The sequence below is a fragment of the Actinomyces ihuae genome (assembly GCF_001457875.1).
Taxonomy (GTDB): domain Bacteria; phylum Actinomycetota; class Actinomycetes; order Actinomycetales; family Actinomycetaceae; genus Pauljensenia; species Pauljensenia radingae_A.
The window spans coordinates 749,728-803,507 of record NZ_CZPX01000004.1; the positions used below are offsets into that span (position 1 = coordinate 749,728).

At 59.3% G+C, this 53,780-nt stretch carries 42 protein-coding genes and 3 rRNA genes (1 of these 45 running past the window's edge); 7 read left to right on the forward strand and 38 right to left on the reverse strand.

Translation table 11 applies throughout. The features are described 5' to 3' along the window. From carB to BN3002_RS04640, 19 genes are all read right to left on the reverse strand, one after another. Positions 1–1,008: the beginning of a carbamoyl-phosphate synthase large subunit gene (gene carB, locus BN3002_RS04550; protein ID WP_058236790.1), read on the reverse strand. The gene continues 2,307 nt to the left of window position 1, outside the view; the window shows 1,008 of its 3,315 coding nt (coding positions 1–1,008); its start codon is at positions 1,006–1,008; its stop codon lies off the left edge, out of view. After that, positions 992–2,194: a glutamine-hydrolyzing carbamoyl-phosphate synthase small subunit gene (gene carA, locus BN3002_RS04555; protein WP_058236791.1), complete on the reverse strand. Its 1,203-nt coding sequence runs from the start codon at positions 2,192–2,194 to the stop codon at positions 992–994. The genes carB and carA overlap by 17 nt, the downstream gene beginning before the upstream one ends. Continuing rightward, positions 2,191–3,513 (reverse strand): dihydroorotase, encoded by a 1,323-nt coding sequence (locus BN3002_RS04560; RefSeq protein ID WP_058236792.1) that lies wholly within the window; start codon positions 3,511–3,513, stop codon positions 2,191–2,193. The genes carA and BN3002_RS04560 overlap by 4 nt, the downstream gene beginning before the upstream one ends. Then, positions 3,506–4,498: an aspartate carbamoyltransferase catalytic subunit gene (locus BN3002_RS04565; RefSeq protein WP_058236793.1), complete on the reverse strand. Its 993-nt coding sequence runs from the start codon at positions 4,496–4,498 to the stop codon at positions 3,506–3,508. Before BN3002_RS04565 ends, BN3002_RS04560 begins: the two co-directional genes overlap by 8 nt. Further along, complete coding sequence (pyrR, locus tag BN3002_RS04570; protein ID WP_058236794.1) at positions 4,498–5,070, reverse strand: bifunctional pyr operon transcriptional regulator/uracil phosphoribosyltransferase PyrR; 573 nt, start codon at positions 5,068–5,070, stop codon at positions 4,498–4,500. Before pyrR ends, BN3002_RS04565 begins: the two co-directional genes overlap by 1 nt. A gap of 153 nt (positions 5,071–5,223) precedes the next feature. Then, positions 5,224–5,889 carry a transcription antitermination factor NusB gene (gene nusB, locus BN3002_RS04575; protein ID WP_058236795.1) on the reverse strand — a complete coding sequence of 222 codons (666 nt, stop codon included), beginning with the start codon at positions 5,887–5,889 and terminating at the stop codon, positions 5,224–5,226. A gap of 2 nt (positions 5,890–5,891) precedes the next feature. Next, positions 5,892–6,455, reverse strand: a complete 564-nt coding sequence (gene efp, locus BN3002_RS04580; protein ID WP_058236796.1) for an elongation factor P — start codon at positions 6,453–6,455, stop codon at positions 5,892–5,894. A gap of 42 nt (positions 6,456–6,497) precedes the next feature. Beyond that, positions 6,498–7,031: a shikimate kinase gene (locus BN3002_RS04585; RefSeq protein WP_058236797.1), complete on the reverse strand. Its 534-nt coding sequence runs from the start codon at positions 7,029–7,031 to the stop codon at positions 6,498–6,500. Further along, on the reverse strand, positions 7,021–8,619 hold the full coding sequence (aroB, locus tag BN3002_RS04590) for a 3-dehydroquinate synthase (protein ID WP_058236798.1): 1,599 nt from the start codon (positions 8,617–8,619) through the stop codon (positions 7,021–7,023). Before aroB ends, BN3002_RS04585 begins: the two co-directional genes overlap by 11 nt. Further along, entirely contained in the window at positions 8,616–9,827 is a 1,212-nt protein-coding gene (aroC, locus tag BN3002_RS04595) for a chorismate synthase (RefSeq protein WP_058236799.1), read from the reverse strand. Before aroC ends, aroB begins: the two co-directional genes overlap by 4 nt. Before the next feature lie 57 nt (positions 9,828–9,884). Continuing rightward, positions 9,885–10,580 (reverse strand): prepilin peptidase, encoded by a 696-nt coding sequence (locus tag BN3002_RS04600; protein WP_157843506.1) that lies wholly within the window; start codon positions 10,578–10,580, stop codon positions 9,885–9,887. A 2-nt stretch (positions 10,581–10,582) separates the two neighbouring features. Beyond that, positions 10,583–11,467, reverse strand: a complete 885-nt coding sequence (locus BN3002_RS04605) for a shikimate dehydrogenase (RefSeq protein WP_058236801.1) — start codon at positions 11,465–11,467, stop codon at positions 10,583–10,585. Beyond that, complete coding sequence (gene mltG, locus BN3002_RS04610) at positions 11,433–12,581, reverse strand: endolytic transglycosylase MltG (protein ID WP_257525466.1); 1,149 nt, start codon at positions 12,579–12,581, stop codon at positions 11,433–11,435. Before mltG ends, BN3002_RS04605 begins: the two co-directional genes overlap by 35 nt. Before the next feature lie 136 nt (positions 12,582–12,717). Next, on the reverse strand, positions 12,718–13,215 hold the full coding sequence (gene ruvX, locus BN3002_RS04615; RefSeq protein WP_058236802.1) for a Holliday junction resolvase RuvX: 498 nt from the start codon (positions 13,213–13,215) through the stop codon (positions 12,718–12,720). Positions 13,216–13,239: 24 nt separating this feature from the next. Continuing rightward, positions 13,240–15,930 carry an alanine--tRNA ligase gene (alaS, locus tag BN3002_RS04620; RefSeq protein WP_058236803.1) on the reverse strand — a complete coding sequence of 897 codons (2,691 nt, stop codon included), beginning with the start codon at positions 15,928–15,930 and terminating at the stop codon, positions 13,240–13,242. A gap of 124 nt (positions 15,931–16,054) precedes the next feature. Next, the gene (gene rpsD / locus BN3002_RS04625; RefSeq protein ID WP_058236804.1) at positions 16,055–16,678 is read right to left on the reverse strand and encodes a 30S ribosomal protein S4; all 624 of its coding nucleotides are present in this window, start codon (positions 16,676–16,678) and stop codon (positions 16,055–16,057) included. Positions 16,679–16,790: 112 nt separating this feature from the next. Then, complete coding sequence (locus BN3002_RS04630; RefSeq protein WP_058236805.1) at positions 16,791–18,131, reverse strand: replication-associated recombination protein A; 1,341 nt, start codon at positions 18,129–18,131, stop codon at positions 16,791–16,793. Between the two features lie 11 nt (positions 18,132–18,142). Next, positions 18,143–19,588 (reverse strand): L,D-transpeptidase family protein, encoded by a 1,446-nt coding sequence (locus BN3002_RS04635; RefSeq protein WP_058236806.1) that lies wholly within the window; start codon positions 19,586–19,588, stop codon positions 18,143–18,145. A gap of 140 nt (positions 19,589–19,728) precedes the next feature. Next, complete coding sequence (locus BN3002_RS04640) at positions 19,729–20,346, reverse strand: L-threonylcarbamoyladenylate synthase (protein WP_058236807.1); 618 nt, start codon at positions 20,344–20,346, stop codon at positions 19,729–19,731. A 153-nt stretch (positions 20,347–20,499) separates the two neighbouring features. Here BN3002_RS04640 and BN3002_RS04645 point away from each other — a divergent pair, with 153 nt between their 5' ends. Continuing rightward, the gene (locus BN3002_RS04645; protein ID WP_058236808.1) at positions 20,500–22,143 is read left to right on the forward strand and encodes a DUF4091 domain-containing protein; all 1,644 of its coding nucleotides are present in this window, start codon (positions 20,500–20,502) and stop codon (positions 22,141–22,143) included. Between the two features lie 60 nt (positions 22,144–22,203). Here the strand turns inward: BN3002_RS04645 and aspS are convergent, their stop codons facing one another. Next, the gene (gene aspS, locus BN3002_RS04650; protein WP_058236916.1) at positions 22,204–24,060 is read right to left on the reverse strand and encodes an aspartate--tRNA ligase; all 1,857 of its coding nucleotides are present in this window, start codon (positions 24,058–24,060) and stop codon (positions 22,204–22,206) included. 89 nt (positions 24,061–24,149) lie between these two features. Here aspS and BN3002_RS04655 point away from each other — a divergent pair, with 89 nt between their 5' ends. The 6 genes from BN3002_RS04655 to BN3002_RS04680 all read left to right on the forward strand — a co-directional run bounded on the left by BN3002_RS04655 (position 24,150) and on the right by BN3002_RS04680 (position 32,727). Continuing rightward, complete coding sequence (locus tag BN3002_RS04655; protein WP_058236809.1) at positions 24,150–25,541, forward strand: MFS transporter; 1,392 nt, start codon at positions 24,150–24,152, stop codon at positions 25,539–25,541. A 228-nt stretch (positions 25,542–25,769) separates the two neighbouring features. Beyond that, positions 25,770–27,776 carry a DEAD/DEAH box helicase gene (locus tag BN3002_RS04660; RefSeq protein ID WP_058236810.1) on the forward strand — a complete coding sequence of 669 codons (2,007 nt, stop codon included), beginning with the start codon at positions 25,770–25,772 and terminating at the stop codon, positions 27,774–27,776. Positions 27,777–27,809: 33 nt separating this feature from the next. Then, positions 27,810–28,511, forward strand: coding sequence for a queuosine precursor transporter (locus BN3002_RS04665; protein WP_058236811.1), 702 nt, complete (start codon positions 27,810–27,812; stop codon positions 28,509–28,511). Beyond that, positions 28,504–29,850: a tRNA guanosine(34) transglycosylase Tgt gene (gene tgt, locus BN3002_RS04670; protein WP_058236812.1), complete on the forward strand. Its 1,347-nt coding sequence runs from the start codon at positions 28,504–28,506 to the stop codon at positions 29,848–29,850. Before BN3002_RS04665 ends, tgt begins: the two co-directional genes overlap by 8 nt. 16 nt (positions 29,851–29,866) lie before the next feature. Next, positions 29,867–30,754 (forward strand): KPN_02809 family neutral zinc metallopeptidase, encoded by an 888-nt coding sequence (gene ypfJ, locus BN3002_RS04675; RefSeq protein ID WP_058236813.1) that lies wholly within the window; start codon positions 29,867–29,869, stop codon positions 30,752–30,754. 74 nt (positions 30,755–30,828) lie between these two features. Continuing rightward, the gene (locus BN3002_RS04680) at positions 30,829–32,727 is read left to right on the forward strand and encodes an AMP-binding protein (RefSeq protein WP_082628525.1); all 1,899 of its coding nucleotides are present in this window, start codon (positions 30,829–30,831) and stop codon (positions 32,725–32,727) included. Positions 32,728–32,745: 18 nt separating this feature from the next. On the opposite strand, the gene BN3002_RS04685 is transcribed toward BN3002_RS04680, so the two are convergent. From BN3002_RS04685 to BN3002_RS04770, 18 genes are all read right to left on the reverse strand, one after another. Then, positions 32,746–33,189 (reverse strand): metal-sulfur cluster assembly factor, encoded by a 444-nt coding sequence (locus BN3002_RS04685; protein ID WP_227469361.1) that lies wholly within the window; start codon positions 33,187–33,189, stop codon positions 32,746–32,748. After that, positions 33,182–33,652, reverse strand: coding sequence for a Fe-S cluster assembly sulfur transfer protein SufU (sufU, locus tag BN3002_RS04690; protein ID WP_058236814.1), 471 nt, complete (start codon positions 33,650–33,652; stop codon positions 33,182–33,184). Before sufU ends, BN3002_RS04685 begins: the two co-directional genes overlap by 8 nt. Further along, positions 33,652–34,932 carry an aminotransferase class V-fold PLP-dependent enzyme gene (locus BN3002_RS04695; RefSeq protein WP_058236815.1) on the reverse strand — a complete coding sequence of 427 codons (1,281 nt, stop codon included), beginning with the start codon at positions 34,930–34,932 and terminating at the stop codon, positions 33,652–33,654. Before BN3002_RS04695 ends, sufU begins: the two co-directional genes overlap by 1 nt. Before the next feature lie 16 nt (positions 34,933–34,948). Beyond that, on the reverse strand, positions 34,949–35,698 hold the full coding sequence (sufC, locus tag BN3002_RS04700) for a Fe-S cluster assembly ATPase SufC (RefSeq protein ID WP_058236816.1): 750 nt from the start codon (positions 35,696–35,698) through the stop codon (positions 34,949–34,951). Between the two features lie 32 nt (positions 35,699–35,730). Then, a complete protein-coding gene (gene sufD / locus BN3002_RS04705; protein ID WP_058236817.1) occupies positions 35,731–36,882 on the reverse strand; it encodes a Fe-S cluster assembly protein SufD in 1,152 nt (383 codons plus the stop codon). Position 36,883: 1 nt separating this feature from the next. Then, positions 36,884–38,332, reverse strand: coding sequence for a Fe-S cluster assembly protein SufB (gene sufB, locus BN3002_RS04710; protein WP_058236818.1), 1,449 nt, complete (start codon positions 38,330–38,332; stop codon positions 36,884–36,886). Between the two features lie 70 nt (positions 38,333–38,402). Then, positions 38,403–39,098, reverse strand: coding sequence for a helix-turn-helix transcriptional regulator (locus BN3002_RS04715; RefSeq protein WP_058236819.1), 696 nt, complete (start codon positions 39,096–39,098; stop codon positions 38,403–38,405). Positions 39,099–39,224: 126 nt separating this feature from the next. Continuing rightward, positions 39,225–39,854: an NUDIX domain-containing protein gene (locus tag BN3002_RS04720; RefSeq protein ID WP_058236918.1), complete on the reverse strand. Its 630-nt coding sequence runs from the start codon at positions 39,852–39,854 to the stop codon at positions 39,225–39,227. 28 nt (positions 39,855–39,882) lie between these two features. Continuing rightward, positions 39,883–40,887 (reverse strand): copper transporter, encoded by a 1,005-nt coding sequence (locus tag BN3002_RS04725; protein ID WP_058236820.1) that lies wholly within the window; start codon positions 40,885–40,887, stop codon positions 39,883–39,885. Between the two features lie 11 nt (positions 40,888–40,898). Next, positions 40,899–42,059 carry a putative cytokinetic ring protein SteA gene (steA, locus tag BN3002_RS04730; RefSeq protein ID WP_058236821.1) on the reverse strand — a complete coding sequence of 387 codons (1,161 nt, stop codon included), beginning with the start codon at positions 42,057–42,059 and terminating at the stop codon, positions 40,899–40,901. A gap of 13 nt (positions 42,060–42,072) precedes the next feature. Beyond that, on the reverse strand, positions 42,073–43,749 hold the full coding sequence (recN, locus tag BN3002_RS04735; RefSeq protein ID WP_058236822.1) for a DNA repair protein RecN: 1,677 nt from the start codon (positions 43,747–43,749) through the stop codon (positions 42,073–42,075). A 39-nt stretch (positions 43,750–43,788) separates the two neighbouring features. After that, complete coding sequence (locus tag BN3002_RS04740) at positions 43,789–44,628, reverse strand: NAD kinase (RefSeq protein WP_058236919.1); 840 nt, start codon at positions 44,626–44,628, stop codon at positions 43,789–43,791. Continuing rightward, on the reverse strand, positions 44,628–45,464 hold the full coding sequence (locus BN3002_RS04745; RefSeq protein WP_058236823.1) for a TlyA family RNA methyltransferase: 837 nt from the start codon (positions 45,462–45,464) through the stop codon (positions 44,628–44,630). The genes BN3002_RS04740 and BN3002_RS04745 overlap by 1 nt, the downstream gene beginning before the upstream one ends. A 1-nt stretch (position 45,465) precedes the next feature. Beyond that, positions 45,466–45,651, reverse strand: a complete 186-nt coding sequence (locus BN3002_RS04750; protein WP_058236824.1) for a hypothetical protein — start codon at positions 45,649–45,651, stop codon at positions 45,466–45,468. Continuing rightward, entirely contained in the window at positions 45,644–48,268 is a 2,625-nt protein-coding gene (locus BN3002_RS04755) for an HAD-IIA family hydrolase (RefSeq protein WP_074026164.1), read from the reverse strand. The genes BN3002_RS04750 and BN3002_RS04755 overlap by 8 nt, the downstream gene beginning before the upstream one ends. Positions 48,269–48,555: 287 nt before the next feature. Further along, a 5S ribosomal RNA gene (gene rrf, locus BN3002_RS04760) occupies positions 48,556–48,674 on the reverse strand. A gap of 122 nt (positions 48,675–48,796) precedes the next feature. Then, a 23S ribosomal RNA gene (locus BN3002_RS04765) occupies positions 48,797–51,897 on the reverse strand. 261 nt (positions 51,898–52,158) lie between these two features. Next, positions 52,159–53,709: ribosomal RNA gene (locus tag BN3002_RS04770) — 16S ribosomal RNA — on the reverse strand. Together the 16S, 23S and 5S rRNA genes form the textbook arrangement of a ribosomal RNA operon. Between the last annotated feature and the right edge of the window lie 71 nt (positions 53,710–53,780).

The following is a 53,780-nucleotide window of genomic DNA, read 5'->3' on the forward strand; positions in this document are numbered from 1 at the left end:
GCGAATCTCATCGAGGGTGAAGCCAGTGGCCAAACGTGCCGCGATCTTCGCGATCGGGAAACCGGTTGCCTTGGAGGCCAGAGCTGAAGAGCGTGACACGCGCGGATTCATCTCGATGACGATGATGCGCCCGCTCTGCGGGTGCACAGCGAACTGAATGTTGCAGCCACCCGTATCCACGCCGACTTCACGGATCACGGCGATCGCAATATCGCGCAGCCGCTGGAGTTCACGGTCGGTCAGGGTCAGAGCCGGAGCAACCGTGATCGAATCGCCGGTATGCACGCCCACAGGGTCAACATTTTCAATCGAACAGACAACCACCACGTTATCGGCGGCGTCGCGCATCAGTTCCAGCTCGTATTCTTTCCATCCCAGGATGGACTCTTCCAGCAGAACTTCGGTGGTCATGGACGCTTCGAGGCCTGCGCCAGCGATGCGGTCAAGGTCGTCGGGTGTGAACGCAATACCCGAACCCAGACCGCCCATGGTGAACGAGGGACGCACTACCAGCGGATAGCCGAGCTCTTCGGCAGCAGCATGGCAATCTTCCAGCGTGTGCGCAATGGTTGAGCGTGCAACTTCAGCTCCGCAGCGCGCCACGATTTCCTTGAACGTCTCACGGTTTTCACCAGCCTGGATCGCCTCGATGGAGGCGCCGATCAGTTCAACGCCGTAATGCTCGAGTACGCCTCTTTCTGCCAGTTCAACGGCGAGGTTGAGGGCGGTCTGGCCACCCAGGGTGGGCAGTAACGCATCGGGTCGTTCCTTTTCAATGATGGAGGTGACCACTTCGCAGGTCAACGGTTCCACATATGTCGCATCCGCCATCGCCGGATCGGTCATGATGGTTGCGGGGTTCGAGTTAACGAGGATGACCCGCAGGCCCTCTTCTTTCAGGACACGGCAGGCCTGCGTCCCGGAGTAGTCAAATTCGCATGCCTGACCGATGACGATCGGGCCTGAACCAATGACGAGGACGGATTTCAGATCAGTGCGCTGAGGCATCGGAAGCATCCTCCTTATCGTGGCTCAGCATGGAAAGAAACTGGTCGAAGAGGTGTTCCCCATCGTGGGGACCGGCCGCCGCCTCGGGGTGGAACTGGACGGAGAATGCTGGAATGTCGAGGGCGCGTATGCCTTCCACCACTCGATCATTGAGGTCAATGTGGCTGACCTCAACTCGTCCGTACCGTCCCTTGTCGAAGGGAGCAACTACCGGCTCACCGACTGGCACGTCCACGGCGAAACCGTGGTTGTGAGAGGTAATCTCCACTCGTCCGCTGCGCTCATCGCGCACTGGCTGGTTGACCCCCCGGTGACCAAATTCCAGCTTGTAAGTGCCAAATCCCAGAGCTCGGCCGAAAAGCTGATGGCCAAAGCAGATGCCAAAGAAGGGAATCCCCTGGTCCAAGATGGCGCGGAGCACACCAATCTGGTGCTCGGCGGTTGAGGGGTCACCCGGACCGTTGGAGAAGAATACGCCGTCAGGTTCGAGTTCGAGGATCTCACCGGCGGTGATGTTCTGGGGCACGACGTAGACGTCAACACCCCGTGCTGCGAGCTGCTCGGGTGTACGTGATTTGATGCCCAGATCCACTGCCACGACGCGTTTGTGATTGTCGGCTCCGTCTTCTGCTGCCGGCACCACGTACGTGTGCGACGTTGACACCGCCTGTGAAAGCGATGAACCGGCCATGTGAGGCTGGTCCTGCACGATGCGTACCAGTGACTCACACACATACTCGCTCATGTACTCGGCACCTGCAGGCAGCGCGGTGCCGGAGAAGATCCCCCCGCGCATCGCACCGTGAGAGCGGATGTGGCGTGTAATGGCTCGCGTGTCGACATCTGCGATTCCGACGATGTCCTGGCGGATCAGTTCTTCTTCCAACTCTCCTGAGGCACGCCAGTTGGACGCGCGACGGGCCGGGTCACGCACCACGAATCCGGCGACCCAGATCTGTGAGGATTCGGAGTCCTCCGAATTGACGCCGGTATTGCCGATATGTGGGCTGGTCATGACGACAATCTGCTGATGATAGGACGGATCCGTCAATGTTTCCTGGTACCCCGTCATTGACGTGGCGAAGACGACTTCACCCAGCGTGCGGCCACGCGCTCCCCACGCACGTCCACGGAAAATGCGCCCATCTTCGAGGACGAGCAAGGCCAGATCATCGTGTGTGGTCATTGTGCGGTCCCTTCTGCCGCCAAAGCACCGTCACGGACGGTGACCTTCCCGTTGAAGATCGTATGAATGATCCGACCTGTGACATCCATTCCGTCATACGGCGTGTTGACGGAGCGTGAATGCAAGTCAGAGCGGTTGACGCGCACACGCACGGTCGGATCGACCAGCGTGATATTCGCGGGGTTACCGACGGTGAGAGACAGCCCCTGATGGTCAACCAAGCCGATGCGCGCCGGGGTGCGTGACAGGACGCGGGCCACGTCGTGCCAGTCCATCAGTCCGGGCTTCACCATCGTTTCGATAATGATGGGCAGCGCCGTTTCCAGTCCAAGCATGCCGAATGCGCCGGCTTGCCATTCGCAGTCTTTTTCTTCCATGTTGTGCGGCGCATGATCCGTTGCGACGATGTCAATCGTGCCGTCGGCCAGGCCTTCACGCACCGCGTCCACATCTTCTCGTGAGCGCAGCGGCGGGTTGACTTTATAGATCGGATCGTAGGTGGCAGCCAGGTCCTCCGTCAGGAACAGGTGGTGCGGGGTCGCTTCGGCTGTCACATTGACACCCATGCGCTTACCCCAGCGGATCAGTTCCACCGATCCTTTGGTCGACACGTGACACACATGCAGGCGAGATCCCACGTGCTGAGCCAGCAGAATATCGCGCGCAATCACGGACTCTTCTGCCACTGCAGGCCAGCCGGGCATGCCCAGTTCACCGGACAGTTCTGACTCATTCATCTGGGAGCCCTCGGTCAGTCCAGGATCCTGCGCGTGCTGGGCGACTACTCCCCCAAAGGACTTGACGTATTCGAGAGCGCGGCGCATGAGCACCGGGTCCGACACGCACTTGCCGTCATCTGAAAAGACACGAACCTGAGCGCGCGAGTTCGCCATCGCGCCCAGTGCGGCCATGTGTTTGCCTTCAAGACCTTTCGTGACGGCGCCGACGGGGCGTACCTCGGTCAATCCGATTTCCTGGCCCATCCACCAGATCTGTTCAACTGCCGATGCTGTGTCGGCTACGGGTAACGTGTTCGCCATGGCGTGCACGCAGGTGAAGCCGCCTGCCGCCGCAGCGCGGGAGGCTGATTCGACGGTTTCGGCGTCTTGTTTGCCTGGCTGACGCAGGTGCGTGTGGAGGTCTACCAGTCCGGGCAGTGCAATGAGCCCGTCTGCATCCAGCGTGTGTGCGTGGGCGCCATCGACGCGAGCCTGGTCGCCCTCGGCAATGATGACTCCGTCTTCGATGAGCAGGTCGGTCTGACCGTCTCCTTCGATGTTGAGTCCGGTGATGAGCAGTTGAGTGGGGTGATCAGTCACGGTGGGTTCCTTCCGGGGCAAGCAGCATGTACAGAGCCGCCATACGGACGCTCACGCCATTGGCAACTTGTTCAACAACAACGGATCGCGGCGAATCGGCCGCTTCTGCGCAGATTTCGAGGCCGCGGTTCATGGGGCCGGGGTGCATGATGATGCAGTGGTCGCTCAGACGCGCATAGCGGTGCACGTCCAGGCCGTAGGCATCGTGATATTCACCCGGTGACGGGAAGAATCCTCCACCGGCACCGCTCATGCGTTCACGCTGGACGCGCAACATCATGAGCGCATCGGGAGCCTCGTCGATCGCATGATCAAGATCGTAGTCAATGTCGCAGGCCCACTGCTCCACACCCATCGGCAGCAATGTGGGCGGTGCCACCAGGGTCACGTGCGCACCCAGCAGGCTCAGCAGGTCAACGTTGGAACGCGCCACACGCGAATGCAGAACATCGCCCACGATTGTCACGCGTGCGCCCGCCAGATCCGTGCCCGCAGGAACAGGGTTGACGGACGGGTCGCTCACGTCACGCTTGAAGTGGCGACGCAGCGTCATCGCATCGAGCAGCGCCTGGGTGGGATGCTGGTGAGTGCCATCGCCTGCGTTGATGACGGGCAGGTCGATCCAGCCCGCGTGAGCGAGGCGGTGAGCCGCGCCCGATGAGGGGTGCCGGATCACGACGGCATCTGCGCCCATTGCCTGCAGCGTCAAGGCCGTATCTTTGAGGGTTTCACCTTTGGCGACCGATGATCCTTTGGACTGGAAGGTGATGACATCGGCGGACAGGCGTTTCGCAGCCGTCTCAAACGACCAGCGTGTGCGCGTGGAGTCTTCGAAGAACAGGTCAACGACGGTGCGTCCCAACAGTGTCGGCAATTTCTTGACTCGCTGGGACTGCGTGGCCGCCATTGCTTCGGCAGTGTCGAGGATGTCGATGGCATCTTCGCGGGTCAGGTCGCGAATACTGAGCAGGTGCGAGAAAGTCATCAGTTGTGTCCTCCCAGAATGACGGCGTCTTTCCCATCGGTTTCAGTCAGGAGAATCTTGACTGTTTCCTCACGCGAGGTCGGCAGGTTCTTGCCGACAAAGTCGGGGCGGATTGGCAGCTCACGGTGTCCGCGATCGACGAGGATGGCCAGTTGTACAGAATCTGCACGTCCCAGTGATCCAAGGGCATCCAGCGCCGCTTTGATCGTGCGCCCGGTATACAGCACGTCATCGACGAGGACAACCACGCGCGCATCGATCCCGCCGGCAGGGATACTGCTCGGGTGGGGTGTGCGGATGGGATGACGATGGAGGTCATCGCGGAACATGGTGGTGTCAATGATCGCCAGATCGGCTTGCTCGCCAGAGACTTCCTTGATCCGTTCAATGAGGCGGCGGGCGAGGTATTCACCGCGTGTAGGAATTCCCGCAATGACAAGGCCACGTGCACCCTTGTTGCGTTCGATGATCTCGTAGGCGATTCGGGTCAGGGAACGAGCGATGTCATCACCTCCCAGGACTTCTTTGCCCCGGGCATCTCGCTCGGTTGATTGTGGATATGACTGGCCCACAGTGGACCTCCCTTCCCCGCCTCACAGGACGGACCTTAAAGGTTGATCGTTCCGGTTTTTAGAGTAGCGCACTCGCGCGTCTGTCGGCGGGCGCGCCGAGGTGACATTACATACGTGAAGGCCGCTTCCGTTTAGTGGAAGCGGCCTCCAGGCTCAGTAGTCCGACAAGAGCTCGTCAAGCTCATCCATATTCATATTTTCAACATCCGCAAGGCTTGGATGCTGCTTTTCAACATCAGCAAAGCTCGGATTCTGCGTGTCAGCTTCGCTGCCGCTGTCCGGGTCAGGCTCGTCAGGACGTGCAGGCTCGCTGCCGCTGTCCGGGTCAGGCTCGTCAGGACGTGCAGGCTCGTCCATCACACGCTCACGCGTCCACGATGGCGTCTCGAGGTCACGCCGAATCGCATCGAGCACGGCATTGACAAAAGCAGGCGAATCATCAGTCGAAATGGACTTCACGATCGACACCGCCTCGTCAATGACAACCAGCGGAGGAACGTCGTCCTCGTTCACAAGCAGTTCCCACACTGCAACGCGCAGCACGGCCAGGTCAACGGCCGGCATCCGATCCAGACCGTGCACTTTTGCGTGTTGACGCAGCAATGTATCGATGTCGTGCAGGCGCTCTGCCACGCCCTCGATAATCTGCAGAGAGTATTCCGGCAGCGGTGTCTGCGCTGCGGTAACGACACGCCGCTCACGCAGAAGGTCGCGAAGAACTTCCGGGTTGCGACCCATACCGCGTTGGTCGGCCTCGTAAATGACGTCGGCTGCGCGCTTGCGGGCCTTGGTGCGGGCAGTGAAAGCGAAAGCGGACACGGTCAGTCAGTGACTCGTCCGGAGTATGTGCCGGTGCGGGTGTCAACCTTGATGCGGCTTCCTTCCTCCATGTACAGAGGAACCTGGATTTCATAGCCGGTTTCGAGCGTCGCTGGCTTGGTGCCTGCCGAGGAGCGGTCACCCTGAAGGCCGGGCTCGGTGTGCGTAATAGTCAGTGTCACAGTTGCCGGCAGGTCAATGAAGAGAACCTGGCCGTCGTGCTGGGAGACGATGACATCCTGGTTCTCCACCATGTAGTTCACGGCGTCGCCCACAGTTTCGCGCGGCACCATGATCTGCTCGTAGGTTTCCTGATCCATGAAGACGTAGTCATCGCCATCTTGGTACAGGTAGGTCATGTCGCGGCGATCCACAGTGGCTGTTTCGATCTTGACGCCTGCGTTGAACGTCTTGTCGACGGTCTTGCCGGACATCACGTTGCGGATCTTCGTGCGAACGAATGCAGGGCCTTTACCGGGCTTGACGTGCTGGAATTCGACAACCTGCCACAGCTGGCCGTCAATCACCATCACCAGGCCGTTCTTCAGATCATTTGTAGTAGCCACGTGCATTCCTTCACTCTCGACAAAACCTAATCGCCCGCTATCTTACAACGATTGAGCAATATTCCTCACCACGTCAGCGGGACTGACCCCAACCGTGTTCACACTCACGTCAACCAGTGGCGCATATGATTCCCGCAGTTCTTTCATCATCTGCGTCATCATCGCGCGCGGAGCGCCCAGGGCGACTGACCGAGGGGCACCCATATTCTCTCGGCGTGCGATCTCTGCAGGGGTGGCAGCCAGCTCCACTACGGTTGTGCCGTTGCTGCGTGCTTTGAGCAGTGCGGCACGCACCCCTTCATCTGTCGGCAACGATGCGCTGAGGGTGACGATCTGACCACGTGCCTGGCCGTCTGGGCTGAGCAGACGAAGAGCTGTACGCCGCTGCGCGTCTTCCAGGCGCGGATCGCGGCTCACAATCAGCTGGTGGATGGACAAATCCAGGTCACGTGAGACCACGTCGTCTGTCTCCATGAGACGCAATCCCAGACGGTCAGCCAAGAGCCGTCCCACCGTCGTCTTACCCGATCCTGTCACTCCAATAAGGACGACACTCGGTCCACTCTCAGTCAGCATGAATGCCTACCTTGCTCGCTGGAATGCGCAGCTGCTCAGGATCAACCACCTGCACAACCGGATGGCCACTACCGTCCAAAAGGACGAACCTGAGTTCGCCGTTGCGCACTTTCTTATCCAGCTTCATGATCTGGACAAGGTCGTCGAGGCGCGCACCGCTGTAGGACACAGGCAAGTCAAACGCGCTGAACAGGTCGCGGTGAAGCTGGACATCCTCGTCAGTGAGCATGCCGCGGGCGTGGGCGAGTTCGGCGGCAAAGATGCAGCCGACGGCCACAGCGTCACCATGTCGCCACGTGAAGCTTTCCTGCCGCTCAATGGCATGCGCGAGGGTGTGGCCATAGTTAAGAATTTCGCGCATACCGGATTCCTTGAGGTCGGAACTGACAACACGCACCTTGACGGCAACGGAACGCTCCACCAGTTCTCGCAGGTAGAGTCCGTGCGGATCGATCAGCACAGCAGTGTCTTCGATGTGGTCACGAATCAGATCAATGATCGCGCGGTCTGCGATGAAACCGCACTTGATGACCTCGCCCATCGCTGAGCGCATCTGCTGGCTCGGCAGCGTGTCCAGCAGCGCGACGTCCTCGATCACAACGCGCGGCGTGTGAAATGATCCCACGAGGTTCTTGCCGGCCGGCGTATTGATACCGGTCTTGCCTCCCACCGCTGCATCGACCATGCCCAGGAGCGTCGTCGGGATCTGGATCACGTCCACTCCGCGCAGCCAGGTGGCGGCGATGAAACCTGCCAGGTCAGTGGTTGCTCCCCCGCCAATCCCAATCACGGTGTCTCGTCTGCCAATGTGAGCTTCAGCTGCTGCCTGCCATCCAGCTTCCGCGACCGCAAAGGTTTTTCCGCTTTCGCCATCTGGATGTTCCATGACGGCCACCTCAACACCTTGGCGCGTCAGGTTGTCAGCGATCTGGTTGACGTACTCGGCCACTGCCGGTGGGTGCACAATGAGGGTGCGTGACCCGCCGGGAACGTAGTGGGTCAACACCTGTGGCACAAGCGAGTGTCCGATCAGGACGTCATAGGGAGCAGGTCCGTCCACTGTCAGTGTCGTCACGTCACTGAACGTCATCATGATGTCCTCCACAACACGCTCCACTGGACCTGAATCCGAGGTCACACGTATGGTCGCCACTTCATCGTAGTAGCCTGCGCGTTCACTGCGTAGTCTGCGTAAAGCAGCATCGGCATCACCTGCCAGGAGCGGACGATGATTCTTGCCCGAGGTCCGGCGCACCAGTTCATCGTGGTCCGCGTCGATAAAAACAACGGTCTGACCTTTCAGCAGTTGCCGCACCTGAGGCGAGGTCACAGCTCCCCCGCCCAGTGAGATCACCGAACGGTGGTTCAAGACCAATTCGATCGCCTGACGTTCATATTCACGGAAAGCTGCTTCGCCCTCGTCCCTGAAGATATCAGTGACGGGACGACCCTGGGTGCGCACAACAATCTCATCAGTATCTTCGCACGGCACTCCGAGGCGTTCAGACAACAGCCGTGCGACGCGGGTCTTGCCTGCCCCCGGCAGTCCGACCAGGAAAATCGGCAGATGTGCGGGGATCGCGCTCATGCGCGCGTCTCGATAGCGGCCAAGTAGGCTCGCAGATTGCGCCTGCATTCTTCCAGTGAATTCCCGCCCGCATGTGATTGAAGCGCCCGAGCCATGACGAGGGCGACCATCGCCTGCGCGATGACTGCTCCGGGGACAACCTGACACGTGTCGGAGCGCTGATGCAGTGCCTGCGCATCCTCACCGGTTGCCATATCCACGGTTCGCAACGAGTGCGGCACCGTGGAAATCGGTTTGAAGCCTGCGCGCACAATAATCGGCTGCCCGTTGCTGGTCCCGCCCTCAATGCCGCCCGCATGGTTGGAAGTTCGGGTCAGGTGGCCGTCGTCGGCATGAACTATTTCATCATGTGCGGTTGACCCAGGCATGCGTGCCTGCAGGAAGCCGTCACCGATTTCGACGGCCTTGACGGACTGGATGGACATGAGCGCACCGGCAAGCTGGGTATCCAGGCGTTGGTCAGCACTGACATGCGTGCCGATTCCGATCGGAACGTTGTAGGCGATGACTTCAGCAATACCACCGATCGTGTCACCGTTGCCTTGAGCCTTATCAATCGCCTCCGTGAATTCCTGTTCAGCCTGCGGATCCAGGGTGCGTACGGGCGACTCATCAAGGGCCTGGGTTTCGCGCGGAGTCGGAAGCGTGGTGGAGCCAACATAGCGGTCTCCGACAGCAACGACGTGGCTGACCAGTTCAATTCCGGCAACCTGGCGCAAATATTCCTCGGCAATAGCTCCCAAAGCGACCCGAGCGGCAGTTTCGCGCGCAGAAGCGCGCTCGAGGATATTCCGGGCATCCTCGTGGCCGTACGACAGCATTCCTGGCAGATCAGCGTGTCCTGGACGAGGCCGAGTCAGGCGTTTATTGCGGGCAACTTCGCGCTCATCGCCGGTTCCGGCATTGACGAGCAATGCGTCGGGATCCACCGGATCCGCACTCATGACGGTTTCCCACTTGGGCCATTCTGTGTTCTCGATGGTCACGGCGATCGGAGATCCGAGGGTGGTGCCGTGACGAATACCGGACAGAATGTGCACGACGTCTTGTTCGAAGCGTTGACGTGCGCCTCGTCCGTATCCAAGGCGGCGGCGAGCCAATGCCTGCGTGATGGTCTGCGTCGTGCATGTGATGCCGGCGGGTAGTCCATCCAGGGTCGCGACAAGAGCCGGGCCATGTGATTCTCCAGCGGTGATCCATCTGAGCATGCTCCGAGTGTGTCACATTGAGCGACGTCGAAGCATCTCATTCCACTACCGTGTGCCTCACGCAGGTATCTGCCAGGACGGGATGATCTCCCACAGGACCAGTGCCAGCGCTGCTCCGCCAATGAGCCACGGGCCCAGAGCGACGCGGGTGCGGCCATGAGCTCCCAGCGCAATGATCGCCCACACCGCTGCGATGCCCGCTCCCACAAAACAGATGACCAGACCACCCAACGTGCATGCCCATCCGGGGATACCTGTCAGTGCACCCAGCACCGGCGCAAGTTTGACGTCACCGTAGCCTGCTCCGTGCGAAATCTTCGCTGACAGCCACAAGGGCAGAGTCCACATCACCATTCCGCCGATCATGGAGATCCACCACGTGTCGTTGACCTGTTGAGCGTACTCGCTGCAGAAAATGACTGACGCGATGCCGATGATGGCACCCCCAGCAAGGACGAGGGTGTAACGCGTGGGCAACTTATGGGTCTTGGCGTCAACGAACGCGCTCAGAGGCCCGATCATCGCAAGAGTGACGATCGCGGGCGCCATCGGTGAGGCATGCGCGGCAAGCAGGGTGACCATGCCGGTGAGGGCACAGACCCATACCACCGTCATGCGATTCATAGGCCTCATGTTGATGGTGGTGAAGTAGCGACGCTGAACGCGCCATCCTGCGCGGTTCAGCCACATGGCGATCGCGATCCAGACCATCAGCGACAGCGCCAGTGACAGCGCTCCAACATCGTTGCCCATGATCATGATGCTCGAGGTACTTCCGCTGCACGATACACCGCATCCATGACGGGTTCGACTCGGGGTGTTCGACTGGTCATCACGCGCACCTGCGCCAGTCCCTGGAATACCAGCATGTCGAGGCCGTGAGCAATGCGCGCCCCACGGTCACGGTAGGCCTGAACGAGTGGTGTGATAGTCGGTGCATACACCACGTCCAGCAGAGTCTGTTCGGATCGTGGCCGTACACGTGCGGCAATGTTGTCACACACGCCGGCGGGCATAGTGGAGATCACGACATCAGTTTCATCCAGGCTGGCGATGACGCGTTCAGTGTCATCCCACATGATGTGGGTACTGGTCACGCCCAGGCGGCTTTCTGCCATAACAACGGATCCTGGCCCCGAAAAGCGCCGCGCGACGATACGGACATCATCAACGTGCATGCTCTTCAGCGCAGCCAGCGCGGATGAGGCAGTTGCGCGGCCCCCCAGGATCGTTGCGCTGCGAATCGGCTCGAGTCCAGTGCGCGCTCGCCTGACAGCTTCCACGATGCCTTCGACATCCGTGTTCAGACCGGTCAGTACCCCGCCTGCCGGGACGACAGTGTTGATGGATCCCACTGCTTTGGCCAGCGGATCAACTACATCCATGAGCGGGGCAATGACCTGCTTACACGGCATGGTCACTGACAGTCCCAGACAGTTCGGATCCCACTGCTGGATCAGGGATGCAACGCCGTCCCTGTCGCATTCGATGCGTCGGTAGGCCCACCGTGGGTCACACCCCAGATCGTCCCATGCGGTCCTGTGCAGGACGGGTGACAACGAGTGCGCCACGGGCGACCCAATGACCGCCGCCCAGCGGCTCGTGTCAGCACTTTCCGGGATTGGCTTCGCAATATTCATCGAACTTTGCCTTGTTCTTTTCCTGTTCCTCGTTCGTCGTCGCGAACAGGGTTTCACCGGTGTCAAGGTCGATGGTGACGAAATAAAGCCAGTCACCGGGTTCAGGATTGAGGACCGCGTTAATTGCTGTGGATGATGGCGAGGCGATGGGCCCCGGAGGCAGTCCCTTGATCAGGTAGGTGTTATACGGGTTGTCGTTGGCCAGGTCATCCTTCGTAGGAACGCCGCCATACTTGCCCACACCGTACAGGACGGTGGAATCCATCTTGAGCTGGCCACGAGTTTCACCTTCAGTGTCCTTCAGGCGGTTTTCAATGACGCGTGCCACCATCGGCATGTACTTTTCCAGGTGCATTTCGCGCTCCACAATGGAAGCTTTAATCAGGACGGTCTGGCGCTGGTCCTCGGGTACTCCTGCCTGATCCAGTGCGTCGACTCGCGCCTGAATCATCTCCGAGAGCAGGTCAGCAGGCGTATCGTCCTGAGATACCTCGTACGAACCTGGTTCAAGCCAGCCTTCGAGATTACCCTGAGCCTGCGCAGGCAGTCCCAGTGCTTCAGGGTTGTTGATGGCTTCCTGAATCGCCTCGTCACTGAAGCCGCTCACTTCACGCATTTTATCGAGAGTCTGCTTCAGTACCGAACCTGGGGTGACAGTCACGGTGTTTTCCGTACGGTTGGTTTCATCCAGCAACGCTGCCACGGCACCAGAAGCCGACATCTGTTTCTTCAGCTGGTACGTGCCGGGTTTGATGCCCGATGCCGCCTTATTTGCTTCAAACGCGCGGTTAAAGGCTGCAACTGACTTCACCACGTCGGCCTCGACAAGTTTAACTCCAATATCGGAACCGATCTCGCCTTTGTTAATGGTGACTTCGACGCTTCCTGAGCCGGGGCCTGGGTAGTCATCGCTTTGGTCCGCCACAACTCCAGTGGACTTCAGTGCAGACACGGCAACATACGCCGCTCCGCCCAGAACAGCCAGCACGGCAATGATGACGATAAAAGTCCGAATTTTGCGTCGAGTTCGACGTTTGCGCTGCTGACGAGCTGCATTGCGGCGCGCCTCGGCACTGAGTTGTGCACGGCGCTGCGCGCGCGTCGGTAGTTCCACACCACCTGCCGGAGTGCCCCCTGACGATGGGCGAGGTACACGCTGTGAGGGCTGAGAGGTCCTGGATTCTTGCGAGGTTTGCCGGTGACGGTGACGATCCCTTCGTGAAGGGAACGGTGGCCGCAATGGGTCTGAATCAGTCACGTTCGGCCTTTCCACTACTCAACGATGGATCTCCCAGAGACACGGTCTGCCCTGGCGGAGTCCCCGATATTCGTTCGCTCTCCAGCGCTAGCTCCAGAATAATCTGAGCCGCGACCTGGTCCACCATCTCCCGATGGCGGTGAGTTTCCACTTTACTGTCCCGGAGCCTGCTGTGAGCCTGATTGGAGGTTAAGCGTTCATCCACCATACAGATGCGTCCGCCACGCCAGCGTGCCGCAATTCGGTTGGCCACGCTACGGGCCATATGGGCACTTTGTCCCTCTGTCCCCTTCAGGTGCCGAGGCAGCCCGACCACGATCTCAATCGGATCGTATTCATCGATGATGTCCAACAGATCATCGATTTCAGAATGATCCCGTTGAACATGAACGGTCTCCACCGGCAGGCACACGATCCCGCGTTCATCGGACCTGGCCACACCGATGCGCACGGTCCCCACGTCCAGTCCCAGACGTACTCCCGTTCGCATGCTCACCAGGTCTACCTTCCCTGTTTACTTCAGCGAGTCGGTGATCGCTGACAGGGCCTGATCCATATTCGTCAGATCACGACCGCCACCTTGGGCAACGTCATCACGGCCACCGCCACCTCCACCGAGAACCTGCGCAGCAGTGCGCACGAGCATTCCAGCCTTGACGCCGCGCTCACGCGCACTCTGGTTGGTTGCGACAACGATACTCGGCTTGGAGTCGATATCTCCGATCAGTGCCACCACCGCGGGCTCACCCTCGCCCATCTTGTCGCGCACGGCGAGCGCCAGGGAACGCACGTTGTCGGCAGAACTCATCTGGCCGGCCGATGCGGCAACGGCGCGAATGCCATTATGCATTGTGGCCTCAGCGATGAGCTGGTCGACATGTGCCAGCGCGCCGCGCGTTTCGGCCTCCTCGAGCGCTTTCTCTGCTTTCTTCACACGCGCCATCAGCTGTTCAACGCGCGAGGGCAGATCTTCGGGGCGCCCTCCGAGCAGCGATGACAGCTGCGAAACAAGGGCATGTTCGCGAGCCTGGAATCCGTAGGCACCAGATCCGACCAGTGCATCGATACGGCGCACACCAGATCCGATGGATGATTCACCCAACAGCGCGATGCGTCCGATATGTCCGGTTGTGGGGACGTGAGTACCTGCGCACAGTTCCTTCGACCAGTCGCCGCCGATCGACACAACACGCACTTCGGAACCGTACTTTTCACCGAACAACGCCATAGCTCCGGTCTGCAGAGCCTGTTCGATTGGCATCACTTCATCCGTCACAGCCAGATCATCAGACAGCCGATCGTTGACCAGGGATTCAATGTCATCAACCTGACTGGCTTCCAGCGCACTGTTGTGGCGGAAGTCGAAGCGCAGACGTGACGGCGAGTTCTCCGATCCTGCCTGCGTAGCGTTGTCCGAGACGATCTGGTGCAAAGCGCGATGAATCATGTGAGTGGCGGTGTGTGCGCGCGCAATGGCGCGCCTGCGTTCAGTGTCGATCTCCGCCCACGCGTCGGCAGCGACAGAAATGGTACCTTCGACCAGTTCACCGCGATGGACCGTCAGCCCCTTGATCGGAGCCTGCACGTCATCAATGCGGACCACTCCTCCGCCTTCTGCCACGCGAATGGTGCCGTGGTCGGGTTGCTGACCGCCCATCTCCGCGTAGAACGGTGTTTGGTCGAGGACGACCTCAACATGTGCGGGAGCTGTTGCTGCGGGCACTGACTGGCCATCCACCAGAATTGCTGCCACATGCGCGTCGGCTGCCATGTCGGTATATCCGAGGAACTGAGACTGCCCGCCCAGCTCATGTGCAATCTCGTGGAAAACGCGAACATCAACGTGTCCGGTCTTCTTGGCGCGAGCATCCTGGCGAGCACGCTGCTTCTGCTCGTTCATCAGCTCCGTGAAGCGCTGTTCATCCACGCTCACGCCCTGTTCGGCCGCCATCTCGAGGGTCAGATCAATCGGGAAGCCGTAAGTGTCATGCAGCGCAAACGCGTCTTCACCGCTGAGGGTGGCCGTCGAATGCGCCTCCTGGCTCGTTTCCCTGGCCTGCTTGACTGCCGCGTTCAGGATCGTCGTGCCCGAGGCGAGGGTGTGCATGAACGATTCTTCTTCACCGTACGCAACATCTGCGACAAGATCCCAGTTCGTCACCAGATCCGGGTACGACGGCGCCATGGCGTCACGTGAAACCGGCATCAGCGTCGGGAGTGAGGATGTATCGACACCCAGCAGACGCATCGACCGGATGGCTCGGCGCATCAGGCGCCGCAGAACATATCCACGTCCATCGTTTCCGGGTCGCACGCCATCGAGGATCAGCATCATCGCGGAGCGAATATGATCAGCCACCACGCGCATGCGAACGTCGTCATCGGCATCGTCATGGTAGTGGCGCCCGGACATCTCTTCGACGGCCTGGATGACGGGGTAAACCTCGTCAATTTCGTACATATTCGGCTTGTCCTGCAGGACGAATGCGAGGCGTTCGAGACCTGCACCCGTGTCAATGGCCTTGTCATCGAGTTCGCCTAGCAGCGGGTAGTCCTTTCCGCTGCCTTCGCCACGCATGTACTGGTCAAAAACGAGGTTCCACAGTTCGAGGTAGCGGTCGCCGCCCGGGTCAACGGTGCCGCCCACAGCTTCGGGACCGTATTCGGGGCCGCGATCGTAATGCCACTCACAGCACGGACCGGCCGGTCCGGGCTGGCCTGTATCCCAGAAGTTTTCCTCGCGTGGAAGCTTGACGATGTGGCGCGGATCCATACCGATCTGTTTGGTCAGCACGTCGTAGGACTCGTCATCATTCTCCCACAGCGTCGTCCACAGTCGGTCTGCGTCCAGGCCGTACATGCCGTCCTTTTGCGAGCCGGTCAGCAGGTTCCACGCCAGGTGGATCGCACCTTCCTTGAAGTAGTCACCGAAGGAGAAGTTTCCGTTCATCTGGAAGAACGTGCCGTGTCGCGTGGTACGTCCAACGTTGTCGATGTCGTTGGTGCGGATGCACTTTTGCACCGATGCAACGCGCGGCCACGGCGGCGGTTCAACGCCGGTGATATACGGAATGAACGGCACCATCCCCGCGATCGTGAACAGAATCGATGGATCGGGAGAAATCAGGGAAACTGATGGACGAATTTCGTGATCGTGTGCGGCGAAGTAGTCGAGCCAGCGGGAACGAATCTCAGAGGTGCGCATGTGTCCTCATCGTATTGGAAAAGTAGAGGGAAAGCGAGATACACCTGAAGGGCGACCTCAAACGGTGTGTCGATAAAGACCCCGGGGCGCACAGGCACCCGGGGTCCTCATCACACGTTCATACTCAGCGTGAGTAGTGCTCAACGACCATCTGGACGTCACAGGTCACTGGAACTTCAGCGCGCTTGGGGCGACGCACCAGTGTGGCCTTGAGACGTTCCAGCTCAACGTCGAGGTAATCCGGAACTGCCGGCAGCACATCGCGGTGCACGCCGGAGGCGGCTATCTCGAACGGAACAGTGGTCTGCGACTTTGGCTTGACCTGGATCGTCTGTCCGGGCTTCACGCGGAAAGAGGGGCGGTCAACGATCTTGCCGTCCACCATGATGTGACGGTGTACAACCACCTGGCGAGCCTGCTGGATGGTGCGGGCAAATCCTGCACGCAGAACCAGAGCATCAATGCGCATTTCGAGCAGCTCAACCAGGTTTTCACCGGTCAGGCCGTCCTGACGGCGAGCTTCTTCGAAGATGCGGCGAATCTGAGCTTCGCGGATGCCGTACTGTGCGCGCAGACGCTGCTTTTCCTTCAGACGAACGGCGTAGTCGGAATCCTGGCGACGGCGGGTACGGCCGTGCTCGCCGGGGCCGTAGGGGCGCTTCTCAAAGTAACGCACAGCCTTCGGGGTCAGTGCGATTCCGAGTGCGCGTGACTGGCGCACCTGCTTCCGTGAACGATTCGTCGACATAAAACGGTTTCCTTTCCTGTTTCATGGGTCATGTCCGGCTCCCGTTGAACCGAACATGGGGTCAACACAAACGGCTAAGACCCCAGGTGTTGTCGTGGACAACCCTCATAGCTTACCCCATGGACAGCAGCTGCCTTAACACTGTCAGCCGTTTCGTGATCATTGCCTCAGTTCCGTTTTCAGTTGGACGGTAGTACTGAGTGCCTTGCAGATCATCCGGTAAGTACTGTTGTGCGGCCACAGAATGCGGCGCATCGTGGGCATACAGGTAGCCTTCCCCGTGCCCAAGTTTCTTCGCACCTGCGTAATGGGCATCACGCAGATGAGCAGGCACCGGGCCGCCTTTCCCGCTGCGCAGGTCGGCTAGCGCCTTATCGATCGCGAGATAGGACGCATTGGATTTCGGGGCGGTCGCCACCGCGATCACGGCCTGTGCCAGGATAATACGCGCCTCAGGCATGCCGACCATCGCCACTGCCTGAGCAGCTGCCACGCAGATTCCGAGGATTTCCGGCGCCGCCATTCCCACGTCTTCAGAGGCACAGATCATGACGCGCCTGACTATGAAGCGAGGGTCCTCCCCCGCTTCGATCATCCGAGCCAAATAGTGCACGGCGGCATCGACATCAGATCCGCGCATTGACTTAATAAACGCGGAAGCCACGTCATAGTGCTGGTCCTGATCCCACCGCACGAGCGCCTGGTTTGCGGCGGTTTCCACGTGGTGTTGCGCAATGACCGTATCGTCCGCATCGCGCGCCGCACCTGCTGCAGCTTCAAGCAGTGTCAACGCCTTCCGGCCATCTGCTCCTGCCAGTCGGACGAGGCTAGCCAAAGCGGCCTCGTCGATGGTGAATTCACTCTTCAGTCCGCGAGCATCGTCAAGCGAGCGGGTAATCAATGCGCTAATCCCGTCTTCGTCGAGTGGATGCAGCGTCAACAGCAAAGAACGTGACAGCAGTGGCGAAATGACGGAGAACGACGGGTTCTCGGTTGTCGCCGCCACGAGTGTGACCCACCGGTTTTCAACAGCCGGAAGCAGTGCGTCCTGCTGGGACTTGGAGAATCTGTGGACCTCATCAACGAACAAGATGGTGTCTTCGCCGCTGGCAGCGGTGCGACGGCGTGCCGATGCGATGACATCGCGAATGTCCTTGACTCCCGATGAAACAGCGGACAATTCTTCAAAATGTCGATGTGAGGCGCGTGCCACGAGGTAGGCAAGGGTCGTTTTACCGGTTCCCGGCGGACCCCACAGGATCATGGAGGAGAGCGGTCCAGAATCTGCTGCCGCTGACAGCATGCGTCGCAGGGGCGATCCCGCCGTCAGCAGATGGTTCTGCCCGACAACCTCGTCAATCGAGGTGGGGCGCATCCGCACAGCGAGCGGCGCATGCTCGTCGAACGAGGGTACCCCATTGGTGTCAATGCCTTCACTGTCAAATAAATCCATAGGGATACGGCTTAATAGTGACTCATGACAGGGGTGCCGATTTCGTCGAAATCGTAGATGAGTTTTGCGCCCCACACGGGCATGTTCAGGCATCCGTGCGAACCGCCCGGTCCGGACCATCCGAATTCACTCACCCACGGTGCGCCATGCATGGCGTACGAGCCCGTGAAGTAGGACACCCACGGCACGTCCTTGGCGCAGTATGGCCACTCGGGTGTGCACCCCATGTCCTGCTTCTCATACTTGAGGTAGACGTGATACAGACCGGTGACCGTTTCGTGGCCAGGTGAGCCGGGAACAATGCTGATGGGTTCGTGAGCCTGTTTCGTGCCGATGTACGGGGTGACCGTCAGCCTGGTCAGATCAATATCGATCCACTTTTCGCCCTCAGCAGCCGGATACGGCAGATTCTCCGCACCCGGGGCGATCGGGCGGGTCTTCGTTTCCTGCGGCACGTCGTCATAGGTGATCGTGCCTTCATACGTTTCGCCATTGTCGAGGGCACTCATCAGCGCGTTCGACAGGTCAGCCACATTATTGGCTTTCAGGCCGGGTTTACCTGGCCATGCTTCTACCAGCACGTCGCCTGCAGCATTGACGTTGTTGATCGTAGGGTCGGCTTCCACATTTGAGGCTTGGGCAGTTGCTGATACCCACGAGCCAACAGCTTTAGAGGAGTAGTGGGCGGTGAGCTTGCTGTCCGTGTTCTCGAAGGAAATCCACTGGGCAACGTCGGCGCGCGAGGGTGTGAAGGAATCGATCGTGTCGGTCAGTGAAACGTCTGGCTCCAGCATTTCATCTGCCTGCTGGGCAGCCTGCTGTGCGGCTTCTGTGGTTACGGACGGCTCCGACTGCGTCGAGGACAGGTCAACTTCCGTGTCGCCCAGCGTTGTCGCAGCGTCCATCAGAGCTGTCGTCAGTGCTTGCGCGTCAATCGTTGTGCCATTTTCGGCAGGATCAACCACGAATGCATCACGGTCGGCGTCGTAGTGGGCGGACGCATCGACGGCAGCAGGTCCCGCTTGACGCGCAAGCGTTTCCGCCATCGCGCTGAGTGCCTCTTCATCCGTTGTGGTCACCACCGGGATCTGTCGGGATGTGAACAGTCCCTGCAGGCGGCTTGTCCAGGAACGGCTCGATTCAAGAGCCAGGGTCGCTGTGGCTTCGGCGTCGATCTGGATACCGGCGTCAGCCAGAGCGATCTCAGTTTCTTTGCCGTCAACCCGGGCGGTGACACGAATGTTCTGCGCACGTTCGTTGATAGCGGCAACGACCTCGTCATGCGTCATTCCTGAAACTGGAATAGCGGCAACAGATGTACGCGGAAGCGCCCGCTCATCGTAGTGGGCAGCGTAGGCAGCCCCCGAACCGACCAGCGCAACCAGCACGGCAGTGCATGCCGCGATCAGGATCCACACACGTGTCCTGCGCGGTTCTCGCCTGACGTGTTCGCTCACAACATCGCTCCTTCGAATATAGCTCCATGCCGGATGCTACCTAAGGAACTGAAATTTGGATACTGATTGTGAGCAAAATTCCCAAATTCGTGTACTCTCGCGCTGTGCCATTCCACAGTGCGAGAGCGCACAGGAAACTTCTATTCAAATAGTGACGTGTCGCCAGCGCCCTTACGGGCGATCACTGCCGTACCGTCGGTGTAATCGATGACGGTTGTCGGTTCGGCCAGACCGACCGGGCCAACAATGACAAGATCCACCATGTTGCCGATGCGGTCGTCAACATCGTGTCCGTCCACCAACGGCTCGTCTTCGCCAGGCATGATCAAAGTCGAGCACAGAAGCGGCTCCCCCAGAGCTTCGACAATCGTTTGAGTAATCACATGATCTGGCAGCCGGACGCCCACTGTGTGCTTCTTCTTGTTCAGCGTCATACGAGGCACGACCTTGGTGCCTTGGAGAATGAACGTGTACGGTCCGGGCGTCAGCGCCTTAATCGTGCGGAATTGGTGGTTGTCGACGATGACAAGCTCACCCAGCTGCGCAAAGGAATGACACAGCAACGAGAAGTTGTGCTTCTCGTCGAGTTTTCTGATCTGCCGGATGACATCCATCCCTTCCTTGTTCCCCAGGGTGCAGGCAATCGCATATCCCGAGTCGGTCGGTAATGCGATGGTGCCACCCTCCTTGAGGAGGTCAACGGTCTTAGTGACCAGGCGGGCTTGTGGATTCTCCGGATGCATTTCAATGTGAGCCATGTCTCTAGTGTGCCTCATTTTTGTCCTCTTCGCTGGAACTTGTCGCGTGTCTCTTCCAAAAAGAAAGTGCCCATTGATCAGCGTCGTTAGGCGGCACGGGCGAGAACTTCATGGCACAGTGGAAGGCAACTGACACCGTGCGGAAGGATCTTGATGGCTGCCCCCACTTCACGCGTCGATATCCGATTGGTTGACGACCTGACAAAGGTGCTTCCCAGCGAGGAGCCCGACTCGCTCACGCATCCATTGGTCACGCGCACCGGTCAGTCGATCAATTTCCAGGTGGCCTGGCACGAGCACCAGGACGTGTACTGGTCGCGCTCTGAATTGACGTTGACCATTCGCACGGACGGTGAGCCCGTCCAGGTCTGTCACGTTGACCTGGTTGCGGCCGGCCTGCCAGCACCGGCAGATGCAGATGACGGGTATCTGGCAACCCAACCATCCCTGCTGCCCGATCTGCTGACCCCTCTGGACGCGAGCGTCGACGGTGCTCTGACGACTGTTGTGCTGCAGGCGCACCATATGGGATGGAATGCCGTATGGGTGAGTGTGCCGGCATTTTCGGGCACAATCACCGTAACTGTCACCCACGCCGATTCAAATCTGTTCGAACAAACCGTATCTGTCACAGGCGTTGATCTGACACACCACGACAGCGATTTCATCAACACCCAGTGGCTGCATCCGGATTGCCTCGCCACGTACTTTCACGTTCCCATGTGGTCCGAGCAGCATTGGCACGCCCTCGCCAATCATGTGCGGGCCGCTACACAGATGGGCGTGAACAGCTTGCTGACCCCGATCTGGTCTCCCCCACTCGACACGGCGGTCGGCACCTACAGGCCTGCGGCACAGTTACTGGATATCAGCTATGACGGGACGTACCACTTCGCCACGGAGCGTCTCGATCGGTGGGTTGATATGGCATTGGATGCGGGTATCCGCTACCTCGAACTGCCACACCTGTTCACGCAGTGGGGTGCGCACGCGTGTCCGCAGTTCATCGTGAAAACAACTGAGGGGGAACAACGGCGTTTCGGATGGGACACGGAGGCAACCTCGCCCAAGTACCTCGCGTTTGTCGAACAGCTCATCCCATTCCTCATCGGTTATTTCCGTGGACGCAACCTCGGTGATGCGATCTGGTGGCATATTTCAGACGAGCCTGATGAGACCAACCGTTCCAGCTATCAGGCGGCGCGCAAGCAGGTGATCGATCTGCTGGAAGGACAGATGGTGGGCGATGCACTGTCCGATCCGGATTACATCGACCTGGTTGACCATCCGATCGTGGCCACCACTGCGGTGACGCGTTTCCGTGAGGCTGGCTACGAGCCATCCTGGGTGTACTACTGCGTGGGTCAGGCGAACGCTGTGGCCAACCGTTTCATCGCGCAGCGCCCGATTCGTCACCGCATGCTCGGTCTGCAGCTGTTCTGCGCGAACAGTCGCGGTTTTCTGCACTGGGCGTTTGACTTCTACTACTCGCAGCTGTCGGTGCGTCCCATTAATCCGTTCGCCGATTCCAGCGCCGGCGGAGCGTTCTTCTCAGGCGACCCATTCGTCGTGTATCCGGCGGACGACCTCGGCGTGTATTACTCGCTACGTTACGAAATGCTCCGAGCTGCCTTCGAAGACCTCGTCCTGTTCCACGACGCCGCCAAGCGTATTGGTCGCGAGGAGGTGCTGCGCATCATGGATCCGGATCGCACTGTTGATTTTTCGTCCGGATGGATCAGCGAGGGCGACTATCTTGCGCGGCGTGCCAGACTGTTTGAACGCCTGGCGTCGTAAAAGCCGAGGGCGACCCGACACATGTGTGTCCGAGCCGCCCTGACAAAATGGCACTGACGATCACGACTTGTCAGCCTGGCCAGCCTTTTCGGCCTTCTCCGCCTTGTCGGCTTTGTCGGCCTTCTGACCCTGGTCTGTTTCACCGCGCTTGCGCGGTTTCGCATCGACCCCTGCTTCCTTACGCTGACGCGGCGTGATCGGCGCGGGCGCGTCGGTCAGCGGGTCGTATCCGCCACCGGACTTCGGGAAGGCGATGACGTCACGGATCGAGTCGGCATGCGTGAGCAGCGAGACGATGCGGTCCCATCCAAATGCCACGCCGCCGTGTGGCGGTGCGCCGAACTTCAGTGCGCTCATGAGGAATCCGAACTTCGATTCGGCTTCTTCCTCGGAAATTCCCATCACGTTGAAGACGCGCTGCTGAATGTCGTCGCGGTGAATACGGATCGAGCCGCCACCGATTTCGTTGCCGTTGCACACGATGTCGTAGGCGTAGGACAACGCGTGCTCCGGGTCGTCCTCGAAGTTGTCACGCCATTCGTCCTGCGGCATGGTGAACGCGTGGTGGACAGCGGTCCATGAGGAGTGCCCCAGCGCCACGTCACCTTCTGCTTCAGCTTCGCCGGTCGGTTTGAACAGGGGTGCGTCGACGATCCACACGAATGACCATGCGTCCTCGTCAATCAGGTTGCAGCGGCGTCCCACTTCCAGCCGCACAGCGCCAAGCAGTTCGCGGGTTGCTGTGGGCTTTCCGGCGCCGAAGAAGATGCAGTCACCGGGGTTGGCTCCTGTGGCCTCGACCAGGCCTTCGCGTTCCTGATCGGAAATGTTCTTTGCTACGGGACCGCCCAGTGTTCCGTCCTCGGCAATGGTCACGTAGGCCAGTCCCTTGGCTCCACGAGCCTTGGCCCATTCCTGCCACTTGTCGAAGGTGCGGCGAGGCTGTGAAGCACCGCCTGGCATCACGATTGCACCCACATACGGGTTCTGGAAGACGCGGAACGGGGTGTCCTTGAAGTAGTCGGTCAGGTCGATCAGTTCGCATCCGAAACGCAGATCCGGCTTATCGGAGCCGTATTTGGCCATTGCTTCGTTGAACGGCATGCGTGGGATCGGAGTCTTCAAGTCGTAACCGATTTCAGCCCACACTGCTCGCAGCACGTCCTCGGACACGGCAATGACGTCGTCCTGGCTGACGAAGCTCATCTCAATATCAAGCTGAGTGAATTCGGGCTGACGGTCAGCTCGGAAGTCCTCATCTCGGTAGCAGCGCGCAATCTGGAAGTAGCGTTCCATTCCACCGACCATGAGGAGCTGCTTGAACAACTGCGGTGACTGAGGCAAGGCGTACCAGCAGCCTGGAGACAGGCGCGCCGGCACGATGAAGTCGCGGGCACCTTCAGGGGTGGAACGCGTCAATGTCGGTGTTTCAACTTCCACGAAGTCGTGTTCGTACAGGGCTTCGCGAGCCGCCCTCGACACGCGGGAGCGCAAACGCATCGCATGCTGCAACTGGGCGCGACGCAGATCGAGAAAACGGTAACGCAGACGTGTCTCTTCGCCCACGCTGCCGGATTCTTCGGCATGGGCCGACACCTGGAAAGGCAAAGCCGGCGAGGTGTTCAGAATCTCAATGTCATCGCCCAGAATCTCAACCTGCCCCGTGGACAGTTCCGGATTCTCGTTGCCTTCGGGACGGGCGCTGACTTCGCCGGTTACCCGCAGGCAGTATTCTGAACGCAGCTCATGGGCGACGGATTCATCGCGGACAACAACCTGCACGATTCCGCTGGCATCTCTCAGGTCAATGAACACCACTCCGCCATGATCACGGCGGCGGTCAACCCACCCGGTTAATGTCACTGTCTGACCGACCAGGTCGGTCCCCATCTGAGAGATCGTGTGTGTGCGTAACACCAGTTTTCCTTTCATTGACTTCACTGGTCGCCGCATCTGCGAAACAGGCAGCGCAGCAATCCAGAGTGACACAGGGTAGTCTACGGCTCATGGAGACCAACCGCGAAACGCCTGCTCAGATCACCGAGGGTGACGCCGTCACGCGGTGGAGTCGCGATGAGAAAGTTCTGCTGGCTGGTTCCATCGTCTTGATCACCCTGGCAGCATTTGAAGCGCTGGCAGCTATGACGATCATGCCGAATGTTGTGGCTGATCTGGGATCGGATACGTGGTTCGCCGTCGCGTCCGGAGCGGCGATCGCCATGCAGCTTGCCTCCACCGTCATCGCCGGACCTCTGTGTGATGCGCGCGGCCCGCGCAAGGTGCTGCTGTGGGGTGCCGCACTGTTTGTGGTGGGGCTGGCGCTGTGCACATTCGCCGGGCATATCGCACTCTTCGTCATCGGACGCATGATTCAGGGCCTGGGCGGTGGCCTCGTCATGGTGCCGATCTATGTTTTCGTCGGCTCCATCGCGTCACCGCGACATCGGCCCACGTTTTTCGCCGCCTTTTCGATGGCGTGGGTGTTTCCCTCTCTGGTCGGTCCTGCGATTGCCGGATGGGTCACGGCCACGTGGGGCTGGCGATGGGTCTTCGGCGTAGTGCCGTTCATCGCTGCCGTCGGCCTGGCGGCAATGGTCCCCGTGCTGCGGCGTTTCCCTTCTCGTCAGGGGGCAGTCGAAGGTTCGATGCGTCATCTGGCCGCGTTGGCGGCCGGAGCGGGTGGCTCCGTTGTGCTGGTGCAATTTGCAGGAACGCTGAGTGGATGGGCGCTCGTTGCGGCGACTGTTCTCGGCCTGGCCGGCTGTGCCATGACATTGAAGCGCCTGGTTCCCGACGGCACGTTTACTCTTCGCCCCGGTATTGCCTCAATCATTGCCACTCGCGCACTGGTCATGGGCGGTCTGTCTGGCGCGGAGGTTTTCCTGCCGCTTGTTCTCCAGCGTGTGCACTTATGGAGTGCAAGTCATGCATCGCTCGCCGTGACGATTGGCTCAATCACGTGGGCGATAGGCTCAGCGATTCCCACGCGCGTCAACACTCAGGCAACGCGTGAAAGACTGCCGCTGGTGGGCGCGAGCCTCATGGTGGTCGGCGTTCTTCCCGTGTGTTTCCTGGTGTTGAAAGGGCTCCCGCCGGCTGTCGCCCTTGTGGGGTGGAGTATTACAGGTCTGGGGATCGGAATGGTGCACTCAACATTGTCTGATCTCACGCTCGGGTCAATTGATCCGTCTGAACACGGACGGGCCTCCTCGTGGCTCCAGATTGCTGACAATGCGGGCGGCGCCGTGGAACTGGCAATCGTTTCGGTCGTGTTGGCCGTCTGGATGCCGGCGTTTGAGGGCGGTATTCAGTATGTTCCAGCCCCCGTAATCGCGCTGGGCGTGTGCCTGCTGGCGGTGTTCGCTTCCTCCAGAATCCGCTCAAAACAGGCGCGGTGAGGCATTTCACCGCCGCTCACGCTAGGAAATGAGCGCGAAACGCAATAGTGTTAAAGCTCGTCAAGGCGCTTCCCACTGTGATAGTGATCGGCCAGGAGCCGATGTGTGTTGTTGGTGTAATGGGTCGCGCCCTGTAGCCCCAGGCGTTCCTGGTGGCATTTTTCGAAACCGCGAGCCCTGTGTTCACAACAGTAAGAGGAAACCGTGCCTTCACAAGATTCTGCCCCTATGTCCACATCCGATGCCCTCGGCCTCGGTGACGTTCTGTTTCACGAGGACGACGTTGCACAGGATTCGGATGCTGACAGCGAAGCCCTCGCCGATGGAACTGACGACAATGACCATGCCGACGATGTCGATCAGGACGACAACGACCTCGAAGATGACGAGGATTACGATGGAAATGACGACGAGGATGACGACGATCAGGTGAACTTCGCTGACCTCGGTCTGCCCGCTCCCCTGCTGGACACGGTCACAGCGATGGGATTCGAGACGCCCACGCCCATTCAGGCTGAGGCGATTCCCGCACTGCTTGAGGCGCGTGACGTGGTCGGCATCGCGCAGACCGGCACCGGTAAGACGGCGGCATTCGGACTGCCGATGCTGACGCTGATTGATCCGAAAGAAAAGGATGTCCAGGCGGTCGTTCTGGCTCCGACGCGCGAACTGGCGCTGCAGTCAGCCGATGCGATGGAAGAGTTTGCGGCGAGCTACCGCGGCATCAACATTGTCGCCGTCTATGGTGGCTCTGCATACGGCCCGCAGCTTCGCGCGCTGAAGGATGGCGCGCAGATCGTCGTGGGCACACCTGGCCGCATGATCGACCTGATCGAGAAGGGCGCGCTGGATCTGTCCTCGGTGCGTATGCTCGTCCTTGATGAAGCCGATGAGATGCTGCGCATGGGATTCGCCGAGGATGTGGAGACCATCGCCGCCACAGTTCCCACCCAACGCGTCACGGCACTCTTTTCGGCCACAATGCCGGCAGCGATTGAAAAAGTGGCGCAAACCCACTTGCATGATCCGTTGAAGATAGCGGTGTCGGAAGAGTCGTCGACCGTTGACACCATCCACCAGACCTACGCGGTTGTGCCGTTTAAACACAAGAACAATGCGCTGGCCCGCGTCTTGTCGACCCGCTCGGCCGACGCCGTCATCGTCTTTGTGCGCACGCGACTGGATGCTGAAGAGATTTCACTGGATCTGACGGCTCGAGGTTTCCGCGCGGCCGGAATTTCCGGCGATGTGGCACAGCAGGAACGTGAGCGCATGGTGGAGCGTCTGCGGTCCGGTTCTTTGGACGTTCTGGTTGCCACCGATGTGGCGGCCCGAGGCCTGGACGTGGAGCGGATCGGCCTGGTCGTCAATTTTGATGTGCCACGCGAACCTGAAGCCTACGTCCACCGTATCGGTCGCACCGGGCGCGCCGGCCGCGAAGGCGAATCACTGTCGTTCTTCACTCCTCGCGAGCACTACCGTCTGCGTCGTATCGAAAAACTGACGGGCACTGCGATGGAGGAAGTCCACATCCCCACGCCACAGGCTGTCAGCGAGTTCCGTTCGCGCCATTTCCTCGACATGTTGCCCACGCGTATTGAACGCGGGCAACTCGACATGTTCGAGCAGCTCATCCGCGAGTTCGCAGATGAGCACGCGTGCGATCCACTGATCATCGCCTCAGCAATGCTGGCGCGCACTGTCCATGACAATGGCACGCACGATCACAAGGACCGCCGCTCCGACGGCAAGATTCGCCGCGAGGAAGTCCTCGATGAGAACGGTGAGTTCCTGTCTGCGTCTTTTGAAAACGGGCGTGATTCGAAGCCGCTCAAGGGTGGGAAGAACGGTGCCCGCCGGCGCGCCGGCGGCAAGCCACAGCGTGCCCCGATGGGGACGCGCTACCGCATCGAAGTCGGCAAGAAGGATGGCGTCAAACCTGGATCCATTGTTGGAGCAATCACGGGCGAAGCTCATCTGAAAGGCTCTGATGTGGGCCGTATCGATATTTACCCGACATTCTCACTGGTGGACATCGGCCCGAGCCTGTCCGACGATCAGATGGAAAAACTCGGTAAAGCCCAGGTTGCCGGGCGTACGCTGCGTATCCGTGTTGATGGCGGGCCGCGTTCGCGTGCCACCGATGCAGGACATGTGCGTCGTTCCCGCAGCGGATCGGGTGATCATCACTCGGGACACCGTTTCGGTGCACGCGGCCAGCGCAGGCCTCGCTAAAGCGGGCCTTAGACCCAGGTACGGAAACACGTCATGAGTACTTCTTCACAACCACGCGTCCAGCGTCATCGATCCGTCTACGACATCGTCGCAATATGTTTTGTCGCCTTCTTGCTGATCTCCAATATCGTGGCAACCAAAGTGATCGGGATCCATATTGGCCCGCTCATGCTGGTTTTCGATGGCGGCGCGGTCTTGTTCCCACTGACCTACATCCTGGGCGATCTACTCTCTGAGATTTATGGCTTTGCGCGGGCCAAGCGCGTCATTCTCACCGGTTTTGCAGTTTCCATCCTGGCCTCCCTGACCTTCCTGGTTGTCGGGGCTGCCCCTGTAGGCCCGGGGTATGAGAATCAGGATGCTTTCGTCGCCGTGCTCGGTTTCGTGCCACGCATCGTGGCTGCATCGGTGTGTGGCTATCTGGTCGGGCAGTTGCTGAACTCCTGGGTCCTGGTGCGCATGCGCCAGCGGTGGGGTGAGCGTAACCTGTGGGTTCGACTCATCGGTTCGACAATGGTGGGCGAGCTGGCTGACACGCTGATTTTCTGCACCATCGCCTTCGCCGGAATTATTCCCGGATGGGACTTCGTCAACTACGTGGTGGTCGGATACCTGTACAAGGTGGGGGTCGAGGTCATTTTCCTGCCCCTGACCTACGCAGTGATCGGTGCGGTGCGCCGCTGGGAACAGCCAGAGCGCAACGCCGCGCATGAACGTGAGGTAACGCATGACTGACGCGCCGCAGTGGATCGCGCTCCCGTCCCGCCCGCACCCAGAAATCACGCCCCAGCCCGGCCAAGCTGGCAAAGTGAGCGAGGGAGGAGTCGGTTTCGAGGTCACATACCGTCACGACAGCGGTATGGGACTGTCCCGCACGGGTGTCATTACCACGCCTCACGGTCAGATCCACACCCCCGCATTTGTTCCAGTGGGCACGAAAGCCAACGTCAAGGCACTGGTTCCCGAGATGGTGGCGAATCTGGGCGGCCAGGCGGTCCTCGCGAACGCCTACCACCTGTACCTGCAGCCCGGATCCGACATCGTGGATCGTGCCGGCGGCTTCGGCGCATTCATGAATTGGCACGGCCCGACATTCACCGACTCGGGTGGTTTCCAGGTGCTCTCACTGGGCGCTGGCTTTAAGAAAGTGCTCACGCAGGAGTTTTCGGGAGTCTACAAGGAGGCTTCTGCCGCCGAGCAGGACTGGATGTTCCGCCAGGCCGTGAAATCTTCGCGCGCAGTGGTCGACAGTGACGGCGTGGTGTTCCAAAGCCACATTGACGGTTCCCATCACCGTTTTACTCCGGAAAAGTCGATGCAGATTCAGCATCAGCTGGGTGCAGACATCATGTTCGCATTTGACGAGTTGACCTCGCTGCTGCATCCGCGTTGGTATCAGGAGGAATCCCTGGAGCGTACGCATGAGTGGGCGCGGCGTTGCCTTGCTGAACATGAACGTTTGACCCACGAGCGCGCGGATCATCCTTACCAGCAGCTCTTCGGCGTTGTCCAGGGCGCACAGTATGAGGATCTGCGTCGCTGTGCTGCGCGCACCCTGGCGCAGATGGAAGTCGATGGCCGCACCTTTGACGGGTTCGGAGTGGGAGGCGCCCTCGAGAAAGAGAATCTGGGGCGCATTGTGTCGTGGGTATGCGAGGAGCTGCCCGACGATCGTCCTCGTCACCTGCTGGGAATTTCCGAACCGGATGACCTGTTTGCCGGAGTGGAAGCTGGGGCGGACACGTTCGACTGCGTGAATCCGTCGCGCGTAGCGCGAAATGCCGCGATCTACACCCCGGACGGGCGCTTTAACGTGACGAATGCGCGCTTTGCTGACGACTTCACTCCCCTGGTCGATGGATGCGGGTGCTACACGTGTCAGCACTACACCCGCGCCTACGTGCGTCACCTGTTCAAGGCCAGGGAGATCCTTGCGTCCACGTTGGCGACGATTCACAATGAGTGGTTCACTGTGCACCTGGTCGATGCGATCCGCGGAAGCATCCAGTCAGGTGACTTCGATGCTTTCCGTGATGAAATGCTCGGACGCTATCATCACGCTGACCAACGCTAGGGGCTACTCTTGCGATATGAGTTTTAACGAGGGGGTCCAGTCTAATTCTGGACGAGTGCGTACCAGCCGCGGCGGACGTGGCGTTGCCATCGGTGGTGGATCCGTTGCCGTACTGATCGGCCTGTTCCTGCTGTCACGTCTGACGGGAATCGACCTGACCGGCCTGGCCGGAGGGGCGCAACCCAGCGTGGAAGAACAGTCCGGATCGTCTCTGGAACACTGCCAAACTGGTGCAGATGCCAATCAGTACGTCGAATGCCGCATGGTGACGACCGCTGATTCACTGGACGTAGTTTGGCAGACTCAGTTGCCCGAGCAGGCCGGAATGGACTACCAGCCGCCCAGCTTCCAGCTCTTCGAGCAGGCGGTGAACACAGCGTGTGGTACGGCCTCTTCACAGGTCGGTCCTTTCTACTGCCCCTCAGATGCGTCAGTGAACCTGGACCTGGGTTTCTTCCAGCAGATGGAATCGCAGCTCGGTGCTGCCAACGCACCTTTGGCTCAGGAGTATGTGGTCGCTCATGAATGGGGCCATCACATCCAGCATCTTCGCGGCATCTTTGCCGAACATCGCAGCCAGGAGACCGGTGAGCAAAGTGATGCAGTGCGTCTTGAACTGCAGGCAGACTGCTACGCCGGCGTGTGGATGCATTGGGCCTCACAGACCAAGGATCCCGAATCAGGCGAGGCATTCCTGAAAGAGCCGACTTCTGAGGAACTGGCGCAGGCATGGCAGACTGCCGAAGCCATTGGTGATGACCGTATTCAGGAGCAGGCGCAGGGCACGACCAATCCTGAAAGCTGGACACATGGGTCAGCTGAACAGCGACAACGCTGGCTTGAAACTGGCGTGCAAAACGGCTCGCTGGAGAAGTGCGATACATTCGCTGCACCGGAAGTGTGACGGCAAGCGCCTCGATTGGGAGGCAGTGTTGGCGGTGCGATAGCATCGAACCGTATCGGTGAGGAGATTGCGCTATGAGTATCGTCGAGCAGGCACACGCCCACTATGAGCCGGGATGTCCGTATGAAATTCCGATCCCGGACACGCCACTGTTCGAACTGCTCAATACGACTGCTCGACTGTACCCGTCGCATGTGGCGCTGGATTACATGGGTGCGACCACGACCTATCGGGAAGTCCTCGCTCAGGTGTTGCGTGCCGCCCAGGTGCTGGTGGATGCTGGCGTGCGAAAGGGCGACGTGGTCGCCATCGCACTGCCGAACTGCCCGCAGGCTTTTGTTGCGTTCTATGCCTGCATGAGGATCGGAGCCGTAGCGGCTGAGCATAATCCGCTCGCACCCGCCCACGAAATTGAAGGCCAGCTCAAGCGTCACCACGCCAAGGTCGCCATTGTGTGGGAAAAATGCGTCGGCTCCTACCCCACTGACGGGTCGATTGACATCGAGAAGGTTTTCACCGTCAATATCGCAGCCGGCCTTCCCACCATTCAGCGCCTCGCACTGAAGTTGCCGGTCGCCAAGGCGAAGCAGATGCATGACAAGATGCGCGGTGAGGTTCCTGATTCGACGCGTTCCTGGGATCATGCAGTGGCCGCTGCTCACAGTATTCGTCGCGATTATCCGCATCCAACTGGCTCAGATCGAGCCGTTATCTTGCACACGGGCGGCACCAACGGTATTCCGAAGTCGGTTCCGCTCACTCACACCAACATCGGCGCCAACGTCAATCAGAACCTGTTCTGGGTGTGGAAGCTGCACGAAGGCGCGGAAACGTTTTTCTCCCTGCTTCCCTACTTCCACGCATTCGGGTTGACGTTCTTCCTGTGTGCTTCCGTCAGGAAGGCGGCGACGCAGGTACTGATGCCGACTTTCGATGCGGCAATGGCTGTTGCTGCGCATCGTCGTCGTGCCGTCACCTTCTTTGTCGGTGTTCCCGCGATGTTTGAGAGGATCCTGAAGGAAGCACGAAAGACGCATACGCCGCTCGACAGCATCCGGTATTCGGTCTCCGGAGCGATGCCGTTGTCCACCGCATTCGCCGACGAATGGGAAGAATATACCGGCGGCATTATCCTGGAGGGCTATGGCTTGTCTGAGACCTCTCCTGTCATCTGCGGATCACCTCTGGGACCAGGCAGGCGACACGGAACTCTAGGCATCCCCTTCGCCTCCACCGAGCTGCGCCTGGTCGACCTTGAGGATCCCACGCGTGATGTCGACGATGGCGAGCCAGGCGAGATCATCGTGCGCGGTCCGCAAGTCTTTGAAGGCTACCTGGATGCTCCCGATGAAACCGCAAAAGTCTTCACACAGGACGGCTGGCTTCGCACAGGCGATATCGGTGTCAACGATGACGGCTTCATCACGCTCGCGGACCGCCGCAAGGAACTCATTTTGTCCGGCGGCTTCAACGTGTATCCCTCGCAGGTCGAGGACGCGATTCGTTCCATGCCGGGGGTGAAGGACGTGGCCGTTGTCGGTCTGCCGAAGGGTGATGAGACCGAGGAAGTGACCGCTGCGCTGATCATGGACGAGGGCGCTCCCCTGATTTCGCTGGATCAGGTCCGCGAATGGGCAGAGCGGTCGATTTCGCACTACGCATTGCCGCGCCAGATCGCGTTCATCTCCACCATGCCGCGTAATCAGCTGGGCAAGGTCATGCGGCGCAAAGTCCGTGAGCAGTTGCTGAATCCGGCAGCAAAGTTGTGGGATTCCACGTCGAAAGCGGTTGAGGACGCCGTCACCCCGGTAGTGAAAGGTGTCAGCGAAGCTGCCACAACGCTCTCCCGCGGAGTATCCGATGCAACCGAGGCAGCGATCCGGTCCTATCAGGAAGAGCAGATCCGCCACGACGCTGCCAAGCGCGCCGCAGATGGACAAACGGATACGGGCAAGAAATCCTCACGCGACTGAGCACAAAACTGCCGATGCTCAGACGTTGAATCCCAGGGCGCGGAGTTGATCACGCCCATCAGGGGTAATGCGTTCTGGCCCCCAAGCGGGCATCCACACCCAGTTGACCATCACCAGATCCGTGAACGTCTGCAGCACCATCTGCGCCTGCTGTTCGATCACGTCGGTCAGTGGGCATGCAGCAGATGTCAGCGTCATATCCAGCTGGATACTGTCATCTTCACTGACCGTGATGCCGTAGAGCAGGCCCAGGTCAACGATGTTGATTCCCAGCTCGGGGTCGATGACGTCCTTGAGTGCTTCTTCCACGTCTGCGGCGGGAACTGTGCCGTTTTCCACGTAGTCAACGCCGGTGGGCAGTTGTTGCTGTGGTGCGGGGGCAAAGCGCTGTTCGACAGGTTCCGTCTGAGCCATCGGGTTTGCTGACTGCGCACCTTCGGGCGCATAAGGCGTGTCACTCATGGTCGTCTCCTGCTATGTCGATACCAACTTGTGCCAGCGCGTCACGAAGGGCGTACCATCCCAGCAGTGCGCACTTGATTCTGTTTGGGAATTGGCTGGTTCCTTCAAGGGCCACGGCATCCCCCAGCGCGTCCAGGACTGCATCGTCCACACCCTGACCGCGCGAATGCATCATGGTTTCCATATCGGCGTACAGGTCGCGCACCGTGTCAGTCGGTTGGCCTTCGACCATGTCGGAGAGCATCGACAGGCTGGCCTGCGAAATGGAGCAGCCATCCCCGTCCCACACCAGGTGTTCAATTTTTCCGGCATCGTCGACTCTGATGCCCAGGGTCACCTCGTCACCGCATGTGGGGTTGACCTGGTGTGAGGATGCCTGGATGTTGTCCACCGTGCCGCTGCCTCGGCGTTCGCGCGAGTGATCCAGGATCACTTGCTGATACATCTGTTCAAGACTGCTCATTATGCTCCTGTGAAAAATCCTGCTGTTGCGCTCACTGCGTCGACCAGCTGATCGATCTCGGCGCGTGTCGTGGTCACTGTTGCCGTCGCCCGTGTCGATGCACGCTCGCCGAAAAACTGGTGCAACGGGATGGCGCAGTGGTGTCCTACTCGCACCGCAACGTCACGTGAGTCAAGGAACTGGCCCACATCATGTGGGTGGACTCCGTCCATCGTCCAGGCGACGACTGCCAGACGGTCGTGCGTGGATGTCGGTCCCAGGATCTTCACGCCTTCGATGTCGGACAATCCTTCCAGCATCAGTGTGGCCAGTTCCTCTTCGCGCCTGGCAATGGCATCCATTCCAATGGTGGATATGTACTCCAGTGCGCGTGCCCACCCGACCGCCTGTGCCACTGGTTGCGATCCGGCTTCGAAGCAGTCAGGTGCAGGCAGGAACTCAGTGGAATCCATCGTGACAGATGCGACCGTTGAGCCGCCCGTCAGCACTGGTGGCATCGCTTCAAGCAGGTCGCGACGTGACCACAATGCACCAATTCCAGTCGGCCCACACATCTTGTGTGATGACAGAGCAATGAAGTCTGCGCCCAGTGTTGTCACGTCAATTGGAAGGTGCGCAGATGACTGGCATGTATCCAGAACCACCAGTGCGCCGACGTTATGGGCTGCCTGGATGATCGGCTCAATCGGAGTGATCGCTCCGGTCACGTTGGATGCGTGTGTGACGGCGACGACCTTCGTGTTCGGCGTGATGACGTCCAGTGTATCGAGGTCGATTCGTCCCTCGGGATCCAGATCGAGCCACTTGAGCTCGGCTCCGCTGCGCTGGCAGGCCAGCTGCCACGGCACCAGGTTCGAGTGGTGTTCGGCGCGTGAGATCACGACCCGGTCCCCTGCCTGCAGGCTGAAGCGGACATCGTGGCCTGTCGAGTCACCAGCTGACCCGTTCGTCATCGCGTAGGCGACGATGTTGAGTGCTTCAGTGGCGTTCTTCGTCCACACCACTTCGTCCGGCCGCGCTTTGATGAAGCGTGCGACGGTGGCGCGCGCGTCCTCGTACAGTTGCGTTGAGTCATCTGACAGCACGTGGGTACCGCGATGCACGGCACCGTTGTGGTGCCGGTAAAAGTCAGTAACCGCGTCTATGACGCACGAGGGTTTTTGAGATGTGGCTGACGCGTCAAAGTAGGCGATGGGGCCACCCGCCCTACCGCGCCGCGTCAGGTACGGGAAGTCCTGACGAATCTCATCGACGGTGAACGCGCCGATCGTCTCACTCACAATCTGCTCCTACTGCTTACTGAAGGTATGAGTCGTACCCTGTTTCTTCCAGTTGTTCAGCCAGTTCCGGGCCGCCTTGAGCGGCAACGTGACCGTCAACAAACACGTGCACATGGCTGGGGTGAATGTAACGCAGGATTCGCGTGTAGTGCGTGATCAGCATGATCCCGCAGTTCGTGGACTCGTGGACCCGGTTGACACCCTCGGAGACGATCCTCAGCGCATCCACGTCAAGGCCGGAGTCAGTCTCGTCAAGAATGGCGAACGAGGGGCGCAGCATCTCCATCTGCAAAATTTCGAGGCGCTTCTTTTCACCACCGGAGAAGCCCACGTTGACGTCACGCTCAGCGAAAGCCGGTTCGATGCGCAATTTCTCCATCGCGGCGTTCATGTCCTTGACCCAGGTCCGGATACTCGGCGCCTTCCCGTCGATCGCGGTCTTGGCGGAGCGCAGGAAGTTCGACACTGACACGCCCGCCACTGCCACGGGGTACTGCATCGCCAGGAACAGGCCGCTGCGGGCGCGCTCATCAACGGTCATGTCCACAATGTTGTGACCATCGAGGTAGGCGGCGCCTTCGGTCACCTCGTAGGCTGGATGACCGGCCAGCGCGTAGGCGAGTGTGGATTTGCCTGATCCGTTCGGTCCCATGATGGCGTGGATCTCGCCAGATTCGATGGTGAGGTCGACACCTTTGAGGATCTGTTTCGTGCCCTCAGGTGTTTCTACGTTGACGTGAAGGTTCTGAATTTCCAAAGTCGACATGTCGCGTTCTTTCTCTTACATTCGAGGGCGGCTCAGCGTCCCGTAACTTCAAGTTCTCTTTCAACCGATTCCATCAGATGCTTTTCAATGGCCGGAACACCGATCTGGTCAATCAGTTCCGCGAAGAATCCTCGCACCACGAGGCGACGGGCATCTTCCTCGGTGATTCCGCGGCTCATCAGGTAGAACAATTGTTCATCGTCAAAGCGTCCTGTCGCTGATGCATGTCCTGCTCCGGCGATCTCACCGTTTTCAATCTCAAGGTTGGGAACTGAATCAGCATGAGCGCCTTCGGTCAAAATGAGGTTACGGTTCAGCTCATAGGTGTCTGTTCCGTCAGCAGGTTCCTGGATGAGGCAGTCACCAATCCACACCGAGTGCGCATCCTTACCCTGCAGGGCGCCTTTATACGTCACGCGTGAGTAGCAGTTGGGTGCTGAGTGGTCCACGAACACACGGTGTTCCAGGTGTTGTCCTCCGTCCACGAAGTACACGCCCAGCATAGTCAGTTCAGCGCCCGGCCCTTCAAAGTCGGTATCGGCGCACAGGCGAACCGTATCGCCACCCAGTGTGACCACGATGTGACGCACTTTCGCGTTCTTGCCAATGCGAATGCGGTGGTTCGACGCGTGTACAACACTGTCGTCCCATTCCTGCAGGGACACGAACGTTAACGAGGCGTTCTCACCGGTAGTGATCTCAATGCCCTGGTTGATTCGCGCGTCGGCGCTGTCCGTGTGGTTGAGGATCACTGTGGATTCGCTGTGTGCGCCAGCGTCGACGACCAGGTGCTGGCTGCGTTGGTCAGAGGCCGTATCCACCGTAATAAGAATTGGATCGTCGATGCGTTTTCCGGCTGGAACGGACACGACCTGAGCATCATGGAACGTATTCCATTCAACTACCGCGGTCCTGTCACCAGGAGCCAGCACGGTGCCCACGCGTGAATCGTCTCGCGAGACGGTTTCAACGCAGACGCCTTCGGGAGCTTCCACAGTCAGCGGAGCGTCCTCGGTATCGTAGTTGGCCGGGTCGAACAACATCGAGATGCGGCGCATAGGGGTGAATCGCCAGTCTTCTTCCTTGCCTTTGGGCACGGGAATATCGTCGAGGTTGAACGACGTCGGCCGATCTGCGCGCGATGGGTGTGGGCTGACGTGATCTTCGCGATGGTCTTGAGCCAACTCAGCCCACCGATCCTTCCATTTGTAGTTCGATGAGGCGGTTCAGTTCGAGTGCGTACTCCATGGGGAGTTCCTTCGCAATAGGCTCGACGAATCCGCGCACAATCATGGCCATAGCTTCGTTTTCATCCAGGCCGCGACTCATCAGGTAGAACAGCTGATCTTCTGACACTTTCGAGACGGTGGCCTCGTGGCCCATTTCCACGTCGTCGGTGCGCACATCCACATACGGGTATGTGTCGGTGCGGGAGATTTTATCGACCAGCAGCGCGTCGCACAGAACATTCGACTTGGAGTGGCGCGCACGCGCATTGACCTGCACGAGGCCTCGATACGAGGTGCGCCCACCCCCTCGTGACACTGATTTGGAGACAATGGACGAGGACGTGTGCGGCGCCATGTGCACCATCTTCGCGCCCGTGTCCTGGTTCTGGCCGGGGCCGGCAAAACCGATTGACAGTGTTTCGCCTCGGGCGTGGTCACCCATGAGGAAGCACGCGGGGTACTTCATCGTGATCGCGGAGCCCATGTTGCCATCGATCCACTCCATCGTTCCACCCTCGTCAACGATGGCACGCTGAGTCACCAGGTTGAGCACGTTGGTCGACCAGTTCTGGATGGTCGTGTATCGCACGCGGGCATCCTTGCGCACGAAGATTTCCACGACTGCGGCGTGCAGCGAGTTGGAGTCGTAAATCGGGGCCGTGCAGCCCTCGACGTAGTGAACGTAGGAACCTTCGTCCGCTACGATCAGCGTGCGCTCAAACTGGCCCATCGCTTCGGTGTTGATGCGGAAGTAGGCCTGCAGAGGGATCTCAACGTGGACGCCCGGTGGCACGTACACGAATGAGCCACCCGACCATGCTGCCGTGTTGAGTGCTGCAAACTTGTTGTCACCTGAAGGTACCGAGTGCCCGAAGTATTCCTTGAAGATCTCGGGGTATTCACGCAGGCCGGTGTCGGTGTCCATGAAGACGACGCCTTGCTTCTCCAGATCGGACTGAATCTGTTGGTAAACAACTTCAGATTCGTACTGCGCGGCCACGCCTGCGACCAGACGCTGTTTTTCCGCTTCGGGAATGCCCAGACGGTCATAGGTCTGACGAATGTCTTCGGGCAGGTCGTTCCAGTCTTTAACCTGACGGTCGGTGGGACGCACGTAGTACTTGAAGTCACCGAAGTCAATGTCGGACAGGTCGGGACCCCATGCCGGCATGGGTTTGCGCTCGAAGATCTCCAGAGCTTTCAGTCGGCGCTCCAACATCCATTCGGGTTCATTCTTTTCGGCCGAAATGTGGCGCACCACCTGCTCGTTGATGCCTTTGGGAACATCATGTGAGTAGTCGTCCTTGTCGTGCCATCCGAATTCGTATGCACCGATGGATTCGATAATCGCTTCATCACTTCTGCGTTTATCCTCAGATGAAACGATTGGCGGTGACTGGCTCATATTGTCCTTTCCTCAGTGACTTGACTGGCGTCAAGATCGTGACTTTGCCGCTGTGTCAAAAGCACTCACGCTATCGCCTGAGAGCCGCCAACGCAGAGCGCCGGATTGTGGGGGCACCCACGGGAATATGCGTGGTGCATACGTGTTCCCCTCCGGCCAAGGTGGCCAAACGTTGAACATGCACGTCCAGCAGACGCGCAAAGGCTTGGGTTTCCGCTTCGCACAATTGTGGGAAGTCATCGGCTACCTGCTGGATCGGGCAGTGACCCTGACATAGCTGGATTGCGAAGGTGCCATCGCCAATGTCGCGCACTGTCGCTGCGTAACCGTCCTGGGTGAGCGCGTCAGCCAGAGCCTGTGCGCGCACTTTCGGGTCGTTCCCTGCTTCACGCACGATCGGCGCGTATCGACGTTCGATTTCGCGTGAGCGGGCAGCGGCAAATGAGTCAATGGCCGGGCCACCTCCGACCTGTCCCAGGTAGCCCAGAGCCTTGACAGCCAACTCGGAGTATCCCTCTGGGAGCCTGTCGTGTGCTCGCTCGGTTGCCACGTAGTGACGCGCTGGTCGCCCTCGTCCACGCTTGTCAGTCGAGTAGTCCTGATACTGAACGATTTCTCCAGCGTCCTGCAAAATGGTGATGTGCCGTCTGACCGCCGCCGTGGTCAGATCCAGGATCTTCGCGATGACCGTAGCGGTCACGGGACCTTTTTCGACGATTAGGTCGAGCACCTGCTCGCGGGTGCCGATTTCAGTCGGCTCTCCCATGACTGTCCTCCTTATCGCCGTCAGTAACTACCCCACCAGTGTACGGCTTTTAGCAACACGATGCTTTCTAAATTACGGCGATTGAGATCACTTGCACGCTATAAGGAGGATTCGAGTCTGGAGCAGTCAGTTCTGACGCGCAGAACGCATCCACGGCGCGTCGCTGGCACGCAGGGTCTGCCACCCGTGGGCGCGCGCAGCGAAGGTGGCGAGAATTCCCACGCAGGCTGAAGGGTTATGCAGATTTCCCGCAGCAACGAGGCGAACAGCTTCATCCAGGTTGACCCAGCGGGTCACCATCGCCGCTTCCTCATCCTCACGCTCGAAGGTGGTGCCAGTCGGAGAAACATCGCGGGCAAGGAAGATCCGCAGAGATTCTTCGGATCCTCCAGGTGAGGTGAAGTAATCGACGAGGACATCCCAGCGCTCAGCCTTCTGATCCGTTTCTTCAGCAAGTTCGCGTTTGGCCGCTGTCAGGGGGTCTTCACCCTCGATATCGAGAAGGCCGGCCGGTATCTCCCACAGGTGCGCGCCTACTGGATGGCGGTACTGGTATTCCAGCAGTACTTCCTCATTACCGTCCTCACCGCGCAATGCGACGATGCCGACTGCGCCTGGATGCGACAGGTACTGGCGAATCACTGAGTGAGAGTCGTCAAGGATGACCTCGTCTTCAGCCATGTCAAAGACTTTGCCGCGCCATACGATGTCGTGACTGGCGACGGGTGCGCTTCCGCTGCGATCAGCGATGGGCATCTGTTCATCCTCGTGTGCCGTCACGGTGTTACTCTCCTCCGCTTTGTGACTGGGCTCCGTCTGCCGGTTCGTTGTGTGGCGCGGGTGGAGCCGCTTGCCGGCCTGAGAGCTGAAGATCTGGGAACACGCTGGTGGCGCTGTCCTCGCCGCCCAGTGCGCGTGGCTGAGCCTGGGCGCTCGGAAGTGCGAGAACTGTTGCCAGCGTGGCGATCGCTGTTCCTACGGAATCAACGGTGGTGATTGGAGCGTTCTGTGCACGCAGCTGGGCAATCATCGCGTCCGCATCACCGGCATCACCCACGATCACGCCGGGATTGGGCGCACTTGCCAATGCGCGAGCCATTCCGACCCATGCGCTTGAAGAGGCCGGGCCTCCTGTGCCGCTCTGGGCGTCCTGCGCGGTTGCCATTCCAGCCTTCATCGTGCGTGGCCCGACCAGAATCAGGGTGTCAGCCTGACCGCCCTCGGATTCATCGAAGGTGACAATGGGACGCGAATCATCGGTCAGGATGTCACGGAGCAGATCCTGGTTGGCGCCAGAGGAGGTCATAATCGTCACGATGGCCTGCCCGATCACTCCGTCACTGGTCAGATCTGCCGGAACGTCACCGGCGAGGTTGGTCTCAACTGGCGTGGCCAGCGTGTTGCGATACTCGGTCATGGACTGAGAATCCCAGTTGTCTGTCAGTGTTGCGACGCTGACAACTGTTGCACCGGCTTTGCTCAGCATAGTCTTGAGTTGCTCGATATCAGCAGGATCGGTGGCCGCCATTTTCAGCAGACCAATATTGCGTCCTTCGAGGGTTCCCGGCACAATCTCGTCGCCCATTTGCGAAACGGCTGCTTCTGACAGCTTGAGGCTGTGTTCGGCTTCTTCGAGTTGTTCCTGAGCGGTTCGCTGCGCCTGTGCGCGCGATGAGCTCAGTGCGTCATCGAGCCGTACCTGCAGGGGGCCGGCACCGAGGATCACGCCCACGCACAGCGCGATGAAGATCGCGATGATGGAGACTAGGTGATAGCGAAAATTAACCATGATGACCTCTTTTAACTGCTCCCTGCGCTGAAGGGCCACCAGCTTGCGACCCAATGGGCTACGACTTCCATAGCACCCTGCCCCCACGGTGTGGACCACAGTGCCGCACCGGCCAGCAGGACGGCGACGATAACGAATACGATCAGCCAGAACGCTGAAATGCGTGGACGGTAGGTTTCGCGAATGGCACGCGATGAGATAAGCGCGTCACCTGCCTTGAGACGCGTGAAGAAGGTTGACGCCATTCCGGCGCGTCCGCGATCGAGGAAATCCTGGAGTGTCAGGTGAATACCGATCGTGGCGATCACGGAGGCACGTTGCGTGGCAGCCAGAATGATCGCTGCATCCTCACTGGTCCCAGATGCGGTCATCACTTCGTAGGAGCGTCCCTGTCGGTTGAGGCGTTCGCGTCCTGGAGCGGTGCCGTCACGGTTCTCCCGCACCACTAGTTCAGCCCCGCATCCCAATGCCTTTTCTGAGACCGCATCCATATCGGCCACGATGATGTGGGGCTTCATGCGTTCGCGAAGCAGCAGGTCCGCTCCCCCGTCAACGCCGACCAGGATCGGGTTGGTATCGCGAATCCAGCGACGCAGCCCTTTGAGTTCCTTGACAGAATCTTCAGCCTTATTCACCAGGAGAACCGGGCGACCCTGCATCTTGGCGCGCAGGGTCGGAATCCCTTTTTCGTGGTAGAGCAGGTCAGATTCGCGCTCAAAATAGTCATCTGTGAATTCATCGAACGCTTCGATCTGAGTGCTCAGACCCAGGCGTGCTTCCTCGCGTGCGCGCAGGTCGTCCTCGTCAGTCATCACGTGTCCGGATGCGATCAGTCGACCATCTTGCGTCACCTCTGTGCCGCTGATCGTGATGGTGTCTCCCTCACGCAGGGTCATAATGTCAGAACCCAGGTCATCGAGCAACAAAATGCCTGCTTTGAGGACGAGGGCTGGACCGAGGTTCGGGTAGCGGCCGGTAGAGGATGCTGACGCGTTCAAAATTGCTGTGGGTTGTGCGTCAATGAGCAGTCGGGCGGTGGCCCGGTCCAGGTCAGGCCTGTCGATAACCGCAATTTCACCGGCTTCGAGGCGCCGGGCGAGCCGCACGGGATTCTCGTCGATGCGAATCCGTGCCCTCACATCCGCATCGCTGGGAGCCTGCGATGGTGGCATACCTGTCTCATTGTCACTCACAGGGCGATTGTGGCACGGTTGCGGCCAGAATCAATTCTTTCGCGTGACGGCGTGCCGTTTCTGAGGTGGTCGGCGAGCCGGTCATTCGCACGATCTCGTCGATGCGTTCTTCCCCGTCAACGCATGTCACACGCGCAGTTCCACCCTCTTTGTGCACTACCAGGTGGGTGTCTCCATAGGCTGCCACCTGAGCCAGGTGGGTGACCACGATCACCTGGTGTACGCGTGCCAGCCGTGCCAGTCGCGCGCCCACCTCTGTGGCTGTGCGCCCACCGATTCCGGCGTCGACCTCGTCAAAGACGAAGGTGCGGGGCGTCGCACGATGCGAGAGCGCCACTTCCAGTGCCAGCATGACGCGTGAAAGCTCGCCACCTGATGCTCCGCGAGACACTGGCCGGGCGGGCGCGTCAGGATGAGGCTGCAGCATGAATGTGATGTCTTCACACCCCGTGGAGTTGGGTTTACGGTGCATCAGTTCGACGTTCAGGTGTGCCCCTTTCATCGCCAGTGCTGCCAGCTCGGCATCGACGTGCTCGCTGAGTTCGTCTGCGAGGTGCCGGCGGGAGGTGCTCAGGCGCTCCCCCAGTTCCAGTACGCGCTGCTGAGCCTGCGCAAGTTCAGCGGCGAGGGAGTCTTCGTTGACATCCGGATCTGTCAGTTCTTCAAGTTCAGCGCGCGCCTGAGCTTCCCATTCAAGCAGCTGAGTGGCATCTGCGGCCCGCCCCTGCAGCAGGCGATTCAGGTCGGCGCGCCGTTGGTGCAACGCGTTAAGACGCTCCGGGTCGGCGTTCAGTGTGGACAGGTAGGCCTCGGCATCATCTGCCAGCGAGTCGGCATCAAGACGCAGAGTGTGGGCACGCTGGGCGAACGAATCGAGCGTGGAATCAAAACGCGAGGCATCAGCGAATGCGGCCTGGACGCGGTGCAGCAGATCGATCAGGTGGGTCTCGTCAGATTCACCGCGCAGACATGCGTAGGCCAGAGCCACCTGGGCGCGCAGATCCTCAACGTTGGTCAGTCTTTCAGTCTGAGTGCGCAGATCGTCGTCTTCACCCGGATACGGGTCCAGCTGGCGGATCTGGTCAGTGATGCGGGTCAGTTCCTCAATGCGTGTCGCACGTTCGTCGGCGTGCGAGCGCGCCATGTCCAGGCGTTTTTTCGCATTGACTGCTGCTTTCCAGGCTTGCGCGTAGTCGCGGAGAAGCTCCTGGTGCTGATCGTCGCCTGTCTCATCGAGAGTGGCGCGCTGGACGGATGTCTGACGTAGACGCATCTGGTCGGCCTGGCCGTGAATCGTGACGAGACTATCGCCAATATCAGCAAGAATGGATACCGGGATGGGGCGTCCTGCAAGGTGGGCGCGTGATCGACCCTTGGTACTAACCGTTCTGGACACGATGAGCTCACCGTCTTCGACGCTGGCTCCAAGCTCCTGGGCGCGTGCGGCAACCATGTCATCGACTTCGAAAATGCCGTCTACTTCGGCCTGCTCACACCCCTGACGCACGGTCTGAGAATCGGCCCGAGTGCCGAGCAAAAGTGACAGTGAGGTCAACACCATCGTCTTACCGGCTCCGGTTTCACCGGTGACGACAGTCAGGCCAGGTGAAAATTGCACGTCGGCTTCGTCAATGACGCCCAGGGACTTGATGCGGAGCGCATCGATCACGTTGGCCTCCTCTCGCCTCTCCAGCTCTCACGTGACAGATTAACGCTCGGATGGGCGTTTCCTCCAACCATCCACAGGCAGCTGGAATCGTTTGACCAGTCGCGTGGAAAATGGAGTGTCATCGAGGCGCAGCAGGTGGACGGGGCGACATCCTCGTGTGGCAGTGATGGTTGTTCCGCTGGGGACGGTGCGCTGACGCAGACCGTCGCACCACACTTCTGGCGCACTCCACGCATCTTCGAGGATATTGACGCTGAGCACTGACGAAGGGCTGACAACAAGTGGCCGCGTGAACAGGCCATGCGCGGCCAGCGGAGCCATGATGATTGCCTCCGTGTCGGGCCATACCACTGGCCCGCCAGCAGAGAACGAATATGCAGTTGAGCCGGTGGGTGTGGAGAAGATGATGCCGTCCGCCCCGTAGGTGGATACAGCCTGTCCGTCCACTCCGAATCCCAGGTGGACCGGGTGCGCCACGTCCGTGTGCATGACGACTGCTTCGTTCAGCGCCCAGTCGTGCCATTCGGTGCCATCGGGGAAGTGCGCATGGATGTCGAGCGTCATGCGCGTGTCCATGGTGTAACGCCCATCTGCAATCATGTCAACAACTGACAGGATGCCGTCCGCAGACACTTCCGCAAGGAAGCCCATGTGCCCCATGTTGATGCCGAGCAACGGTGCGTCGAATTTCCGGGCGTATTCTGCTGCGGCAAGAATCGTGCCGTCGCCTCCTGTGGCCAGCACCAGGTCGATATCGCCGGTGCAGTCTCCTTCAGGCACCACGTCAATGTCGCGTACCGAAAGTTCACGTGCTGCTGCCTGGGCGGCTGCCTGTGCTTCTGGGCGGTTGATGTGGCGCACCAGCATGACGCGCTGAATCACGAATGTTTCCTTCCCTTCACTGCCGGCCCTTCCTGTACTGCTCTGACAATCCGATTGTGCAGGTTTTGCTCCAAGATCGCATCCGGATGACCTGAGCGCATCGCCAGGAAATACTCGACATTACCGGCAGGACCCGGCAACGGTGAAGCCTGAACGGCGTAGATATCCAACCCATTGCTACGCGCACATTGCGCGACTTTTTCCACCGTTTCCACGTGCTGATCGGGGTCACGCACCACGCCTCCGTGGCCAAGCCTGTCTTTGCCGATCTCAAATTGAGGCTTGACCATCAGCAGGTAGTCCGCGTCGGGTGTTGCCACGGAGATCAGCGGCGGGATCACCAGTGTCAGTGAAATGAACGATAAGTCGGACACCACCAGGTCAACGGGTGGCGTGATATCGGCGGGCGCGAGCGTACGAATATTGGTGCGATCACGTACCTCGACGCGCGGATCCGACTGCAGCTTCCAGGCAAGCTGCCCATATCCCACGTCAACAGCGATCACCTGCTGTGCTCCTCGTCGCAACAGGACGTCAGTAAATCCGCCCGTCGATGCTCCCGCATCCAAGCATCGTCGCCCCTGAATGAGCGGTGCTGATTTTCCGAGGGCGTCCAGCGCACCGGCAAGTTTGTAGGCACCGCGTGAAGCGTAGTCGACGGCGTCCCCCTCGGTAATGACGATTGCCTGTGCAGGATCCATTTGTCGAGCCGGCTTGAGCACCACCTGCCCGTCGAGTTTGACGCGCCCATCGTGGATAAGTTCCTGAGCGTGGGTGCGTGAGCGTGCCAGGTGGCGGCGCACCAGTTCGGAGTCGATTCTCCTGAGTTTCATCTCAGCGGCTCACGTGCTCGAGGGCAGCACGAAGCTGCGCATCGAATCCTGCCAGCGTGCGTACCTGAATCTGTGCGCTTGCCTCGTTCAATCCGTCGAGTTCGACTTCTCCGTTGGGAATTGTGACCGCGTCCTCACGATCATGCGGATCATGAGGGCGCGGTGTCACGGGGTCGTTCTCACTCACTGGCACTGTCCTGCGACACGTCCTGCGCGCTGTCCGCTGCGGCAGCGTCATCCTCGCTTTCAGCGGTCTTCACGCCGGTCTCGTCATCTGCGCCCTCGCGCAGCAGAGCTTCGAGTTCTTCTTCACCAGGAAGGAACGCCGGGATCGGATTGTCTGTGCTGAGGGCTTCCTCTTCGACTTCGGAATCCGGGCGCGTATCTTCAGCCAATTCCGCGTCAATGGCGTCTGAAACCTCGGGATTTTCCGCTTCGTCTTCCGGTTCGTCCTGAGGTTCAGGCGGGGTCACAATCCCTGCCGGATCGTCGTTGGGCACAACCGTCAATTCCGGGCACCGCACGGGCTCATCTGATTCGACAGCCCACGCTGCGGCTGCCAGCGCACGATACGAATCCAGGGTGACCGTGGTCGGTTCAGTCAACTCGATACCGTCCAGGCGCAGCGTGCCCCACTTGGTCACCGATGCTACCTGGGAGTACCCACAGGTCCACGTGTTGTCCTTGTGATGTTTGGGATGAGGATGAGCCTCGTTCAACCCTCGCATGTCAAGGGCGAGGTAGGTGGGTCGCTGACCCTTTCGTGCCCGAATCACATCTGCTGCCTGATGGACACCGGTAAGCACGTGAAGGGCAGGGTAGCCAGCTGAGACAGCGCCGGCAATATCGGTTTCGAGTCGGTCTCCCACGCTCAGTGGATTGTGTGCTTCGACCAGGTTCGCACCGCGTTGGTAGATTCCGGGCGTCGGCTTACCTGCCGCGGTTGCACGCTGTTTGGTGGCATGTTCGACGGCGGTCACCAGAGAGCCGTTTCCGAGGGCAAAGCCTTCTTCTGTCGGCAGTGTGGAGTCCATATTGGAGGCAAAGAATCGGGCGCCGGCCTGAATCGCGTAGGCAGCCTGCGACATCTGTTCCCAGCCGACAGTTCGGTCCAGTCCCATGACGACTGCATCTGGCTGGTCACTTGCACGTTCAACGAGGGTGAATCCAGCTTTTTCGAGAGCTTCGCGCAGTCCGGGACCACCAACCATAAAGACCTTGGCGCCGTCATCGAGCTCGTCGCTCATAATAGCCGCCACGTCCATCGCGGATGTCATGATCATGGATTCGTCCGCTTCGAATCCCATCGAATTCAGCTTTTCAGCGACTGCCTCAGGCGGACGTGAGGCATTATTGGTCACGAACACCGTCTTGATGCCGTTCTCACGCGCGGCGACGACGGACGGGGCCGCATGCTCAATGGGGTCTGACCCCATCCATGCCACGCCGTCCAGGTCAAGCAACGCTGTGTCAAAGAGACTGGACAGTGGTTCGTCGGTTCCGTGCAACGTGCTGCCACGCTTGGTGACATCCGCATCAGCAATCATTTCGATGTCCACGATGTCGGGATCTTCGATTTCTGGCGGCATCGATTCTTCGACTTGAGTGGCTTCTTCGTCGCGCCCCAGTTCGCGCAGACGATCGGCTTTGACGCTCATCAGGCGGCGCACATATTCGGTGTCGGCATCTTCAGGCAAGGCTGCCAGCGCATCATCGACCAGCACCAGGCCGACTTCGTTTTGTCCTAGATCCGCACGCGCACCAGACGAAACGAGGACGAGTTCGACCTGTTCACCCAGGTCAAGAGCGGCGGTGTCGGTCTTGTCAATAATGTCAACTGCTCGTTCTGGATGGCCCAGTCCGCGTTCACAGTCCGCTTCCACGGCGCGCAGAGACTGGTCTCCGCGCATGCGTCGCACGGCTCGCACCTCACGCAATGCTTCTTCATAGCGTCCCGATGCGTAGGCAGTCAATGCGGCTGCTTCGCGTACTGTATCGACACGACCGGCTCGCTTGGCTGCGGCGCGGGCATGCTCGTAGGCCTGCTCGGGATCCAGATCAATGAGTTGACCGGCCATGACGAGGTGGCGTGCCACGATGTCATGGTTAGCTCCCGATAGCGTCTTGAGTGAACGCAGGGCTTCAGAGTCGAGTTCACTGGCTGATACGCCGGCTGGAATTGTCGGCTCATCACCGTGAGGTGACACGTATTCTTCGGTGCTCGCGTAGTTGGCATCGCCGCGCTGATTGTTTCCTCGGTCGTGACGTGAACGGGAGCGATCATCGCGCCTGCGGTCTCCACGATCGTTTCGGTCGAAACGGCTGCCACGTTCGGAGTGGTCATGACGGTCATTCCGATCGCCTCGGTCTGACCAATTCCTGCCTTTACCGTCACCTCGTCTGTTGAAGCGCTTTCTGCCATCGCGGTCGAAACGGTCAGAACGTCCGCCGCGACGATCGTCGCGTTCTCTCAAGCCGCGCCCCTCGCCATGACGGTCGCGGTCACTGTCTGAGCGGTTGAAGCTGCCGCGCTTGAAATCACGGTCATTGTCGCGCTGCTGCCATTGTCCGCTTCCGCGTCGTGACTCACCGTCGCGTCGGAAACCACCGTCACGCTGAAAACCACCGTCTCGCCGTGATTCGCCGTCATCGAAGCGACGATTGCGTGAGTGGTAGCCATCGGAAGAGCGCCGGCCTCCCTGCTCATCTCGACGGCCGAAGCCTCGGCGGTCTGAAGAGCCCCTCCATGAACGCTCGCCTCGTGAGCGGAAGTCGTTCGATCGATCGTGTCGTTCGTCTGCCATGAATGGTCTCCCCTATTCGTCTGTGTCCCGCCCTATCTACGGAGCTGCTTCACACGTTAATACTGCTGTTAATGCTACCTGATAAGCGCTGACATACCTGTCAGCTCATGAATTTCGTGCGCAGATACACGTCTGAGGCGGGCAGTTGCCCGTGCACTACTATGTTGGTTGACTGGGTATCCGGTCGGTCGGCCCCGCTGGCGTGCGTTTGGGTAGTGTGTGCGCGTAAAAAGGGGGGGGTACTGGCCTGTCTCCAGGCCTGTACCCCACCCCCAACTCACGGTTGATTGCGGCAGTGTCTTACTCTCCCACGACCCCCCGGTCGCAGTACCATCAGCGCAAAGGCGGCTTAGCTTCCGGGTTCGGAAAGGAGCCGGGCGTTTCCCGCCTGCCATGAGCCACCGCAAAAAATGTCACCCACCCACCGTATGTGGGTTGAGTGTGTACCGCACAGTGATTGCAAGCACCACACCCCAAACACAGGGTGCACGTGTTTTCTCGCTTCGCCCCACACACTAGTGTGGAGTGTTGGTTTAGAATCGGCCCATTAGTACCAGTCGGCTCACAACACCTCACAATGCTTCCACCTCTGGCCTATCAACCCAGTCATCTACTGGGGACCTCCCACCCCCCAAAAAGGGGGGCACGGAAACCTCATCTCGAAGAAAGCTTCCCGCTTAGATGCTTTCAGCGGTTATCCCAACCGAACGTAGCCAACCAGCAATGCACCTGGCAGTACAACTGGCACACCAGAGGTTCGTCCATCCCGGTCCTCTCGTACTAGGGACGGGCCTTCATCAAGTTTCCAACGCGCGCAGCGGATAGGGACCGAACTGTCTCACGACGTTCTAAACCCAGCTCGCGTACCGCTTTAATGGGCGAACAGCCCAACCCTTGGGACCAACTCCAGCCCCAGGATGCGACGAGCCGACATCGAGGTGCCAAACCATGCCGTCGATATGGACTCTTGGGCAAGATCAGCCTGTTATCCCCGGGGTACCTTTTATCCGTTGAGCGACCACGCTTCCACAAGCCATGGCCGGATCACTAGTTCCTACTTTCGTACCTGCTCCACCCGTCAGTGTCACAGTCAAGCCCTCTTGTGCACTTACACTCACCACCTGATCACCAACCAGGCTGAGAGAACCTTTGAGCGCCTCCGTTACCCTTTAGGAGGCAACCGCCCCAGTTAAACTACCCACCAGGCACTGTCCCCAAACCCGATCAGGGCTCCAAGTTAGATGCATACTTGAACCAGAATGGTATTTCACCAACGACTCCACCACACCTAGCGGCACGGCATCACAGTCTCCCACCTATCCTACACAAGCACAAACACACACCAATACCAAGCTATAGTAAAGGTCCCGGGGTCTTTCCGTCCTGCTGCGCGAAACGAGCATCTTTACTCGTACTGCAATTTCACCGAGATCACGGTCGAGACAGCGGAGAAGTCGTTACGCCATTCGTGCAGGTCGGAACTTACCCGACAAGGAATTTCGCTACCTTAGGATGGTTATAGTTACCACCGCCGTTTACTGGGGCTTAAATTCAAACCTTCACCACAAAAAAGCAGTTAAGTCGTCCTCTTAACCTTCCAGCACCGGGCAGGCGTCAGTGCGTATACAGCGCCTTACGGCTTAGCACACACCTATGTTTTTAATAAACAGTCGCTTCTCCCAATTCTCTGCGACCCCAACCAGCACCACCCACGCACAGCAGGCACACCAGCAGGGCCCCCCTTATCCCAAAGTTACGGGGGCAATTTGCCGAATTCCTTAACCATGATTCACTCGCACGCCTCGGTATACTCTACCTGACCACCAGAGTCGGTTTAGGGTACGGGCGCTCATCTTCCTCACATCCAGGCTTTTCTCGGCAGTACAGGATCACCACTAGCCACCCCAACAGGCAGCCCCATCAGCCCTCACCCACGCGATCAAACGCAGCTTCCCGGATTTCACCCAAGAAACAGGCCACAACCTTAGACACACATAACCACCAGTGTGCAGCAACTACCTCCCTGCGTCACCCCAATGCTCACCACACACCCCACACCACACACAGCCACACTCAGCATCATCCCGAAAGACAACACCACGCACGGCAAGCACACGACGCGAAAGCATGCAGCGTTAGACGGAAAACAAACGGTACCAGAATATCAACTGGTCACCCATCGACTACGCCTGTCGGCCTCGCCTTAGGACCCGACTAACCCAGGGCGGACAAACCTGCCCCTGGAACCCTTAGTCAATCAGCGCGTAGGATTCTCACCCACGAAACGCTACTCATGCCTGCATTCTCACTCCCACCCCGTCCACCACCCATCACCAGGCAGCTTCACCCAGAGCAGGACGCTCCCCTACCCAAAAACAAAAAGTTATTGCCACGGCTTCGGCGGCACGCTTAAGCCCCGCTACATTATCGGCGCACAACCACTCGACCAGTGAGCTATTACGCACTCTTTCAAGGATGGCTGCTTCTAAGCCAACCTCCTGGCTGTCAACGCGACTCCACATCCTTTCCCACTCAGCGCACGCTTAGGGGCCTTAGCCGATGATCTGGGCTGTTTCCCTCTCGACCACGAAGCTTATCCCCCGCAGTCTCACTGCCACACCCACTTGAAATGGCATTCGGAGTTTAGCTGACGTCAGTAACCAACACGGCCCATCAACCAACCAGTAGCTCTACCTCCACCAAGCCCAGTGTGACGCTGCACCTAAATGCATTTCGGGGAGAACCAGCTATCACGGAGTTTGATTGGCCTTTCACCCCTACCCACAGTTCATCCCCCAGGTTTTCAACCCTGGTGGGTACGGGCCTCCACCACGTCTTACCATAGCTTCACCCTGACCATAGGTAGATCACCCCGCTTCGGGTCCACAACACGCGACACACGCCCAAAATTAAGACTCGCTTTCGCTACGCATCCCCCACACGGGTTAAGCACGCCACGCATCACTGACTCGCAGGCTCATTCTTCAAAAGGCACGCCATCACCCAACAAAAGCAGGCTCTGACGGCTTACAGGCACCCGGTTTCAGGCACTATTTCACTCCCCTCCCGGGGTACTTTTCACCATTCCCTCACGGTACTATGCACTATCGGTCACCAAAAAGTATTCAGGCTTACCAGGTGGTCCTGGCAGATTCACACGAGATTCCACGAGCCCCGCACTACTCGGGCACCCCTTTGGCACACACGCACACACACAGCTACACGACTATCACGCACTTCGGTCACCCATCCCAAGATGTTCACCACACGCACACGCACACACCCCCACCCCCGGCAGAAGATGAGAAAAAAGAGCCCCACAACCCCGCACACGCAACCCCCGCCGAGTCACACACGCACACGGTTTAGCCATCATCCGCTTTCGCTCACCACTACTGACGAAATATCTTCTCCTACGGGTACTAAGATGTTTCACTTCCCCGCGTTCCCCCTACCACCCTATGAATTCAGATGATAGTGACCAGGCACAACCCCAGCCAGGTTCCCCCATTCGGACACCCTCAGATCAACGCTCGCTCGCCAACTCCCCAAGGATTATCGCAGGCCGCCACGTCCTTCATCAGCTCTTGGTACCAAGGCATCCACCGAATGCCCACAAAAACTAAACACAACACAAACATGAAAACATGCAAAAACAACAAAACACAGAAAACACAATAAAGATGCTCACAACCACTATACAGTTCACAAACAACCCACCACACACCCAACCACCACAGCAGCAGCCAGACGCAGGCAACAAACACTTCCAAAACACACAGGAATTGAAAGAAAACCCGACAATGTGTCTGCTCCGCCAACACTTGCAACCCCACAACGCGCCCCACCCCAAAAAGAGCAGAAACAAACGCACAAACAGGGCTCCCTAGAAAGGAGGTGATCCAGCCGCACCTTCCGGTACGCCTACCTTGTTACGACTTCGTCCCAATCGCCAATCCCACCGTCACCTGCTCCCCCCAAAAAGGTTAAGCCACAAGCTTCGGGTGTTACCAACTTTCGTGACGTGACGGGCGGTGTGTACAAGGCCCGAGAACGTATTCACCGCAGCGTAGCTGATCTGCGATTACTAGCGACTCCACCTTCACGAGGTCGAATTGCAGACCCCGATCCGAACTGAGACAAGCTTTAAAGGATTCGCTCCACCTCACAGCATCGCAACCCTCTGTACCTGCCATTGTAGCATGCGTGAAGCCCAAGACATAAGGGGCATGATGATTTGACGTCATCCCCACCTTCCTCCGAGTTAACCCCGGCAGTCCCCCACGAGTCCCCACCATAACGCGCTGGCAACATAGGGCAAGGGTTGCGCTCGTTGCGGGACTTAACCCAACATCTCACGACACGAGCTGACGACAACCATGCACCACCTGCACACCCCCAACCAAATGCACACCTATCTCTAGGCGCTCAGGGCGCATGTCAAGCCTTGGTAAGGTTCTTCGCGTTGCATCGAATTAATCCGCATGCTCCGCCGCTTGTGCGGGCCCCCGTCAATTCCTTTGAGTTTTAGCCTTGCGGCCGTACTCCCCAGGCGGGGCACTTAAAGCGTTAGCTACGGCGCAGAAACCAAGGGCGGCCCCCACACCTAGTGCCCAACGTTTACAGCATGGACTACCAGGGTATCTAATCCTGTTCGCTCCCCACGCTTTCGCTCCTCAGCGTCAGTAACGGCCCAGAGACCCGCCTTCGCCACCGGTGTTCCTCCTGATATCTGCGCATTCCACCGCTACACCAGGAATTCCAATCTCCCCTACCGCACTCAAGCCTGCCCGTACCCACCGCACACCCCCAGTTAAGCCAGAGGATTACACGACAGGCGCGACAAACCGCCTACAAGCCCTTTACGCCCAATAAATCCGGACAACGCTCGCGCCCTACGTATTACCGCGGCTGCTGGCACGTAGTTAGCCGGCGCTTCTTTACCCGCTACACTCACCACTACCCAAATAGCGGCTTGCACACGAGCGAAAGAGGTTCACAACCCGAAGGCCTCCATCCCTCACGCGGCGTCGCTGCATCAAGGTTCCCCCCATTGTGCAAAATTCCCCACTGCTGCCTCCCGTAGGAGTCTGGGCCGTATCTCAGTCCCAATGTGACCGCCCACCCTCTCAGGCCGGCTACCCGTCAAAGCCTTGGTAAGCCATCACCCCACCAACAAGCTGATAAGCCGCGAGCCCATCTCCCTCCAGAAACCACAAAGGCCCCTTTCCCACACCCCCCATGCGGAAAGCGCAGAACATCCAGTATTAGCACCCATTTCTGAGCGTTATCCCAAAGAAAAAGGCAGGTTACTCACGTGTTACTCACCCGTTCGCCACTCTCACCACACAACCACAAAGGCCACGCAGATCCCGTTCGACTTGCATGTGTTAAGCACGCCGCCAGCGTTCGTCCTGAGCCAGGATCAAACTCTCCAAACAAAAAACAAAAACCATAATCTGCTCAGAAAACAACCACCCCACAACAGGGCAGCCAATCCCAACCAACAAAG

Bases quoted from the DNA above. Each gene is read 5' to 3' on its own strand.
- carA (WP_058236791.1), bottom strand. From the start codon at position 2,194: ATGACCACACACGATGATCTGGCCTTGCTCGTCCTCGAAGATGGGCGC.
- BN3002_RS04565 (WP_058236793.1), bottom strand. From the start codon at position 4,498: ATGACTTTCTCGCACCTGCTCAGTATTCGCGACCTGACCCGCGAAGAT.
- BN3002_RS04585 (WP_058236797.1), bottom strand. From the start codon at position 7,031: ATGCTGACTGAGAGTGGACCGAGTGTCGTCCTTATTGGAGTGACAGGA.
- aroB (WP_058236798.1), bottom strand. From the start codon at position 8,619: ATGAGCGCGATCCCCGCACATCTGCCGATTTTCCTGGTCGGACTGCCG.
- aroC (WP_058236799.1), bottom strand. From the start codon at position 9,827: ATGCTCAGATGGATCACCGCTGGAGAATCACATGGCCCGGCTCTTGTC.
- BN3002_RS04600 (WP_157843506.1), bottom strand. From the start codon at position 10,580: ATGGGCAACGATGTTGGAGCGCTGTCACTGGCGCTGTCGCTGATGGTC.
- BN3002_RS04605 (WP_058236801.1), bottom strand. From the start codon at position 11,467: ATGAATATTGCGAAGCCAATCCCGGAAAGTGCTGACACGAGCCGCTGG.
- ruvX (WP_058236802.1), bottom strand. From the start codon at position 13,215: ATGCGAACGGGAGTACGTCTGGGACTGGACGTGGGGACCGTGCGCATC.
- alaS (WP_058236803.1), bottom strand. From the start codon at position 15,930: ATGCGCACCTCTGAGATTCGTTCCCGCTGGCTCGACTACTTCGCCGCA.
- rpsD (WP_058236804.1), bottom strand. From the start codon at position 16,678: ATGTCGACGAATCGTTCACGGAAGCAGGTGCGCCAGTCACGCGCACTC.
- BN3002_RS04630 (WP_058236805.1), bottom strand. From the start codon at position 18,131: ATGGATTTATTTGACAGTGAAGGCATTGACACCAATGGGGTACCCTCG.
- BN3002_RS04640 (WP_058236807.1), bottom strand. From the start codon at position 20,346: ATGGCTCACATTGAAATGCATCCGGAGAATCCACAAGCCCGCCTGGTC.
- BN3002_RS04645 (WP_058236808.1), top strand. From the start codon at position 20,500: ATGGCTGCCCCCACTTCACGCGTCGATATCCGATTGGTTGACGACCTG.
- BN3002_RS04655 (WP_058236809.1), top strand. From the start codon at position 24,150: ATGGAGACCAACCGCGAAACGCCTGCTCAGATCACCGAGGGTGACGCC.
- BN3002_RS04660 (WP_058236810.1), top strand. From the start codon at position 25,770: ATGTCCACATCCGATGCCCTCGGCCTCGGTGACGTTCTGTTTCACGAG.
- BN3002_RS04665 (WP_058236811.1), top strand. From the start codon at position 27,810: ATGAGTACTTCTTCACAACCACGCGTCCAGCGTCATCGATCCGTCTAC.
- tgt (WP_058236812.1), top strand. From the start codon at position 28,504: ATGACTGACGCGCCGCAGTGGATCGCGCTCCCGTCCCGCCCGCACCCA.
- ypfJ (WP_058236813.1), top strand. From the start codon at position 29,867: ATGAGTTTTAACGAGGGGGTCCAGTCTAATTCTGGACGAGTGCGTACC.
- BN3002_RS04680 (WP_082628525.1), top strand. From the start codon at position 30,829: ATGAGTATCGTCGAGCAGGCACACGCCCACTATGAGCCGGGATGTCCG.
- BN3002_RS04685 (WP_227469361.1), bottom strand. From the start codon at position 33,189: ATGAGTGACACGCCTTATGCGCCCGAAGGTGCGCAGTCAGCAAACCCG.
- sufU (WP_058236814.1), bottom strand. From the start codon at position 33,652: ATGAGCAGTCTTGAACAGATGTATCAGCAAGTGATCCTGGATCACTCG.
- sufC (WP_058236816.1), bottom strand. From the start codon at position 35,698: ATGTCGACTTTGGAAATTCAGAACCTTCACGTCAACGTAGAAACACCT.
- sufB (WP_058236818.1), bottom strand. From the start codon at position 38,332: ATGAGCCAGTCACCGCCAATCGTTTCATCTGAGGATAAACGCAGAAGT.
- BN3002_RS04715 (WP_058236819.1), bottom strand. From the start codon at position 39,098: ATGGGAGAGCCGACTGAAATCGGCACCCGCGAGCAGGTGCTCGACCTA.
- BN3002_RS04720 (WP_058236918.1), bottom strand. From the start codon at position 39,854: ATGCCCATCGCTGATCGCAGCGGAAGCGCACCCGTCGCCAGTCACGAC.
- BN3002_RS04725 (WP_058236820.1), bottom strand. From the start codon at position 40,887: ATGGTTAATTTTCGCTATCACCTAGTCTCCATCATCGCGATCTTCATC.
- steA (WP_058236821.1), bottom strand. From the start codon at position 42,059: ATGCCACCATCGCAGGCTCCCAGCGATGCGGATGTGAGGGCACGGATT.
- BN3002_RS04745 (WP_058236823.1), bottom strand. From the start codon at position 45,464: ATGAAACTCAGGAGAATCGACTCCGAACTGGTGCGCCGCCACCTGGCA.
- BN3002_RS04755 (WP_074026164.1), bottom strand. From the start codon at position 48,268: ATGGCAGACGAACGACACGATCGATCGAACGACTTCCGCTCACGAGGC.